This window comes from Streptomyces sp. NPDC002144, assembly GCF_053593695.1.
In genome coordinates this window covers 110,248-165,482 of record NZ_JBSFDB010000004.1, presented here as the reverse complement: position 1 = coordinate 165,482, position 55,235 = coordinate 110,248, and the positions used below count along the sequence as shown (strand labels likewise).

Here is a 55,235-nt window from a genome sequence, read left to right as displayed (position 1 = left end):
AGGGCACCACGGTCGACGTGGGCACGCCGATCATCGCGGTGGACGTCTCCGGCGGTGCGGCTCCGGCCGAGGTTCCCGCCCAGGCGCCGGCCGAGACCGCCGCCCCCGTCGAGGAGAAGAAGCCCGAGGGTTCGGGCCGCCAGCCGGTCCTCGTCGGCTACGGCGTGGCGACGTCCTCCACCAGGCGCCGGCCGCGCAAGGGCCCGGAGGTCCTGGTCTCCCAGGCGTCGGCGGCGGTCCAGACCGAGCTGAACGGCCATGGCGGGCCGGCGCCGGCCGCCGAGACCGCCGCTGTCGCGGACAAGCCCCGGCCGCTGGCCAAGCCGCCGGTGCGCAAGCTGGCCAAGGACCTGGGCGTCGACCTCGCGACGGTGGTCCCGTCCGGCCCCGACGGCATCATCACGCGCGATGACGTCCACGCGGCGGTGGCCTCCACGCAGGCGCCGGAAGCGGCGGTGGAGGCACCGTCCGCGCTTGCGGTCGCTCCCGCGCCCGTGCCGACGTACGACGCGGCCCGTGAGACGCGTATCCCCGTCAAGGGTGTCCGCAAGATGACCGCGCAGGCGATGGTCGGGTCGGCGTTCACCGCGCCGCACGTCACGGAGTTCGTGACGGTGGACGTGACGCGGACGATGAAGCTGGTGGAGGAGCTCAAGCAGGACAAGGAGTTCGCGGGTCTGCGGGTGAGCCCCCTCCTCCTGATCGCCAAGGCCCTGCTGGTGGCGATCAAGCGGAACCCCGACATCAATGCGTCCTGGGACGAGGCCTCCCAGGAGATCGTCCTCAAGCACTACGTCAACCTGGGTATCGCGGCGGCCACTCCTCGGGGGCTGATCGTCCCGAACATCAAGGACGCCCACGCGAAGACGCTGCCGCAGCTCGCCGAGTCCCTGGGTGAGCTGGTCTCCACGGCCCGCGAGGGCAGGACGTCCCCGGCCGCTATGCAGGGCGGCACGGTGACCATCACCAACGTCGGCGTCTTCGGCGTCGACACGGGCACGCCGATCCTCAACCCCGGGGAGTCCGCGATCCTCGCGGTCGGCGCGATCAAGCTCCAGCCGTGGGTCCACAAGGGCAAGGTGAAGCCGCGTCAGGTCACCACCCTGGCCCTCAGCTTCGACCACCGCCTGGTCGACGGCGAACTGGGCTCCAAGGTCCTCGCGGACGTGGCGGCGATCCTGGAACAGCCGAAGAGGTTGATCAGCTGGGCGTGACGTACCCGGACAAGATAGGTTGAAAGGCGAAGGGACGGCCGCAAGTTCCAGTTGCGGCCGCCCCTTCATTTCGTTTTCTCGCTCGGGATCAGTTCAGCACGTAGACCGGCGCCCCGTCCTCGGCCGCACTCTGCTGCCGGATGCAAGCGTGCTTGCGAAGCATCCGCAGGCACTCGTTGACACGCTGCACGGACAGACCCGTACGGGCGGCGATCACTTCGAGCGGTTGACGAAGCTCACCCTCCTCCACCAGCACCGGTGCGATGACCACGGCCACGGTCCAGACGTCCTCCGTCACGGCCAGCCGCCGACGCCAGTCGGCGAGGACGGAGGTGCCGGACGCTGGAAGGCCAGCATGTCGAGACGGTCCGCGATGCGTTCCATGGCCTGGGCGATGGTCTGTTGTGCGGCGAGGGTGGCGCGCTGCAGATCGAGCATTTCCTGCTGGGTGTCGGCGATCTTCTGCTGCGTGCCTGCGATCTTCTGCTGCGTGTCCACGATCTCCTGTTGCAGGGCGAGCGATTTGTGCTGCGCGACTGCGAATTGTTCGTCCGCCTGAAGGTTGCGCTCCTCAAGTCGCACGATGGCTTCGGCGACCTGCTCCGGCATGGCGTAGGCGATGGGGGCGCCAGGTTCGGCGGGCTGCACCTCGGCTTCTTCGAGGGTGTAGGAGCCTTCCCGTTGGACGGTCTCGATGACTTCGGCGGCCCATTGCAGATCGATGAGGTTCAGGTCTCGACGCCATGACCTACCTGCGGGAATGCTGAGACCGTGACTTCCAGTCACTGTCTCGAGATTCTTTCGGTGCTCCTCCGGGACATGGTCGAGAAGAGCTTTCCGGGGCGTGGTGTAACCGAGTTCAGTACACACATCCACGGCCGGAAACCAGTGAGTCCCACCTCCGCTGCGGAACCTAGGGCGGAGAAAATCGAATATGCCAGCTGACTTATTGATGTTCACTTGTGCGAGCGAAGTTCGCGGATTCCGCTTGCCGACGGGTGTGAACGGTGAAGGGCCCCTCGCCGGGTGGTGAGGGGCCCTTCGGGCAGAGTGTTGAGCTGGGGTCAGCCGAGCTTTGCGAAGCCGTAGTTCATCAGCTTCTTCGCGTCCGCCTCGCGGTTCGGGATGGACGTGGAGGACAGCACCGTGCCGATGACCGTCTTGCCGCCCCGCGTCGCGGCGAAGACCAGGCAGTAGCCGGCCTCCGGACCCGAGCCGGTCTTGACGCCGATCGTGCCGCTGTAGCTGCTGAGCAGGCCGTTGGTGTTGGTCCACGCGGCCATCGTGCGGGTGGAGCCCGTCCTCGTGATCGTCTTCGCCGTGTACGACTTCGTCTTGACGATCGCGCGGAAGTTGGCGTTCTTCATCGCGCTGCTGGCGATCTTCGTCAGGTCGCGCGGCGTCGAGTAGTTGTTGCCGTTGCCGATGCCGTCGAACGAGTCGAAGTGCGTGTTCGTCAGGTGCAGGTCCGACGCGGCCTTGTTCATCTTGCCGATGAAGGACTTCACGCGCGCGGCCCGGGTCGTGCCGGAGCCGTAGGTGTCGGCGAGCGCGTACGCGGCGTCGCAGCCGGACGGCAGCATCAGCCCGTACAGCAGCTGACGGACGGTGACCTTGTCGCCGACGATCAGGTGGGCCTGGGAGGCGTTGTTCGCGACGACGTAGTCGCTGTACGCCTTCTGGATCGTGACCTTCTTGTCCAGGTTCAGGTTCGACTGCGCGAGCACGACCTTGGCAGTCATGATCTTCGTGGTCGAGCCCGTCGAACGCTTGGTGTCCGCCGCCTTGGTGTACAGCGTCGACCCGTTCGCGTTGTTCATGACGTAGCCGCCCTTGGCCACGATCGAGGGCGTGGTGACTGCCTGCGCGGGTGCCGCGGCGAAGGCCCCGGCCGCGAGAACGGCGCCGGCGGTGACACTGACCGCGGCGGCTCGGCGGAGGCGGCTGCCCTTGGTGCCGGTGATGGCGGTAATCAACTGAAATACCCCGATTAGGTTGAAAGCCCCTGATATGCGGCCGAGTTGGATGGGGAGCGAATGGGGCCGCACGTGTGAGACACGTAAATAGCACAGTTGGTTGCACCGTTGCTGTGTGGGGTTCCTGTGACGGGTGATTCGTCCGCATGTCGCGCGACCGCATCCCTTCACGACCGTCCGGATGGTGGAACGGATCTCTCATGCGTACGTGATGTATCTATGCTGTTCGCATGAGTAGCCCGGGGAGCCTGACCGCCAAGCGACCGCCCGCCGCCGACCGCGTCTACGCGCACGTCAAACAGGGCGTCCTGGAGCGCCGGTACGAGGGCGGGACCCTGCTCACCGAGGGCGAGCTCGCCGAGGCCGTCGGGGTCTCGCGCACCCCGGTGCGCGAGGCGCTGCTGCGCCTGGAGGTGGAAGGGCTGATCAGGCTCTACCCGAAGAAGGGCGCTCTGGTCCTGCCGGTCTCCGCGCAGGAGATCGCGGACGTGGTCGAGACCCGGCTGCTGGTCGAGGAGCACGCGGCGAGGAAGGCCGTACCCGCTCCGGCCGGCCTCGTCGAGCGGCTCGAGGAGCTGCTGGCGCGGCAGAAGCAGCAGGCCGCCGACGGTGACCTCGCCGGAGCCGCGGTCACCGACCGCTGCTTCCACGCCGAGATCGTCCGCAGCGGCGGCAACGAGATCCTCTCCCGGCTCTACGACCAGCTCCGCGACCGACAGCTGCGCATGGGCGTCGCGATCCTGCACTCGCACCCCGACCGGATCGCCAAGACCCTCATCGAGCACGCGGAGATCCTCGAGGCGCTGCGCTCCGGGGACGCGGAGGCTGCCGTCGGGATCGTCCACCGGCATGTGGGCTGGTTCTCGCACCTGGCCCGGGGTGAGGTCCGATGAGCTCCTCCTCGGCCACCCTCCCGGGCGATCCTCCGGGCGGCCGGCGCGCGATCGCCGTCTGGGGCATCGGCGTCTCCGTCTACTTCGTCGCCGTCATCTTCCGTACGTCCCTGGGCGTGGCCGGCCTCGACGCGGCCGACCGCTTCCATGTGAACGCCTCGGCGCTGTCGACCTTCTCGATCCTGCAGCTGCTGGTCTACGCCGGCATGCAGATACCGGTCGGCCTGCTGGTGGACCGGCTCGGCACCAAGAAGGTGCTGGCCCTGGGCACCGTGCTGTTCACGGCGGGGCAGCTCGGTTTCGCGTTCTCGCCCACCTACGGCACGGCCCTCGCCTCCCGCGCGCTGCTCGGCTGCGGTGACGCGATGACGTTCATCAGCGTGCTGCGGCTGGGCAGCCGCTGGTTCCCGGTCCGCCGCGGCCCGCTGGTCGCGCAGCTCGCGGGGCTGGTCGGCATGGCGGGCAACCTGGTCTCCACCCTGGTCCTGGCCCGCCTGCTGCACGGCGTCGGCTGGACGCCGGCCTTCGCGGGCAGCGCCGTCGCCGGTGTCGTCGTCCTGGTCCTGATGCTGCTGTTCCTCAAGGACCACCCCGAGGGCCACGAACCGGAGCCCTTCCCGCACCAGGGCACCGCGTACGTACGACGCCAGATCGCCGCTTCCTGGCGGGAGCCGGGGACACGGCTGGGTCTGTGGGTGCACTTCACGACCCAGTTCCCGGCGATGGTGTTCCTGCTGCTGTGGGGCCTGCCGTTCCTGGTCCAGGCGCAGGGCCTGTCCCGCGCCACGGCCGGTGAACTCCTCACCCTGGTCGTCCTGTCCAACATGGTCGTCGGGCTGGTCTACGGCCAGATCGTCGCCCGGCACCACACGGCCCGGCTGCCGCTGGCACTCGGCACGGTCGGTGCGACGGCCCTGATGTGGGCGGTAACGCTGGCCTACCCCGGTGAGCACGCGCCGATGTGGCTGCTGATCGTGCTCTGCACGGTGCTCGGGGCGTGCGGCCCGGCGTCGATGATCGGCTTCGACTTCGCGCGGCCCGCCAACCCTCCGGAGCGTCAGGGAACGGCCTCCGGGATCACCAACATGGGTGGTTTCGTCGCCTCGATGACGACGCTGTTCCTGATCGGCGTGCTCCTGGACGCCACCGGTGACGACTACACCATCGCCTTCTCCGCGGTGTTCGTGCTGCAGGCGCTGGGCGTCAGCCAGATCCTGCGGCTGCGGCGCCGGGTTGCCCGGCGGGAGCGGGAGCGGCTGGTGGCGAGCCGGGTGGAGACGGTGCACGTACCCGCGTGAACCGGATGAAGACGGTGCGTAACCGCGTGACCCTCCGGTTCATGCCAACGGACCTTCATGGCGGACGTGTTGCTCTGTCATGGGCGTGTGACAGGGGTGTCGTGAAGCGGGGACGGGCGTGACCTGCGGGGCCTTCGGGAGCTCATAGTCGTCGAACGAGCGAACGCCGTACTCGTTTCCGACGCTCCCGAAGGGAACCCCGATGAACCGCCACCTGCACAAGGCCGCCCTCGTCACCGCCGCGATCACGGCCGGCCTGCTGATGACGGCGTGTCAGAACGGCTCCTCGCACAGCGGTGGCACGACCGGTGGCGCCAACTCCCAGCACACGTCGACGTCGAAGACCTCGTCGAAGGGGACGTCGAAGGTGTCCAAGACCTCGAAGCGCTCCCACGCCTCCGGCACGAGCGCCCGGACCACCACCTCGGGCACCGCCCGGGGCGCCGGCACGACCGTCACCGGCGGCACGGTCGGCTACCTCGCCCCCGGCAAGTACACCGTCCATGTCCCCGGCCGCACCGACCAGGCCTTCTTCACCGCCACCGACACCGAGGTCTACGGCGCCGGAAAGATCTGCGGCAGCCCCCGCTCCGAGGCCCGTCCGCGCTGCACCCTCGACCAGTTGGAGACGGCCACCAGGAAGGCCCCCGTCACCGCCGACGTCACGATCAGGAACGGCGTCGCCACCGTCGTCCGCGAACGCCACGACGTCGACAGCGGCGGCACCGGTGGCTCGGGCGTGAACGCCACCTACGACGGCACCGTCTCCTACCTCGCCCCGGGCAAGTACACGGTCGCCCCGAAGCAGGGCGGCACCCCGCAGGCCTTCTACGTCGCGAACGACACCGTCGTGCACGGCGCCGGCGGTATCTGCGGCAGCCCCATGTCGCAGGCGATGTCCACGTGCACCCTCGACCAGCTGGAGACCGCCGCCAAGAAGGGCGTGGCGGCGAAGGTCGTCATCGCCGACGGCGTGGCCACCTCCGTCACCGAGGACCGCTGAACGAAGCGACGCCGGGCTACGGCGTCACCGTGAAGTTGCGCAGGACGGCCGCCGTCAGCTCCGGATCGCCCTCCGCCTTCACCCGGTCCGCCACCGCCTCCGGCGTCACCCGGCCGCAGGCCAGGCGTACGAACGTCTCCCAGTCCAGGGTGAAGGTCGCGGCGGGCCCGAGCGCGGGGGCCGTCTCCAGCGTGCCGCGGCCCTGGATGTCGACCCTGATGGTGCGCAGGAACTCCACCGGCCCGTGCACGTCGAAGACGATCGCCGAACTGCGCGGCGCGTTCGCCCGCTCGGCCACCACCGCGGGCAGTTCGCCGAGGAGCACGTCCCGCGCGATGTGCGCGCCGGGGGAGTCGAGATTGCCGGGACGGCCCAGCGCGGCGCGCAGGTCCTGCTCGTGCACCCACACGTTGAACGCGTGGCCCCGCATGGCCTCCTCCAGCGTCAGCTCGGTGCCGAGCGGACCGCGCACCTTGGTGCCCGGGTCGCGCGACTCGTTGCGCAGCTGACGGTTGCGCCGGATGATCACGTACTCCAGCTCGGAGGTCATCTCCGGCGCCGTGTGGTGGCGGCGGACGTCGACCTGCATCTCCATGTAGCGCTGGAGGTCGTTGGTGACGTGGAACAGGTCCCGCGGCAGCGTGTGGATGGGACGCGGGTCGCCGAGCATCTCGCAGTCCAGGCCCATGACATGGGAGACCACGTCCCGGACCGACCAGCCGGGGCAGGGCGTGCGCCGGTTCCACTCTCCCTCCACGAGCGGGCCCACCAGTTCGGATATGGCTTCGATGGAGTGGGTCCAGGCGTCGGCGTAGGGCTGGAGGGTGGGATGCAGACTCACGGAACGGGACCCCTCGGCGGTCGGTACACGGGCGGTGGTGGCGGCTTTGCCAGTGGGAGGTGGCGGCTGCTGTCGGCGGGTGTCGTGGAACGCTAAGTTACGCTGCTGTGAGGCACCCCGGCAGTGCTTTCGTGTGACGATCGTAGGCCTGTGTGGACGGCTCGAATGCCAGGACGGTGGTAGTGTGCGCGCCTCTCTGCTCCAGATCGACGTGAACGAGGGCGAATCGGTCGAATCCCGTCGGCGTCGGGTGGCCTCGCTGGTACGGGAGCAGGCCGGGGCCGATCTCGTCGTCCTGCCCGAGCTGTGGACCACGGGTGCCTTCGCGTACGAGCGGTTCGCCGCCGACGCCGAGCCGCTTCAGGGGCCGACGTACGAGGCCATGGCGAAGGCCGCGAGCGACGCGGGCGTGTGGCTGCACGCGGGCTCGATCCCCGAACAGGACCCTGCGGGCACTCTCTACAACACCTCCCTCCTCTTCTCACCCTCAGGCGACCTGGCCGCCGCCTACCGCAAGATCCACCGCTTCGGCTTCGACAAGGGCGAGGCCGTGCTGATGGGTGCCGGACGCGAACTGGTGACGGTCCGTCTGCCCGACACCACCCTCGGCGTCGCCACCTGCTACGACCTCCGTTTCCCCGAACTGTTCCGCTCGCTCGTCGACTCCGGCGCCGAGACCCTCGTCGTCCCGGCGGGCTGGCCGGAGCGCCGCCGGGCGCACTGGACGCTGCTGGCCCAGGCGCGGGCGGTCGAGAACCAGGCGTTCGTGCTCGCCTGTGGAACGGCCGGGACGCATGCCGGAGTTCCGCAGGCGGGTCACTCGATCGTGGTGGATCCGTGGGGCGAGGTGCTGGCCGAGGCGGGGCCCGGCGAGGAGGTCCTCACCGTCGACTTCGACCCGGCGAAGGTGGCGACGACCCGGGAGCAGTTCCCGGCCCTGAAGGACCGGGTCCTGGGCCTGGAGCCCCCGCACACGTTCTGAGGCCGGCCGAAAAGGCCTCGGTCACGCGCTCCGAGCGTCCGGAAGGCCTCAGCCGCGCTCCGGAAGGCCTCAGTCCTCCTCGCGTTCCTTCTCCGCCAGATGGATCACGCACACCGTCACCGCGATCAGCAGCGCCGGGTCCGCGTCGTCGCGCACCACGTCGACGCCGTACGTGTCCCGGATGTGCAGCCAGCGGCGCGAGATGACGGCGAGCAGCTCACCGTCGTACTCGATGGCGAACTCCCGGTCGAGGATCTTGCCGCTGACGTCGAGTTCGGTGCCGTCGACGAGCGTCACCCGGTAGTGGTGGCGCAGCAGCGACAGGCGCTTGCGCTTGATCTTGGCGAGGGTCTCGCCGTCCCGTTCGATCACCATGGTGTCGCGCAGGGCGAACATCTTCTGGTGGATGTCGATCAGGACCCGCCCCTGGGTGTCCTTCAGCTCGAAGGTGTCCCTGAGGCGCATCGCCTTGCCGTCGACGAGGAAGACCTTGCCGCCGTGCTCGTCCTCGATCCAGTAGTCCTCGCCGATGCCGAGGAGCCGGTCGCGTACCTGGAATCTCATGTCCCCACCTCTTCCCCGGGCGTCGGCCCGAAACGCCGCCGGTAGGCCGACGGGCTGAGCCCCGTCTCGCGCCGCACGCGCGCGCGTAGGTTGGCCGCGCTGCCGAGGCCGCTCCTCGCGGCGACGACGTCCAGCCGTTCCTCCCCGCGCTCGATGAGACGGCAGGCGAGGGCGACGCGTTCCCCGGTCAGCCAGCCCAGCGGGGTCGTGCCCAGCTGGACGCGGAAACGGCGGTGCAGGGTCGCCGGGGACACCGCGGCCCGGGCCGCCAGGTCCGCCACCGTCAGCGGCTCGCCCAGCCGCTCCTGCGCCCAGGCCAGCAGCGGTCCCAGCGACTCGTCGGGCACGTCCGGCACCGGCCGCTCCACGAACTGCCGCTGCCCGCCGTCCCGGTGCGAGGCGAAGACCAGCCGCCGGGAGACGGCGTTCGCGAGCTCCGCCCCGTGGTCCCGGCGCCAGATGTGCAGCCCGAGGTCGAGCGCGGCCGCGCTGCCCGACGCCGTGAGCAGATCGCCCTCGTCGACGAACAGCACGTCCGGCTCCAGCAGCACCTTCGGATGCAGCTCCCGGAACAGGTCCGCCCAGCGCCAGTGGGTGGTGGCCCGCCGCCCGTCCAGCAGTCCGGCCTCGGCGAGCGCGAAGGTCCCGGTGCAGAAGCTGACGACGCGGGCGCCACGCGCGTGCGTGCGGCGGATCGCCTCCAGTACCGCCTCCGCGCGCGGGACGACGTTGTCGGGCCGCCCCGGGACGACGAGCGTGTCCGCCCCGTCCACCGCGTCCAGCCCGGGCACCCCGGTCAGCGTGAAGAACCCGTGGTTCATCCGCACCTCACGCGCGGGCGCGCACACCGTCACCTCGTACAGCGGCCCCGCGAGCCCCAGTTCGGGCCGGGGCAGCCCGAACAACTCGGTCGCCACGCCCACCTCGAAGGGGTTGGTGCCCTCGTCGACGATCACCGCGACCCGGTGTGGAGGGGGCTGAGAGGATCCTTGCGCCATATGCGATTTCTAGCACTCACGCACCGTCCCGGCCCACCCCCACGATGGACCCATGACCAAGGAACCCATCGCCCTGTCCGCCGCCCTCGCGTCCTTCACGGACCGCTGGAGCCCGCGCATCGTCACCGCCGTCAACGACTACGACGTCCGCGTCGCCAAGGTCGAGGGCGAGCACGTCTGGCACGTCCACGACCACACCGACGAGTTCTTCCTGGTCCTGGACGGCGAACTCCACATCGCCCTGCGCGAACCCTCCGGCGAACGCACCGTCGTCCTCCCGAAGGGCTCCGTCTTCACGGTCCCCCGCGGCACCCACCACAAGCCCTACGCCCCGGCCCCCACGGAGATCCTCATGCTCGAACCCACCGGCACCCTCACGGTCGGCGACCACCACGAGGAGATCCCCAGCCACGTGGACGCGACGACGGGCCACGCGCTTTCGTGACTGTCAGTGGCGGGTGGCACTCTTGAGCCATGACCGACTCCACTCCCCGGCGCGTCCGCGTCCGAGCCCCCGAGCTGGTGGGCAAGGGCGGCTGGCTGAACACGGGCGACCAGCAGTACACCCTGTCCGACCTGCGTGGACGCATCGTCGTGCTCGACTTCTGGACGTTCTGCTGCATCAACTGTCTGCACGTCCTCGACGAGCTGCGGGAGCTGGAGGAGAAGCATGCCGACACCGTCGTGGTCATCGGGGTGCACTCTCCGAAGTTCGTGCATGAGGCCGAGCACGCGGCGGTGGTCGACGCCGTGGAGCGGTACGGGGTGGAGCATCCGGTGCTGGACGATCCGGAGCTCGCGACCTGGAAGCAGTATGCGGTGCGGGCCTGGCCCACGCTGGTGGTGATCGACCCCGAGGGGTACGTCGTCGCGCAGCACGCCGGTGAGGGGCATGTGCACGCGATCGAGCGGCTGGTGACGGAGCTGGAGGCGGAGCACGAGGCGAAGGGGACGCTGCGGCGCGGCGACGGGCCGTACGTGGCGCCGGAGCCGGAGCCGACCACCCTGCGCTTCCCGGGCAAGGCGCTGGTCCTGCCGGACGGCACCTTCCTGGTCAGCGACACCACCCGGCATCAGTTGGTGGAGCTGGAGGCGGACGGGGAGACGGTGGTGCGGCGCATCGGGTCCGGTGCGAGAGGGTTCGCCGACGGTTCGGCGGAGGTGGCGGCGTTCAACGAGCCGCAGGGCCTCGCCCTCCTCGACGAGGCCGCGGTCGTCGTCGCCGACACCGTCAACCACGCGCTGCGCCGCCTCGACCTCGCCACCGGCGAGGTCACCACGCTCGCCGGCACCGGACGCCAGTGGTGGCAGGGCTCGCCCACGTCGGGTCCCGCGCGCGAGATCGACCTCTCCTCCCCGTGGGACGTGGCCCTCTTCGGCGGCAAGGTCTGGATCGCCATGGCCGGCGTCCACCAGCTGTGGGCGTACGACCCGGCCGGGGGCACCGCCCAGGCTTTCGGCTCTGGGGGAGGGACGGTCGCCGTCACGGCCGGCACCACCAACGAGGGGCTGGTCGACGGGCCGGGTCCGGAGGCCTGGTTCGCCCAGCCCTCCGGCCTCGCGGCGACCGCCGACCGGCTCTGGCTGGTCGACTCCGAGACCTCGGCCCTGCGCTGGGTGGACCTCGACGGCACGGTCCGCACCGCCGTCGGCACGGGCCTGTTCGACTTCGGTCACCGCGACGGCCCGGCCGGACAGGCCCTGTTCCAGCACCCGTTGGGCGTGACGGCCCTCCCCGACGGCTCGGTGGCCGTGAGCGACACCTACAACCACGCCCTGCGCCGCTACGACCCCTCGACCGCTGAGGTCACCACCCTCGCGACCGACCTGCGCGAACCGAGCGACGCGGTGCTGGTGGGCGAGGACATCGTGGTGGTCGAGTCGGCGCGGCACAGGCTGACCCGGCTGCGTCTGCCGGAGGAGGCGGTCCGGGTGGAGTCGGTCGCCCACCGCACGCGGCGAGCAGCCACCGAAGTCGCCCCCGGCAGGCTCCGGTTGGACGTGATCTTCCAGGCTCCCGCGGGCCAGAAACTGGACACCCGGTACGGCCCCTCGACCCGCCTGCTGGTGTCGTCGACGCCCCCCGGGCTCCTGCTGAAGGGCGAGGGGGCCGACACCGACCTCTCCCGCACCCTGGAGCTCGACCCCGGGATCACGGAAGGGGTCCTGCACGTCTCCGCGATGGCCGCGTCCTGCGACGACGACACGGACAACCCTTACCCGGCCTGCCATGTCCACCAGCAGGACTGGGGAGTTCCGGTCCGCCTCACCGAGGGCGGGGCGGACCGGCTGCCGTTGGTGCTGGCAGGGATGGACGACTCGGCCGGCTGACCGGGGTCAGCGACGGCGCGGGCGCGGCGCCAGCTTGAACAGGGCCACCCCTGCGGCCATCAGGGTCGTGGCCGTGACGAGCAGCGCCATGCTGTTCATCCACATGCCCGTGGCGGCCAGGGTGGCGCCGCCGGCGCCCGTGGTCCCGGCGCCGATCACTCTTCCGTACATGTCGTGCTTCTCCTAGCGGGTGTGCGGGGGTTGGTTCGCGGGGGGTGGGTCAAGGGGGTGTCAGGTCGCCACCCACTTCTCCTCGCTGCGGCGCACCAGCCCCCACAGCGAGGTGAAGTAGACGGCGTGCTGGAAGAGGTCGTAGAGCATCTCGGGGACCATCAGCGCGGCGACCAGCACCGCCCGAGGTCCGGCGCGCCGTACGGAGACCGTCTTCTCGACCACGAAGAGCAGCCCGATCGCCGTCCAGAACGGGGAGAATCCGGGCCAGCCGTACAGCGTCGTGTAGGTGGTCATGTAGGTCAGGTAGACCAGGAAGCACAGGGCGCCGAAGCCCATCATGAACTGCTGCAGGAAGTAGCGCGCGGTGACCCGGGTCCAGCCGTAGTCGCGCAGGTTCTCCAGCGCGCCCCGCTGCCAGCGCAGCCGTTGGTGCCACAGCTTGCCCAGGGTCGGCATGACCTCGGTGGTGACCGCGCAGCCGGCCGGTGACATGGCGCGGTAGCCGAGGGTCTTGACGGCCTTCGTCATCTCGTCGTCCTCGGTGAGCGAGGCGAGGCTGTAGTAGCCGTTGCCGCCGCCGATGACCCCGGCGCGGCGGGCGGCGCGGACCTCGCGCAGCACCCGCGCGCGGAACATCGTGCCGGTGCCGGTGAGCACCTGTGCCTTGCCGCCGGAGCGTTCCAGCTCCCAGGCGTAGCGGTGGAACTCCATGCGCTGGAGCAGTCCGAGGAAGCCGCCGCCCTCCTCGCCGTAGAACACCCCGCCGACGGCGCCGACCTTGCGGTTGAAGGTGCCCATCGCGGTCTCGTTGAACCACGGGTCGAGCACGGTGTCCGCGTCCTGCACCAGCAGCAGGTCGCGTTCCTCGAGATGGGGCAGCACCCAGGCGATGGCCTGGTTGAGGGCGCCGGCCTTCTTGTGGGTGTTGCCCTGGGTGTGGAAGACCTGCGCGCCGTGGGCGGCGGCGATCTCGGCGGTGGCGTCGGTGCAGTTGTCGCACACGACGACGATCAGGTCGGGACGCCGGGTCTGTCGCCAGAGCCCTTGAACGGCATCGGCGATGCGGTCCTCTTCGTTGTGGGCCGGGATCAGCACCACGAGCCGCAGCGGTCCGTCGAGTTCGTCGGGTGCGGCATGGGCGCGACGGGCCGCGTGCCGTCGCGAGGGCCGTGGCCCCGCGACGGGCGCCACGGCGGTCGTCTCCGCCGGGTGGTGCACGGGGAGCCCTCCGGGTGTGCTGATGGTTCACGCCCGGCACGTGCGACCCCCCGGGCACTACAACACTCCGGAGTCTTCACTATTTTCACACAAGTCAACAAGACATCCCTGATCACGGAATGCTCACGGTTGTCGTCGCTTGCCCTGTGCGTCCGTCAGTATCCGTCAGTAGGGGAGGTGTCCCTTACGTGCGGTATCCGGTCTACATGCCGTATCCGTCGGAGTATCCGTCCGTGCGACGGTGGCGAACCTCCTCCTCCACGACCGGTGTCGTCGGCGGTACCACGACGCGCCGGCGCCGGGCGATGCCGCTGAAGGTGCTGATCCCGATCAGGCCGACGATCATCAGGATGATCCCGACCAGGTCGAGGTTGACCCCTTGCATGTGCCAGTCGGTCGCGAACGTGAGGATGGCTCCCACGGCGATGAGGATGATGCACCCGCCGAGGCCCATGAGTGTCGCCTCCCTGTCCGGTCGTTGCGTAGAACCCGAGTACCCGGACGGACATCACCCATGCGCCACGGCCCGGTTGACTACCCCTCCAGGAACGCCACCAGCGAATTCGCCAGCAGATAAGGGTCGTTCGCGCCGCACAGCTCCCGGACGCTGTGCATGGACAGGATCGCGACGCCGATGTCGACGGTCTTGATGCCGTGCCGGGCCGCGGTGATGGGGCCGATGGTCGTGCCGCAGGGCATGGAGTTGTTGGAGACGAAGGACTGGAAGGGGACGTTCGCCTTCTCGCAGGCGGCGGCGAAGACCGCGCGGCCCGAACCGTCGGTGGCGTAGCGGTTGTTGACGTTGACCTTGAGGATCGGCCCGCCGTTGACCCGCGGGTGGTGCGTCGGGTCGTGCCGCTCGGCGTAGTTGGGGTGCACCGCGTGACCCGTGTCGGACGACAGGCACACCGTGCCCGCGAAGGCTCTCGCCCGGTCCTCGAAGGACCCGCCCCGCGCGAACACCGACCGCTCCAGCACACTTCCGAGCAGCGGCCCGTCCGCCCCGGTGTCCGACTGCGAGCCGTTCTCCTCGTGGTCGAAGGCGGCGAGGACGGGGACGCAGGGCAGGTCGGTGCCGCTGACGGCGGCTAGCGCGGCCACGCCCGCGTGCACCGACAGGAGGTTGTCCATGCGCGGCCCGGCGAGAAGCTCCTTGTCCCGGCCCAGGTACGCCGGCGGCTCCACCGGGTGCGTCATCAGGTCCCAGCCGGTCACCTCGCCCGCCGCGAGCCCCGCGCTCTCCTCCAGGAAGGCGATCAGATCGCCGTCGCGCACGTCGTTGCCCAGACCCCAGACCGGCAGCATGTGGCGCTGCTTGTCGAGCTTGAGGCCCTCCGCCGAGACAGAACGGTCCAGATGGATGGCGAGCTGCGGCACCCTCAGCAGCGGCCGGTCGACGTTCACCAGCCGGGTCGAGCCGTCCCGCAGGGTCAGCCGGCCGGCCAGCCCCAGGTCACGGTCGAGCCAGGAGTTCAGCAGCGGGCCGCCGTAGATCTCCACGGCCACCTGGCGCCAGCCGTGCGCCCCGGTGTCGGGCAGCGGCTTGACCCGCAGGTTCGGGGAGTCGGTGTGCGCGCCGACGATACGGAACGGCGTGTGGGGCGCCGCGCCCTCGGGGACGTGCCAGGCCACGATCGCGCCGCCGCGCAGCACGTACTTGCCGCCGCTCGTCCCGTCCCAGGCGTCCGTCTCCGCGACCTGCCTGAACCCTGCCTTCTCCAGCCGCTCGGCGGCACTCGCCACCGCGTGGTACGGCGACGGGCTCGCCGTCAGGAAGGACATGAGGTCGTCGGTGTGGCCGCGGTCGAAGCGGGGGGGTTCGCTCATGGGGTTCACCTTAACGACGTACGAGGGCCCACTCCGCGTACAGGGAGCGGGCCCTCGTGAGGGCGATGTGGAATTTTGGCTACCCAGATCCGGCGGCCACGGAACCCACAACCGGCGGGACCGGAGCCGCGACTAGAACGCGGCCTCGTCCAGCTCCATCAGGTCCAGGTCGACGCCCTCGGCGAGCTTGCGCGCGCCGGTCACGCCCGGCAGGACGTTGGCCGCGAAGAACTTCGCCGCCGCGATCTTGCCGGTGTAGAACGCCACATCTTTGGAAGACACAGCCTTCGCGGAGGCCGTCTCCAGCTTCTCGGCGGCGATCGCGGCGCCCTTGAGCAGCAGGTAGCCGACGACCACGTCACCGGAGGCCATCAGCAGGCGGGTGGTGTTCAGGCCGACCTTGTAGATGTTCTTGACGTCCTGCTCGGTGGCCGCGAGATCGGTCAGCATCAGGCCGACGATCGCCTCCAGCTCGACGGCCGCCTTCGCCAGGTGCTCGCGGGCGCCGGCCAGCTCCTCGCCGCCGGTGCCCAGCGCCAGGAACTTCTTGATGTCCTCGGCGAGGGAGTTGAGGGCCGCGCCCTGGTTGCGGACGATCTTCCGGAAGAAGAAGTCCTGGCCCTGGATCGCGGTGGTGCCCTCGTACAGGGTGTCGATCTTGGCGTCGCGGATGTACTGCTCGATCGGGTACTCCTGCAGGAAGCCGGAGCCGCCGAAGGTCTGCAGCGACTGGGCGAGCTGCTCGTAGCCCTTCTCGGAGCCGTAGCCCTTCACGATCGGCAGGAGCAGGTCGTTGAGCGCGTGCTCGGTCTTGGCGTCCTCGCCGTTCGCCTCCTTGACGGCGATCGCGTCCTGGATCGAGGCGGTGTAGAGGACGAGCGCCCGCATGCCCTCGGCGTACGCCTTCTGCGTCATCAGCGAACGACGCACGTCGGGGTGGTGGGTGATGGTGACCTTCGGCGCGGTCTTGTCCATGAAGTTCGCCAGGTCCGGACCCTGGACGCGCTCCTTGGCGTACTCCAGCGCGTTCAGGTAGCCGGTCGACAGCGTCGAGATGGCCTTCGTGCCGACCATCATCCGGGCGAACTCGATGATCCGGAACATCTGGCGGATGCCGTCGTGCTTGTCGCCGATCAGCCAGCCCTTGGCGGGGTGCTTGTCGCCGAAGGTCATCTCGCAGGTGTTGGAGGCCTTCAGGCCCATCTTGTGCTCGACGTTGGTGGCGTACACGCCGTTGCGCTCGCCCAGCTCGCCGGTCTCCCAGTCGAACAGGTACTTCGGCACGAGGAAGAGCGACAGACCCTTGGTGCCGGGGCCGGCGCCCTCGGGGCGGGCCAGCACGTAGTGGAGGATGTTCTCCTCCATGTCGTGCTCACCGGAGGTGATGAACCGCTTCACGCCCTCGATGTGCCAGGAGCCGTCCTCCTGCTGGACCGCCTTGGTGCGGCCGGCGCCGACGTCGGAACCCGCGTCGGGCTCGGTGAGCACCATCGTGGAGCCCCAGGTGCGGTCCACCGCGATCTGCGCCCACTTCTTCTGCTCCTCGGTGCCCTCCTCGAAGAGGATGCGCGCGAACGCCGGGCCGGAGGAGTACATCCAGATCGCCGGGTTGGCGCCGAGGATCAGCTCCGCGTACGACCAGATCAGCGAGGGCGGGGCGGTCGTGCCGCCGATCTCCTCGGGCAGGCCCAGGCGCCAGTACTCGGAGTCCATGAAGGCCTTGTAGCTCTTCTTGAAGGACGCCGGGACCGGCGCGGTGTTGGTCTCCGGGTCGAAGACCGGCGGGTTGCGGTCGGCGTCGGCGAAGGACTCCGCCAGCTCGTTCTCCGAAAGGCGGGTCAGCTCCTCGAGGATGCTCTTGGCGGTCTCGGTGTCCATCTCCTCGAAGGGTCCGGTGCCGTACAGCTTGTCGCGTCCGAGTACTTCGAAGAGGTTGAACTCGATGTCGCGGAGATTCGACTTGTAGTGCCCCATGGCGACGGCTCCGTAAGAAGAGATCGGCGAGGCACTGGTGGATCCTCGCGCTAGTTCACGTACCAACAAGTGGCTACGATGATGCTACCCGTCGGTAATAAGAAGCAACCCCGATCCGGCCATCTGTGACCGAGCCCTCGTGCGAGGTCAGTACTCTGTGGTGCATGTACGGCTACGACCAGAACGTTGGGGCCCAGCAGCAGTACGGCGTCCCGCCGCAGCAGCAGATGCCGGGCGGGTACGGCCAGCAGCCGCCGCTGTACCCCGAGCCGTCGCCGCCGTCTCTCGCGGACGCGGTGCGCGCCTTCACCACCGGGCAGATGTCGGCCGAGGACTTCCAGCAGGTCTTCGCCACCTCCAAGGTCTACTGCCCGCGCGGCGACAACCCCGGTTTCCTCGCCCTGCACAACACCCAGCAGCCGGTGATCCCGATGTTCACCTCGCTGAAGGAGCTGCGCCGGTATGCGGGCAAGGAGTCCAAGTACTTCGTGATCACGGGGGCCGAGGTCATCGACCTCCTGCCCACCGGCTACGGCTTCGTCCTCGACATGGAGGGCGAGCACCGGATGGTCTTCGACGCGAAGGCGGTCGAACAGATGGTCGACTTCGCGATGCGCAGAATGTACGGCTGAACCGCTCGCGCAGCCGGGAGCCCGGAGGGAATGCCCTCCGGGCTCTCTCTGTTGTGGGGTAGCAGAAAGTTCAACGCTCAACTAAAATGGCCGCACAAGGAGGTACCGACATGCCCGCTGTGACCGTCGAGAACCCGCTGACCCTGCCGCGCGTGGCCGCCCCGGCCGACGCCGTGGCCCGTCCCGTACTCGCCGTCACCACCGCGCCCAGCGGTTTCGAGGGCGAGGGCTTCCCGGTGCGCCGAGCGTTCGCCGGGATCAACTACCGCCACCTGGACCCGTTCATCATGATGGACCAGATGGGTGAGGTGGAGTACGCGCCCGGAGAGCCGAAGGGGACCCCCTGGCATCCGCACCGCGGCTTCGAGACCGTCACCTACATCATCGACGGGATCTTCGACCACCAGGACAGCCAGGGCGGCGGCGGCACCATCACCAACGGCGACACCCAGTGGATGACCGCGGGTTCCGGCCTGCTGCACATCGAGGCCCCGCCGGAGTCCCTCGTCATGTCCGGCGGTCTCTTCCACGGTCTGCAGCTGTGGGTGAACCTCCCGGCCAAGGACAAGATGATGACGCCCCGCTACCAGGACATCCGCGGCGGCCACGTCCAGCTGCTGACCTCCCCCGACGGCGGCGCCCTGCTGCGGGTGATCGCCGGTGAGCTGGACGGTCACGCGGGCCCCGGCATCACCCACACCCCGATCACGATGATCCACGCGACCCTCTCCCCCGGTGCGGAGATCACCCTGCCGTGGCGGGAGGACTTCAACGGCCTCGCGTACGTCCTCGCGGGCCGCGGTTCGGTCGGCGCGGAGCGCCGTCCGATCCACCTGGGCCAGACGGCGGTCTTCGGCACCGGCGGTTCCCTGACGGTCCGCGCGGACGAGAAGCAGGACACGCACACGCCGGAACTGGAGGTCGTCCTGCTGGGCGGACAGCCGATCCGTGAGCCGATGGCCCATTACGGCCCGTTCGTCATGAACACCCGCGAGGAACTCCAGCAGGCGTTCGAGGACTTCCAGAAGGGGCGGCTGGGCACCATCCCGGCCGTGCACGGGATGTCCGAGGGCGGACTGTAGGGCTTGCGGGGGTCACATCCGGACGGGCCCGGTTCGGACAGGGACGGGACTCGTCCGGATGCAGGCAGGGGCATGCATCGGGCGGGGCGTGCGACGTGGGCCCACCACCCGGTGGTCCGGAGCCTGCCGCGCCGGTGACCGGCGCATCGGGTTGATCGGGGCCCGACGCACTAGCCTCGGGCCATGGTGACGCGCACCCGGCTGTATCACGGCGGCAGTCTCGTGCTGGAGGGTTTTCCCGTCAGCGACGTCTCCGGGCATCTCACCGATCCGGCGTCGGTGGTGTGGCTGGACCTGTACCGGCCCGGGGCCGCCGAATTCACCCTGCTCGGCGACGAGTTCGGCATCCATGAACTGGCTCTGGAGGACGCCGTACAGCGTGGGCAGCGGCCAAAGCTCGACCGCTACCGTACCCACGAGTTCCTCAGCGCCTATGCCGTCGCCGTCAGCCCGGACGACGCGGAACTCTCTTTCAGCGAGATCGCTGTACTACTCACCGGTCAGGCCATGATCACCGTCCGTCAGGACGACGGCTTCGACATCGACAACGTCGTCAGGCGTTGGGACGAGAGCCCGGACCTGGCCGGCCACGGTGTCGGATTCCTGCTGCACGGCCTCCTCGACCATCTCGTGGACGGTCACTTCGCCGCGGTCCAGCGGCTGGACGACGGCATCGAGGAGCTGGAGGGTCTGCTCTTCGCGACCGGGCGCCGCGAGGTCGAGGCCGTGCAACGCCGGACGTTCGCACTGCGGAAATCGCTCGTCCGGCTGCGCCGCGTCGTGCTCCCGATGCGTGAGGTGGTCAACGCGCTCATGCGTCCCGGCCTGCACGTGATCACCGAACCTCTCGTCCCGTATTACCAGGACGTCTACGATCACGTGCTGCGCGCCGTCGAATGGACCGATTCGCTGCGGGACCTGGTGGCTTCGGTCATGGAGACGAACCTCTCGGTCCAGGCCAATCGCATGAACCTGATCATGAAGAAGGTGACGAGCTGGGCCGCCATCATCGCCGTGCCCACCGCGATCACCGGTTACTACGGCCAGAATCTGCCCTATCCCGGTTTTGGCCGCCAGTCCGGCTACATCACCTCCGCCGTCGTCATCGTGCTCCTGTCCGCCGTGCTCTATCTGACGTTCAAGCGCAAGGACTGGCTCTGAGGGGCGCTTCGTCCGGGACGGCAGGTCTCCTCCTCACTCCGCGCGGTGCGGTTTGTGGCGGGCGATCCGCAGGCGGACCTCGGTGAGCGGGAAAGGGGAGCCGGTGGACCGCCGGGCGGTTCGGAGCGGACCCTCGTAGAGGGTACGGAGGGCCGCGCCGGGTGCCCCCCGAGGGGTGAGAGCGAGGTCGACGTGGGTGTGGGGGCGGGTGGGGCGGCCGGTGATGTGGACGGCCGCGCGTGCGACCTCAGGCAGGGCACCTGCTTCGGCGGCGATCGCGTCGCTGAGCGCGCGGCCCCGCAGTTCGACGCCTTCCTGCGGAGGTGTGCCGCCGACGGGCAGTGAGCCGGGGCGGCGTCGGCGCAGCTGGGTGATCAGCCACCACAGGGCGAGCAGGGCGGCGAGGGCGAGGGCGGCGATGACCGCGGGCCACCACCACCAGCCCTGGCCGCTCCAGCGGACTCGGTCGGCGGAGCCGAGCAGGACGTCCTTGGGGGTGGTCAGGGGCCAGTCGGCGGGCGGGACCAGATCGCGTCGCCGGTAGACGTCGAACCCGGCGAAGAGGATCAGCAGACCACCGCCGAGCAGGACCAGTCCGGCGAGGGCCAGCAGGCTGCGGTTGAGTGCGGTTCGCGGCGTCATGGTGCGGGCTCCGGGGGCTGGGGTTTTCCGGTCAGTCGGTGCGTCGCCGCACCCGTACGACGATGCGGAGAGGGCGGGCGAGGTCCAGTCGGTCGCGCTCCTCGTCGAGGGCGGCGGCGAGGTCGTCCTTCACCTGCCGGGGGTCACGGAAGCGGACGTCCGCGCGGGCCTTGACGCGGTGGCGGCGCACCCGGACGCGGGCCGCGCCGACTCCGGGGACCCGCATGGCGGCGTCGCGCAGCAGGTCGGCGGCGCCGTCGCGGTCCAGGGCGGCACGCAACCCGGGTGCGGGGGAACGCAGGGGCAGCCAGTGACGCAGTCCGGGGGTCAGGGCCAGGACGAGCAGCCAGACGCCTGCGGCGGCGGCGACGGCGGCTCCGGTGAGCATCCACACGTCGTCGACAGGGCGGGTGGCCAGTTCGTCGGCCAGGTGCCGCCGCCAGGCTGCCGCCGGGCGTCCCGCCCGCACGGCGACGACATCCACCAGCGCCGCGCCCGCCGCCACGAGAACCACCGAGGCGACCAGCATGGCCGGCAGCCGGCGAGCCGACCACGGGCGGCGGGTCCGGTGCCCTCCGTCCCGCTCACCGGGTGTGTGCCGCGTGTGCACTTCGTGGGCGGACGCGCCGGGCTCCTTCGTCAGCGGCACTGTGGCGCGGTGCGCGGACGGCGCGGGACCGCGTTCGGGAGAATCGGAGTCGGAAGTCATCGGTGCCCTCCTCGCGGAGCGGCATGCCCGAGGACCCGGGCCGTACGGCCGCTCACCGGACCCGCCCCCGGTCCGCGTCGACGGCGGTGACCAGCCGGCGGATGGTGAGGGTGACCTCTCGTACCTCCAGGCCGGTCAGCTGAGCCACTCGGTCGGCGACGTCGCGCTGGATCCGCTCGCAGACCTGGGGGATGTCGGCCGGGTAGGGCAGGTCCATGGCCAGGTGCAGGCGCACCGATCCGGTGCGGACGGCCGCCGAGGCGGCGGGCGCGGCCGGTCCGTCCCTGTCGGGCGGTACGGCGGCCCGCCGGGACTGGGCCGTGCGCGCGGCCCGCGCCGCGATACGGGCGACCACCCTGTCCGGGATGACGGTGGCGCCCCGCTCGGCCGGCGGCGGGAGGCCGGCGGCCCGCGTCGAGGGGCCGGAGCCTTCGCCGAGGGGCGGAAAACCCGGCCGGGTGTTCACCGCTGTCTCCGTGACCGGACGTCGAGGTCGCCCTGGACGACGAGGCCTGTGATCAGCCCCGCCGTTCCCAGGACCAGGACCAGGAGGAACGCCCAGAAGCCGCCGAAGTAACCGGCGAAGCCCAGGGCCATTCCGGCCGCGAGGCCCGTCGTTGCTGCGTTCATCTTGCACTCACCCGTCTCGCGGACGGACGTCGCCGTCCGCGTGATCGGCCGCGCACGCCTGGACGCGGCACTGGATCACCTCACGCGGCCCTCGTCGGGTGCGGCCTCTTCCTCCTCGTCGGGGAGGTGGACGTCGTCGACGGCGATGTTCACCTCGACGACCTCGAGTCCCGTCATCCGCTCCAGGGCGCTGATCACGTTGGCGCGCACGGCGCCGGTCACCTCGACGATGGAGACGCCGTACTCGACCACGACGTCCAGATCCACGGCCGTCTGCCGCTCGCCGACCTCGACCTTCACTCCACGGCTGACGGCGCCACCGCCACCGCCGGGTACGCGTTCGCGCATGGCGCCGAAGGCGCGGGCCATCCCCGCCCCCAGGCTGTGGATGCCCGGTACCTCGCGGGCGGCCATGCCCGCGATCTTGGCCACCACGCCGTCCGCGATCGTGGTCTTCCCGCGCGTCTCGGCCGGAGTCCCGGCCCCGGTGCGGCCCTTCAGGGCGCTCACGCCCGAGTCGGGTCGGTTGCCCCCGCCGACACTGGTCATGTTGTCCGTCATGGCGCTCGCCTCGATCGGTCTGCCGGGCATCGGGGTGGTGCCCGTCAAGAGCTTGGACGGGTGGTGCGGCGGACTACTCACACGCTCGATATGTGATGTGCATCACATAGAAGTCCGGGTACTCGTCCGTTCCGAGCTGAGCGGGAGAGCCATGACCCACAGCACTGCTTCGCCACAGCCGGGCTGCGACCTGCCGGACCGGATCCTGGCCGTACGGGCGGCCGAGGGGAACGAGGACTCCTTCGAGCTTCTCGTCCAGCGGCACACCCGGTCCCTCCTGGGCCTGGCCCGCTGCATGGTCGGCAATCCACAGGACGCCGAAGAGGCCGTTCAGGACGCCTTCCTCAGCGCTTGGCGGCGTCTGCCGGAATACCGGCACGGTGCGGAGTTCCGCACCTGGATGTACCGGATCACCGTCAACCGCTGCCTGACCATGCGCCGGCGTCGGCCGCCGCCCCTCTCTTTGGAGACCGTCGCCGAACCCGCGACGGGCGACGCGTGGAGTCAGCCCGCCCGGTGCGCCGAACAGGACGCGGCCACGGTCGCCCTGTCCTGCGCGCTCGCCGGACTGGACGCCGGACAGCGGCTCTGCTGGGTCCTCAGGGAAATACAGGGCCTGCCCTACAAGGAGATAGCCCACGTGACACACACCACCGAGCAGACGGTGCGCGGCAGACTGTTCAGGGCACGCCGATCCCTGCAGGAGGCGATGGCCCCATGGCGCTAGACGACCCGCACGCGCGGCCTCCCGTACCGCACCCGGCAGGCGAGCCCGGTGGCGGGCCGTCCGCCGCCGATGACGTGCCCCCGCTCGCGGGCGACGAGGTTCTGCCCTGCGGCCGCCTGCTCAGCCGGGTCTGGGAGCAGGCGCAGGACACGGAGCCCGGCGCCGACTCGCACACGGCGGCCTGTCCGTACTGCCGTGAGGCCGTCGAGGGACTCACCGTGGTGAACCGGGCGGCCCTGAGGCTGCGCGACGAGGCCCCGCTCGACCTGCAGGCACTCGTCGACCGCGTCATGAACGTCGTCGGGGCCGAGGCACGGCTCGGGCGACTGCTGCCCCTGGCCGACCCTGACCGCGACCTGCGGATCGCCGAGAGCGCTGCGGCGAAGGTCCTTCGGCAGGCCGCGGACAGGGTTCCCGGTGCCAGGGCGGCGAGCTGCCGGCTCGAACCCGAGGGGGAGGGCACCGATGTACGGGTGACCATGACCCTGGCCGCCACCCTCGACACCCCGCTGCCCGACCGGGTCCACCAGGTACGCCTGTCGGTCCTCGACTCGGCCGCACGGGACCTGGGGCTCGCGGTGACGGATGTCGACATCACCGTGGTCGACGTACTGGAGCCGTCGGCCCTCGGCCCCGCTCTTCCGGCGGGCGGTGGTGCGCGATGACCGCCATCGGCACGGGTGGGCTCCTCGGCGCCGCGGCCGAGGCCGCCCTCGCGGTTCCCGGCGTGGTCGGCCTGCAACCACGCCTCGCCCACCGCCTCGCGGCGGTCACCGCGCCCACGTGGACGGACACCGCGCCCCGCGGCACGCCGCCCGAGGCCGGCGTCCGTGCCGACCGGGCGCCGGACGGCCGGGGATGGGACATCGAGGTGCGCTGCGTCCTGGCCGAAGGACCGCGGGCGGTGGACATCGCCCGGAACGTCCACGACCGGGTGGTCGCCGCCGTCGTCGCCCGCCTCTGCGCTCTCGGTGTCCCGGAGTCCGTCACCGTCACGGTCACGGTGACCCGGCTGGCCGCCCGGCCTGACACCGCTTGAGCGCCGCGGGCGAAGGTCCCGCGGCACCGGACGGTCCCGGAGGAAGCCGGTACGCCGGGCGGGCGCGGTTTCTACTCCGCCACCGTCGGGCCGGACGGCTTCCGGTCCGTGAACGTCTGGCCGGACGGCTTCCCGTCCGGGACCGTCCGACCGGACGGTGACGGACCACCGTGCCGTGCCGGGCGGCCCACCGGCTCCCCGGCTCCCCGGCTCCCCGGGTGACCACCTTGCGCCGGCACGGAGCCGAGCCCGGTCTCCTCCGGCTGCGCAGGCGTCCGCAGGCCGCGTCGAAGAACGGCACGCCGGAGGAGACCGGGCAGGAACGTGTAGAACCGGTCGGGAAGGAACACGGCGTCCGCGATGATCATCGTGCCCGAGAAGAGCGGGAGTCCCAGGACCACCGCGATGGCGACGTGCATGCCCAACAGCGCGATGAGGACGGGATACTTGAGCCTGCCGAAGAGCACGAACGGGAAAGCGACCTGGGTGAGGACGGTCAGGTAACCGACGACCGCCATCACCAGCGGGTACTGGTCCACGGCGTGGGAGACCGCGGGCCACGGCTGGAAGAGGTCGAGGTTCAGCACGTAGTGCAGAGCGGTGCCGTCGTCCCAGAAAGAGCCCTGGACCTTGTACAGGCCGGCCGATCCGTACAGGATGCAGACCTGCGCCGCGATGACGAAGACGCCGCAGTTGTGCACCACCATGGTCAAGGTGACGTGGGCCGCCCGGAGTTGCCGACCGGCAAGGCTCCGCTCCCGCGTCGGCGCGACGTCCGCACGCGCCGCCTTGATCCGCTCTCTGCGCGCGTCCAGGGACCAGCGACGACCGCACGCCGTGAGCACGAGGTAGAGGGTCATCAGGAGGAGGAGGTTGTCGCCCCCGTCCGTCATGAAGATCGCCCTGGCGTGGAAGGAGGCCACCACGGCGGCGAAGAGCACGGACATGGCGCGGGTCCGCCAGCCCAGCATGAACAGCGCGGACGTCACGAGGGCCAGCACATAGCAGAACTCGAAGTAGCCACGGCTGTCCGAAACGATCAGGAAGCTGTACCAGCCCGTCTGGTCGAAGAGCTGTGCCGCCAACGCGGGTGTCCATGGAGAGCCCGGACCCCAGATCTCGTCCCGATGCGGGAACTCACGCAGGAGAAAGACCAGGTAGAGCAGCCCGTAACCGATACGCAGGACGGCCGTGGCGTACAGGGACACCGGCCGACCGGTGACAAGGGTCCACAAGGCATCGGTTCGGTCGAGGAGCCACCGGTGGACCGGGCCGGGGACCCATGTCCTCGGGCCTACGGGCCGGTCCGGCGTGACGGCCGCTGCCGGGAGTGCGTGGACCTGCTCATTTCCCACGGGGGGTCACCTTCCACCAGGGCAGGAGCCGGTTCTCCACCGGTGTCGGGGACAGGTGCCCGGCCGCGGTGCCGGGCGCGTCGACGGGCAGAGTGACGACGCGAAGCTGGACGAACTCGAACGTGCCGCCGTGATGGCGCGCCACGCGCTCCGCGGCGATGTTGCTCAGGTACTTCTGCATCATCACGGCCCGTGGCGAACGTGCGGTGTCGTCCTCTCCGTGGGTGTCGACATACGAGGCCCAGGCGCGGCGCAGCAGGTTCTGAGCCGTGTGGCTCGGAAACGGATCGTGCTCGACGGCGGTACGGTCCAGGGCGGTCAGGTCGATCCAGGGGCTGACCCGCACCGACCCGTTGGACGCGGTGTGCGCGGTTCTCGCCATGATCCGCCGGTTGACGGAGTCGGGGTTGGGGGCGAAGAGCCGCCAGTTCTGTTCGAAGAGGGGATACACCCACGCGTCGACCTGCCGGCTGTACCGCCTCGAGACGGGGTTGGGAGGTGCCACGTGAAGGAAGACGGCACCGACGTGGACCAAGGTCGTCATCAGGCACAGGAGGACGGTGGTGTGCAGGCCGGCTCTCAGGATCCTCGCGCTTGCGGTCCGTCGGGAGGGTGGGTCCGCGTCGTCCCGTCGCTCCCACCGGAGCGGGCCGGCGTCGGATCGCTCGGTTTCCCCCACACGCGCTGAATGAATTCCGCTCGACACCGCCCACCTTGCTTTCTCGTGCCGCTGCCATGCTTCCGAGGTCCGTGCGGATCGACACCGGCGGCGCGGGGCGGAGCCCAGGGGGCTCCCGCCGCGCGCCGTCATCGGGTGTACGGACCTCTCACCGCTCGCCGACTACCCTTCGTAGCCGTCCTGGCCGTCCTGGCCGTCCTGGCCCTCTGGCTTCGGGGCATCGCCGTAGCCGTAGCCGCCGTAGCCGTGGCCGTTGTGCTCGTCGGGCTTACCGCCTTGGCCGTGGTCCGGCTTGCCGGGGCCACCCTGATGCTCGTAGCCCGGTTTGCCGTGGTTGTCGTGGCCGCCGCCGTGGTCCGGCCCACCGGGTTTGCCGCCCTGCTGGCCCGCGACGTTTCCGGCGGTGTTGCCCGAGGTGTTCCCGGCCGTGTTCCCGGAGGTGACGTTGTTCCCCGCCGTGTTGCCCGAGGTGTTCCCGACAGCGCCGCCGGTCGTGACGTTGGCGATGGGGCCGCCCAGTAGGCCGCCGCTGACCAGACCCCCACCGGTCACACCGACGGTGGTGCCGGTCGTCGATCCGCCCGTGGTGCCGGTCGTGGTGCCCGTCGTGGTGCCGGTCGTCGTGGTGCCGGTCGAACACGAGTTGAGGAAGATCCGGTTGGTGTCGAGCGTCACGGCGCCGTTGCGGGCCAGCGCCCGGCCCTCGATGTTCGTCCCCGTGGTCACGTGGATGTCCGTCAGAGCCATGATGGTGCCGACGAAGGTGGAGTTGGTGCCGAGGGTGGCAGAACTACCGACCTGCCAGTACACATTGCACGGCGAAGCGCCGTTCGTCAGGAGTACTCGGCTGGAGGACGCTGTCGTGAGGGCCGCCGGGATCTGGAAGACCCAGACGGAATTCGGGTTTCCACCGGCGTCCAGGATCAGGTCGCCGGTGAGTCCGACGCCGGAGGAAGCGGTGTAGACGCCCGGGAGCAGCGTGGTGCCGTTGCCGATCCCCGCCGCGAGGGCGAAGTCGGTCGCCTGACCCGCCGCATTGTTGTACGCCGTGACCAGATCGGACTTGGCCTGAAGCGCGACGGCGTCGGCGGCGTGCACTGCGCCGAGCACCTGGCCGGGCGGGAAGCCGGTGATGGCCGGATTCGGGTGCGTTCCGAGATCGTGGCTGATCACGGTGGGGCCGGTGTTGGTGACTCCGGCACCCGCCAGAACGGAGAAGCTCGCGGCCGTGGCCAGCGGTACTGGCGTGGCGATGGCCTCTGCTTGGACGGGTGTCAGGACGACCATCGCGGCGGCGACCGTCGCGGCGAGGGTTGAGGCGAGCAAGCCGGGCAAGCTGCGGCGGCCGGCTGTTCGCGGGATCTTCAGCTTCATCGGAATGCCATTTCCTGTGGGGGTCGTGGCGTGCCGGACCCTAACCGAATGCCCGGGAGCCCTGATCTGGTCGTGCATATTACGGAGGAATCTCCCACCGCCAACAGGAAATGAAAGAGAGTCGGGATTTCCGAGAATTAAGCCCTCGAATGCGCGAGGCGTTGGGAAATTAATATTTCCGATTGTTCGGTGTTCAGCAGGGGGTGCAGACCCGCTTTTGAGCGGTATTTCGAGCTCCCCGGCGCGCCGGCTACGCGTCCTCGTGGAACTCGAACCAGATGCTCTTGCCCTCACCCCGGGGGTCCACGCCCCAGGAGTGGGCGAGGAGTTCGATGAGGACCAGGCCGCGGCCGGAGGAGGCCATCTCGCCGGGGCGCCGTTTGTGCGGGAGGTCGTCGCTGGTGTCGGTGACCTCGACGCGCATCCGGCGGCCCCCGGGCTCGCCCCGGACCTCGGCCTGCATCAGCGCGTCCGCGTCCGTGTGCACCAGGACGTTGGTCAGCATCTCGGACAGCAGCAGTACCGCCGAGTCGACCTGGTCCTGGGAGGGCCAGTCGTGGAGGAGTTCGCGCAGGTGCTGGCGGGCCACCGCGACGCGTTCGGGTTCGGCCTGCGCGACGGAGAGCAGCGTGCGGCGGACCGTGGGCGCCGGGGCGAGCGTGTGGTCGAGGCCGCCGTCGTCCCCCGGGCGGCACAGCAGCATCACCGCTATGTCGTCCTCGCGCCGGTCCGCGAGCGGGCCCGTGGTGTAGTGGGAGGACGGGCCGTGCACGCCCTGGACCAGGGCGTCGGCCAGTTCCTCCAGGTCGCCCTTGTGGTCCTCGAGGATCGTACGGATGCGCTGCCAGCCGCTGTCCAGGTCGTGACCGCCGGTCTCGATCAGGCCGTCGGTGCAGATCAGCATCGTCTCGCCGGGTTCCAGCGTGATGCGGGTGGTGGGGTAGTCGGCGTCCGGGTCGATGCCGAGCGGGAGGCCGCCGGCCGTCGGGCGGGTCAGTACCGTGCCGTCCGCCATCCGGATCGCCGGGTCGGGGTGGCCGGCCCGGGCGATGTCCAGGATGCCGGTCACCGGGTCCGCCTCGACGTACAGACAGGTCGCGAAGCGCAGGTCGGGGGACTCGGGGTCGCCGTCCGCCATGCCGTGCAGGAAGCGGGAGGCCCGGGAGAGGACCGCGTCCGGGCGGTGGCCCTCGGAGGCGTAGGCGCGCAGGGCGATACGGAGCTGGCCCATCAGTCCCGCCGCGCGCACGTCATGGCCCTGGACGTCGCCGATGGCCAGGGCGAACCGGCCGTTGGGCAGCGGGATCATGTCGTACCAGTCGCCGCCGACCTGGAGGCCGCCGCCGGTGGGGACGTAGCGTGCGGCGACGGTCATGCCCGGTATCTGGGGGCCGAGCGTCGGCAGCATGGAGCGCTGGAGGCCGTCGGTCAGGGCGCGTTCGGTCTCCTGGGCGCCGGCCCGGGACAGGGCCTGGGCGAGCATCCGGGCGACGGTCGTCAGCACCGAGCGTTCGTCGGGGGTGAAGGCGACGGGATAGGCGAAGGAGGCCATCCAGGCGCCCATCGTGCGTCCGGCCACCGTCAGGGGCAGGAAGGCCCAGGACTGGCGGCCGAAGCCCTCCACCAGCTGCCACATCACCGGGTAGCGGGTCTTGTAGTCCGCGGGGGAGGAGAGATAGACGGCACGGCCGGTACGTATGACCTCGGCGGCGGGATGGTCCGTGTCCAGGGGCATGGGGGAGAACGGGTCGCCGTCGCCGGGCTGGTAGCCGTACAGGCCGACGATGGTCAGCCGGTCGCCCTCGACGCCGAACACCGCGAGCCCGTCCGGCGAGAACCCCGGCATCGACAGCCCCGCCGCGACGCGCAGCACCTCCGCGGTCGAGCGAGCCTCGGCCAGCGCCCGGCCCGCGTCCAGCAGGAACGCCTCCCGGGAGCGCCGCCAGTCGCCCGTGACGGCACTGCGCCCGGCCGGTGTGCCGGGCGTCGGTTCGGTCACCTCCTGGAGGGTGCCGATCAGCTGGAAGGCCTGCCGTTCCTTGTCGTACGACGGCTTGGAGCGGGAGCGGACGACGCGGATCACCCGGCCGTGCTCGTCCATGATCCGGATGCGGACCTCGGCGAGGGTGCGCTCGGCGACGGCGAGACCGACCACGCTGATGATCTCGTTCCAGTCGACCGGGTGCAGCCGGGACCGGGCCTGGGCCTCCGTGAGGGTGGTCTGTACGGCGGGCAGGCCGAGCAGCCGTGCCGCCTCGGAGTCGACCGTGACCAGCTCGGTGGCGGTGTCCCAGTGCCACAGACCGGTCGCGAGGGTGGCGAGAACCTCCCCCACGGGCGGCAGAGGCTCGCCAGTGCGCATTGCCCCACTTTATGAAGAGGTGATCGAGGCGTGCCACCGATCATCGACAGTTCGTGCGGTTTGATGCCCGGAACCGAGCGGTTGGAGGCCGCAGGACGACCGCCCTTAATGGTGGGGAGCCGATCTTACGGTGCCCGGTACGCTTGGGTGGTGTTTCACGTGAAACACGGCCCCCTATCCGCGAAGACTGGATGAACGACGATGCATCGGTACAGGTCCCACACCTGCGGCGAGCTCCGCGCCTCTGACGTCGGCACCGACGTCCGGCTGAGTGGCTGGCTGCACAATCGGCGCGACCTGGGCGGCATCCTCTTCATCGATCTGCGCGACCACTACGGCATCACGCAGCTCGTCGCCCGCCCGGGCACCCCGGCCTACGAGGCCCTGGACAAGGTGACCAAGGAGTCGACGGTCCGCGTCGACGGCAAGGTCGTCTCCCGTGGGGCCGAGAACGTCAACCCGGAGCTGCCGACCGGTGAGGTCGAGGTCGAGGTCGGCGAGGTCGAGCTGCTCGGCGCGGCCGCCCCGCTGCCCTTCACCATCAACGCCGAGGACGGGGTCAACGAGGAGCGGCGTCTGGAGTACCGCTTCCTGGACCTGCGGCGCGAGCGCATGCACCGCAACATCATGCTGCGTACGGCGGTCATCTCGGCGATCCGGCACAAGATGACGGCGCTCGGCTTCAACGAGATGGCGACCCCGATCCTGTCGGCGACCTCGCCCGAGGGCGCCCGTGACTTCGTGGTCCCCTCCCGGCTGAACCCCGGCAAGTTCTACGCCCTGCCGCAGGCGCCGCAGCAGTTCAAGCAGCTGCTGATGATCTCGGGCTTCGACCGCTACTTCCAGATCGCGCCCTGCTTCCGTGACGAGGACGCCCGCGCCGACCGCTCGCCGGGCGAGTTCTACCAGCTCGACGTCGAGATGAGCTTCGTCGAGCAGGAGGACGTCTTCCGGCCGATCGAGCAGCTGATGACCGAGCTGTTCGAGGAGTTCGGCGGCGGCCGCCATGTCACCTCCCCGTTCCCGCGGATCCCGTTCCGCGAGGCGATGCTGAAGTACGGCTCCGACAAGCCGGACCTGCGGGCCCAGCTGGAGCTCGTCGACATCACCGACGTCTTCGAGGGCTCGGAGTTCAAGGCGTTCGCCGGCAAGCACGTGCGCGCGCTGCCGGTGCCGGCCGTGCAGGACCAGCCGCGCAAGTTCTTCGACCAGCTCGGTGACTTCGCCGTCTCGCTGGGCGCCAAGGGCCTGGCCTGGGTGCGGGTCGCCGAGGACGGTTCGCTCACCGGCCCGATCGCGAAGTTCCTCACCGAGGAGAACGTCGCCGAGCTGACCAAGCGGCTGTCGCTGGCCGCCGGGCACGCGGTGTTCTTCGGCGCGGGCGAGTTCGACGAGGTCTCCAAGATCATGGGCGCGGTGCGGGTCGAGGCCGCCAAGCGCGCCGGGCACTTCGAGGAGAACGTCTTCCGCTTCTGCTGGATCGTCGACTTCCCGATGTACGAGAAGGACGAGGAGACCGGCGCGATCGACTTCTCGCACAACCCCTTCTCCATGCCGCAGGGCGGGCTCGAGGCCCTGGAGAACCAGGACCCGCTGGACATCCTGGGCTGGCAGTACGACATCGTCTGCAACGGTGTCGAGCTGTCCTCCGGCGCGATCCGGAACCATGAGCCGGACATCATGCTCAAGGCCTTCGAGATCGCCGGTTACGACCGGGAGACCGTCGAGGACAAGTTCGCCGGCATGCTGCGCGCCTTCCGCTTCGGCGCCCCGCCGCACGGCGGTATCGCCCCCGGCGTCGACCGCATCGTGATGCTGCTGGCCGACGAGCCCAACATCCGCGAGACCATCGCCTTCCCGCTCAACGGCAACGCCCAGGACCTGATGATGGGCGCGCCGACGGAGCTGGAGGAGGCCCGGCTGAGGGAACTGCACCTCCAGGTGCGCAAGCCGCAGCCGAAGTAACCCGGCGGACCCGAAGGGCTCGAAACCGACGTCGGTTTCGAGCCCTTTCGCTTGAGCCCCTTGATTCACAGCTCTTTCCGATGTTTTTGCCAGGCGTCCCACGCCTACGGTCGCTGGCCATGACAGACACGCAGACACCGGAAGAGAGAAGGAAGGTGGCCCGCCGTACGGTCCTCGCGGCCGGCGGGGTGGCCGTGACCGCGATCGGGGTGGGCGGGGCCTTCACGGCGGGCGCGGAGGCCTCCGACCGGGAGGGCGACGCCTGCTACACCCTCACCTCCGAGCTGGTCGAGGGGCCGTACTACATCGACGCCGACAAGATCCGGCAGGACGTCACGGAGGACCAGCCGGGCATCCCGCTCGCGCTGCGGCTGAAGGTGATCGACGCCGAGACGTGCCGACCGGTGCGGAACGCGGCCGTGGACATCTGGCACTGCAACGCCACGGGCGTCTACTCCGGGTACGAGGAGACGGGCAGCGGGGGCGGGGGCGGCGGTCCGTCGGGTCCTCCGCCCTCCGGTACGCCGACCGACTCCCCCACCGGCGTCCCGACCGGTTCTCCCCCGCCCGGCGGTGGCGGCGGCCACCAGGAGCCGACCGACGACAAGCGCTACCTGCGCGGCACCTGGCGCACCGACCGGCACGGGGACGTCGCCTTCCGTACCGTCTTCCCCGGCTGGTACCAGGGCCGTTGCGTGCACATCCATGTGAAGGTCCACGTGGACGGGGTCTGGACCGACGCCGGCTACGAGGGCGGGCACACCTGCCACACCGGACAGCTGTTCTTCGACGAGCGGTCGGTGCTGCTGACGGCGGCCGTGGAGCCGTACGCGAGCAACACCACGACCCGGACGACCCTCGACGAGGACGGCATCTACCCCGGCAACGGGCACGAGGGCGGGCTGCTGTACCTCGACTACGACCGCCGCCGTATCGCCCGGGGCGTCCACGCCCGCCTCACCCTGGGAGTCACCCCGGACCAGACCCACGACGGCTGACCCACGCCGGCGTCGGCCTGGAAGCCTCACCGGAGGCGCACAGGAAGTGCGAGGGAGGGGCACAGAAGCCTGTCGTGTCATGGGTGGTGACATCGCAGGTGGTGCGGCCCCCGGGCCCGCCCGGGCAAGGAGGACGTCATGGGGTACGCGATCGCGCTCGCGGCGCTGTTGGTCGCCGGTTCCGCCGGCGCGGTCGTCGCGCTGCGGCGGTCGCGGGCCGGCCGTGGCACGTCCGGGCTGGACGCGGAGGCCGAGGCCAACCGCTGGCTGATCCGGCTGGGCGCCGGCCTGATCCCGCCCGGCGCCGCCACCTGGGCGAGCGCCGGCGAGACGGCGGGCCGGGCGCTCACCGAGGCCGCCGAGTGCCACCGCACCGCCCGCGCCCTGCTCGCCGAGGCCCGCACGGCGGCGGAGTACGGCCGCGTGACGCGGACCGCCCAGGAGGGACTGCGTCACGTCGACGCGGCCCGCGAGGCCCTCGGCCTGTCCCCCCACCCCGTCCCCACCATGCCGGAGCCCCGGGTAAGGCAAGCCTTTCCCGGGGCCCTGACCAACAACGGCTCGAAACCGACGGCGATTTCCGCCCACCCCTGAGACGGCTCAGGAAAGGCTCTTGTACGACCCCCAGCCGCTCGCGATCTTCGCCCGCGCCCCGAACGACCCCTTGCCGTCACCGCTGTTGCGGTACAGGTTGCCGCCGGAGTCACGGGAGACGAGGTCGGACCGGCCGTCGTCGGTGATGTCGCCGACGCCGACGATCGCGTTGTAGGAACCACCCCAGTCGGTGAAGAGCTTGGTCCGCGCCGCGAAGGTGCCGTCGCCCTTGCCGTTGAAGCGGTACAGGGTGTTCGCCCCGTCCTGGGCGAGCAGGTCGCCGATGCCGTCGCCGGTGATGTCACCGACGCCCGCGATCTTCTTGTAGCCCTTCCAGCCGTCGTACAGCTTCACCCGGGCGGACAGCTTGCCGGTGCTGGTCGCCTTGTACAGGTACAAGGCGCCGGTGGAGGAGTTGCGGGCGACCAGGTCCGCGCGGCCGTCGCCGGTGATGTCGCCGGGCGAGGTCAGGACGTCGTACTGGTTCCAGCCGCTGCTGCCGAGGGTCGTGTACGACGTCGACGGCTTGAGGGCCGCGTTGCAGCCCGGCTTGTACAGCCGCAGGGCGCCGCTGCTCAGCCGGACCAGGACGTCGTTGCAGCGGTCGCCGCTGAGGTCGCCGAACGGCACGAACCGCGCGCTGGTGGGCCAGCCGGTGCCGGTGGTCTTCTGCCCGAACTTTCCCGTGCCGGTGCCGTGCTGGTACGTCAGCCCGCCCGAGGAGCTGAGGGTGAGCAGGTCACCGCGGCCGTCGGGGCCGTCGACGCTGGCGAAGTCGTGGCGCACGGGGTTGCCCCGCTGCAGGAAGCCCTCGCCGGAGGCCACCGTGACCGGGGTGGCGGTGGCGAGGCCGGTGGCCTTGAGGGTCCAGGTGAAGTCGCCGTTGGGGAAGCGGTCACCGCTCGCGGTCTTGCCGTCCCAGCCCGCCGACAGCTGTGCCGTGACCGTCCCGCCGGTGATCGTGCGGGTGGCCCGGCCCTTCGGACCGCTCTGCACGGACGTGAAGGTCAGGGACCAGGAGGCGACCGGACGGGACAGCAGCCACGCGCCGGTCCAGGCGGTGGAGCCGCCCGGCTGCACATAGCTGTCGGCCTCCGTGCGGAAGGCGGTCGGCGCGGACGGGGCGACGCCGGTGGTGGCGACATGCGTCTGCTCGAACCGGTCGAACCAGGCGACCAGGCCCGTGTACTCGTCGACCGTCCAGCGGAAGCGGCGGTCCACGGCGAGGCCCGTGTCGGGCAGGTCGGAGGCGATCACCCGGATGGCACCGGTCGTCGCGTCGGTGAGCACCAGCCGGTCCGCCTCGTGGTCGTGGCGGACCGTGAAGCCGTCGCCGAGCAGGACGTCACCGGGCGTCACCGCGACGGACGTGGCCGCCTTGGTGTCGTACACGCCCGCCGACGCCGTACCGCAGGCCCAGTACACCCAGCGGCCCGCCGCCTGCAGCTCGCTCGGCACGCAGGCGAGGGAGGGGACGGTGACCGTGGCGAGGGTCTTCTTCTCGGTGAGGCTGTAGGAGGTGAGCCGGCCGGCGGTGTCGGCGCTCCAGAGGGTGGAGCCGTTCAGGGCGGCGGCGCGGACGGAGCGCTTCAGCTGCTCGCCGTAGCCGAACTCGCCGACGTACTGGGTCGGCGTGGCACCGCCCGAGTTGTAGATCGCGTACCCGTCGGACACGTCGACGATCCCGCCGCCCGCGGTGCCGAAGCTCAGCTTGTCGTCGGAGGTGCCGTCGCCGATGGCGACCAACTGGTCGGTGTTCTCCGGGCCGTTGTCGTTGTAGTACGTGTTCTGGAAGACGTCCTGGGGTCCGTCGCCGGTGTTGCCCCACAGCACCGAGCACGAGACGCCCGGGTAGGGGCAGACCGGCGCGATCGAGTCGCCGTCCCTGGCGTCCGACGCCGTCAGCCCGGCCGAGCCGTTCGTCGTGAGCGTGCGCACGGACGTCGTGTCGGAGGTGCTGCGCGGGTTGTCCTCGGCGACGCGCAGGCTGCCGCGGCTGAGCGCCAGACCCGTCTTGGGGTTCTCGTACGGCGGGATCTTGACCAGTTTCGTCAGCCGCGGGGTGCCGTCGGCGCCGAGGGAGACCCGCTGCACCCACCAGTCGGCCGCGGTGGTTCCGCCGGTGACGAGGGCGCCGCCGTCGGGGGTGGCCAGCGGGGTGCCGTACCACGCGCCGAGCAGGGTCTTCCTGGTGCCGTCGGTCAGGGACACGGCCTGGACGCCGGAGGCGCCCGTCAGCAGCGCCCAGTCCCCGACGAGCACCGGGACCGGCTTGGGGGCGACGTTGCTCTCCTCGCCGGCCAGCGGGACCGTCTCCGCCGCCGAGAGGTCGGCGCGCGGCTTGAGGTGGAGGCCCGCGGACTGCGTGTACCAGCCCACCCGGTCGCCGGTGAGCACGACCTCCGGCACGGTGTCCCGGGACAGGCCGGTGAAGACCGGGGTGAAGCGGGCGGCGGCGAAGTCGAGGTAGCCGACGCTGTACGTCGTGAACCGGCCGTCCGCGTCGCGGTCGGGGTAGGCGAACAGGGCTCCCTTTTCGTCGCCGGTGCGCGCGTTGTTCCACTCCCAGGTGCCGTCGGCCGGGTAGCCGGTGACCACGCGGTCGCGCTGCTCGCCGTCGACCAGGTCGACCAGGTGCAGGACGTGGCCCTCCAGCTCCTGCCCGTCGACGACGCCGTTGTACTCGACGGTGACGCTCGTCTCGCCGTACGTCCCCACCCGGTCCGCCGAGTGGCTCAGGTCGAGGGTGCGCAGGGGGCCGCCGCCCGGGCTCCACAGCGACACCGGGTCGCCGTAGGTGCGGTCGGGCAGCGCCACCGTGTCGGCGGCCTGCCCGAAGACGCCCGAGGCGCAGCGCGTCTCGATGTCGTAGCAGCTGGTCGTGGTCGGCTTGTAGATGCCGGACGGCCCCTCGACGGTGACCGTGCCCCCGTCGTCGTAGTCCGTCCACAGCAGCCCGGCGACCCCCGACTGCCGGTGCAGAAAGCCCGTCCTGCCCGCCGCGAGCAGCTGCTCGGTGCGGGGCGAATCGGTGCGCGGGTCGTCCAGGACGAGCTCGGCGGTGCCGGCCGCCGCGGTGGTGGCGGCCTGTGCGGCGCCCCCGTCACGCGTGCCGGAGAACAGGGTGATCGAGCCGGCCGCCAGGACGACCGCGAGCGTCGAGACCAGGGCGTGCCGACCGCCCCGTCCCAGGGCGTGTCTGCCCACGTGAGGTTCCCTCCCCGCGAGGGCCCCCGCCCTCGCACAAGTGAGCGGACTTTAACAGTGCATGGGCCACGCATGGGAAGCGGGTGGGGGTCCGGTGGGGAAAAGAAGGTGATCGGGGACGGCAACTTCCTTGATCCCGGCGGCCACTTGAGGGGGGAGTGCTCTTTCACGAGTGCTCCACGAACCGCACATGTCCCGCAACTGTCCGTAAGGAAGTCCCCGTGGCCTCTGTCTCCCACCGCCGGTCCCTCCGCAGGCGGCGCACCCTCGTCGTCTCCGCCGCCGTCGTGGCCGCCGGTGTCGGTGCCGGTGTGCTCGTGATGAACGCGAACGCCGGGACGACCACCGTCGACCTGTACCACCGGACGCTCGCCGCCAAGGACGGCTGGGCGTCCTCCGGTTCCGGAACGACCGGCGGCGCGAAGGCCGACTCCGCGCACACCTTCACCGTCTCCACCCGCGCCCAGCTGGTGAAGGCGCTCGGCTCGGTGTCGGACACCACCCCGCGGATCATCAAGGTCAAGGGCACGATCGACGCGAACACCGACGCGTCCGGAAAGAAGCTGACCTGCGCGAACTACGCGTCCGGCACCGGATATTCACTGGCGTCGTACCTGAAGGCGTACGACCCCGCCACCTACGGCCGCTCCAGGCTGCCCTCCGGCACGCTGGAGAAGGCGCGGGCCGCCGCGCAGAAGAAGCAGGCCGCGACCATCGTCTTCAAGGTGCCCGCCAACACCACGATCGTCGGCGTGCCCGGCACCAAGGCCGGCATCACCGGCGGGATGCTGCAGATCCAGAAGGTCGACAACGTCATCGTCCGCAACCTGACCTTCTCCCACACCGAGGACTGCTTCCCGCAGTGGGACCCGAAGGACGGCTCCAGCGGCAACTGGAACTCGCAGTACGACTCGGTCACCCTGCGCGGCGCCACCCATGTCTGGGCGGACCACAACACCTTCACGGACGCCGGGCACTTCGACAGCGCCAACCCCAGGTACTACGGCCGTGAGTACCAGGTCCACGACGGGGCCCTGGACATCACCAAGGGCTCCGACCTGGTGACCGTCGAGCGCAACCAGTTCACCAACCACGACAAGACCATGCTGATCGGCGCGAACGACAGCGACAGCACCGGCAAGCTGCGGGTGAGCATCCACCACAACGTCTGGAAGGGCATCGTCCAGCGCGCGCCGCTGTCCCGCCTCGGCCAGATCCACATCTACAACAACGTCTACGAGACGGCCACGCTGAACGGCTACGCCCTGCAGTACAGCATCAACTCCCGGGCGAAGGCCCAGGTCGTGGCCCAGAACAACTACTGGCGGATCCCCGCGGGCCAGAAGATCTCGAAGCTCCTCAGCGGCGACGGCACCGGCTCGATCAAGGGCAGCGGCAACGTCGTCAACGGCACGACGACCGACCTGGTCGCCGCGTACAACGCCGCGCACTCGAAGAAGATCAGGACGACGGTCAACTGGACGCCGACTCTGACGGCGGGCCTGGAGTCCTCGGCGAAGAACCTGCTGACGGAACTGACGTCGACGACGGGGGCGGGCGTGCTGTCCTGACGGTGCTGTGCCGAGGGTGCCGCCGCTCCGAAGACGGCGGCACCCTCGGGTGACGCTACGCGGCCTCGCCGCCGAAGCGCTCCTTGTAGTTCTCCAGGTCCTCGTCGGTGAGCTTGGCGAAGAGGACCGGGGGGACCGTGAAGGGGGTGCCGGCGGGGACCGAGGTGAGGGAGTTCGCCTCGTCCGCGGTGACCCAGGTGGCGGTGTCTTCGGTGAGGGTGAAGGCCTCGCGCATGGCGGCCGACGTCGTCGGGATGAACGGCTCCGAGACCACCGCGTAGAGGTGGATGAGGTTCATCGCCGTGCGCAGGGTGAGGGCGGCGCCCTCCTTGTCGGTCTTGATCTCCAGCCAGGGGGCCTTCTCCTCCAGGTAGGAGTTTCCGGCCGACCACAGGGCACGCAGCGCGGCCGCGGCCTTGCGGAACTGGAGGGCCTCCATCTGGGCCTCGTACTCGGCGAGCAGCCGGGCGATCTCCTCGCCCAGCTTCCGCTCCGCCTCGCCGGGCTCGCCGCCCGCGGGCACCTCGTCGCCGAAGCGCTTGCGGGAGAAGGACAGGACGCGGTTGACGAAGTTGCCGAGGGTGTCGGCCAGGTCCTTGTTGACCGTGGCCGTGAAGTGCTCCCAGGTGAAGGAGGAGTCGTCGGACTCGGGGGCGTTCGCGATGAGGAAGTAGCGCCAGTAGTCGGCGGGCAGGATCTCCAGGGCCTGGTCGGTGAAGACACCGCGCTTCTGGGAGGTGGAGAACTTGCCGCCGTAGTACGTCAGCCAGTTGAAGGCCTTGACGTAGTCGACCTTCTTCCACGGCTCGCGGACGCCGAGCTCGGTGGCCGGGAACATCACCGTGTGGAAGGGGACGTTGTCCTTGGCCATGAACTCCGTGTAGCGCACGGTGTCGTCCGCCTCGTACCACCAGGACTTCCAGTCCCGGTTCTCCGGGTCGAGGTCCGCCCACTCCTTCGTGGCGCCGATGTACTCGATCGGGGCGTCGAACCACACGTAGAAGACCTTGCCCTCCGCCGCCAGCTCCGGCCAGGTGTCGGCCGGGACGGGGACGCCCCAGTCCAGGTCGCGGGTGATCGCGCGGTCGTGCAGGCCCTCGTTCAGCCACTTGCGGGCGATGGAGGAGGCCAGCTGCGGCCAGTCGTCCTCGTGCCGGGAGACCCACTCCTCGACCTCGTGCTGCAGCTTGGACTGGAGCAGGAAGAGGTGCTTGGTCTCGCGGACCTCGAGGTCGGTGGAGCCGGAGATCGCCGAGCGCGGGTTGATCAGGTCGGTCGGGTCCAGGACGCGGGTGCAGTTCTCGCACTGGTCGCCACGGGCCTTGTCGTAGCCGCAGTGGGGGCAGGTGCCCTCGACGTAGCGGTCCGGGAGGAAGCGGCCGTCGGCGGGGCTGTAGACCTGGCGGATCGCCCGCTCCTCGATGAAGCCGTTCTCGTTGAGGCGGCGGGCGAAGTGCTGGGTGATCTCGACGTTCTGCTGGGAGGAACTCCGGCCGAAGTAGTCGAAGGCCAGCGCGAAGCCGTCGTAGACCGCCTTCTGGGCGTCGTGCGCCTGGGCGCAGAACTCGGCCACGGGGAGGCCCTGCTCCTTCGCCGCCAGCTCGGCCGGGGTGCCGTGCTCGTCGGTCGCGCAGATGTAGAGGACGTCGTGGCCGCGCTGGCGGAGGTACCGGGAGTACACGTCCGCCGGGAGCATGGACCCCACCATGTTGCCCAGGTGCTTGATTCCGTTGATGTACGGAAGGGCGCTGGTGATGAGGTGTCGAGCCATCGGGGGCTGCTCCCAGGTCGGTTTCGTTGCTGGTTTGGCGAACCTTGAAATCGTAGCCGACATGTGTATGCCGCCCGCTTCCCGTTTTGCGGGCTGAGAAGCGGGCGGCATGGGTGCTGCTGTGTGTGGGGTGGCTTACCGGTGTGCTTACCCGGTGTGCTTACGGGCGCCAGTCGATCAGGATGCCGTCGTAGAGCTCCGCGTCGGTGAGCTCCAGGGGGGTCGGGCCCGCGTGGAAGAAGGCCGTGTTGTCGGTCTTCAGTTTGCGGAGGTAGTCGAAGGCCTTGTTGTCGTGCTCGCCGAACGCGACGAAGGAGAAGAACACCGAGGGGTGGCTCTTCGCGGCGTCCGTGAGGGCCTGGGTGGCCGGGGTCTTCGCGTCGGGGGCGCCGTCGGTCTGGAAGACCACCAGGGCGGGGGTGCCGGGGGTGGCGTTCTTGTCGTAGTGGGCGAGTACGGCCTCTACGGCGGCGTGGTAGCTGGTGCGGCCCATGCGGCCGAGGTTCGCGTGGGCCTCGTCGATGGCGTTCTCGGGGGAGGCGGGGGTGAGGTCGGTCGTGCCGTCCACTTCCGTGGAGAAGAAGACGACGTGGACGGTGGGGGTGTCGGGGGTGAGGTGCGTCGCGAGGGCGAGGGTCTGGTCGGCCAGGGCCTGGGCCGATCCGTCCTTGTAGTACGGGCGCATGCTCGCGGAGCGGTCCAGGACGAGGTAGACGGCGGCTCGGGTGCCGGTGAGGTTGGCCTTGGTGAGGGCGGTTGACGCGGCGTCGCTGCCGCTGTTGCCGGCCACGGCCTCGGCTTCGCCTTCGGCGGTTTCGTTCCCACCCGCACCACCCGTGACAGTCTCGTCGTCGGGTGCGGGTGGCCCCTGTGGGGCTTCCTCGCCGTCGGCGACCGCGGGTTCGTCCGCTGCCGCGGCCGGGGTCGGCTCGGGCTCGGGTTCGGCGGTCACCTCGTCAGCGGTCTCATCGGGAACCTCCGCAGCCTCGGCCTCCGGCTCGGCAGTTTCGGCCTCCGCTGCCGTGGGCTCTTCCGCGACCGGTTCCTCAGCCGTCGGCTCGGTCGGCGTCGGTTCCGGTGTCTCTTCGGCTACCGGCTCGACTGCCTCGGGCTCTGCCGTCACCCGCGCCTCAGAAACCTCAGCAACCTCAGCAGACTCAGTGGCCGGCTCCTCAACCGCGGTCTCCTCGACCGCAGCCTTCGCCTCCGTCGGCTCCTCCGCAGGCGCCGCTTCCGCAGCCTCCGTCGGCTCCTCCGCCACCGGCTCCTCGACCGCCGGAGCAGCAGTCACCGTCGGCTCCTCCGGCGCCCGCTCTGCGGGCTCCGTCGGCTCCGTGCCCCCCGGCTCCGTGGCCGGCTTCGGGACGGCGACGTTGTCGAAGGCCGCCGCGACCAGTTCGTGTTCGTCGTCCTTCGGCGGTTCCGGGGTCTCCGTGCGGGGCTCCGGGACGTGGGCGGAAGGGGTCGGTTCCGGGGCCGGGGAGGGGGACGGGACCGTGGGTTCCGGTGTCTGCGAAGGCGTTCCGTCGGCACCCTCTGTTTCGGAGGCACGCCCCTTGCGTGACCTGCCGAACGCATTCCGCAGGAGAGTGAGAATGCCCATGTGCGCAACCCTTCGCGTGAGTTGAAGCCCGTCAATCGCTGGCCAGGACGGACACGTAAGGTTAGCGGCCCCAGATGGCGATCTTGGGCAGGGGCGGAATAGGGAAATCGGTCTGTGTCAATAGCGCCTGGACTCAAGGGCGTTCACTCATGGTTCATCCCTCGGCGATGCCCCCGCACCTCCTCCCCCCCGACGGAGCCTTACGAGGGGGCGCGGTCGTCCTGGTCGTCTCGGGCGGCTGAAAAGTGGCTACGGGAGTGCCGGGACCGGGGTGCGCGGGTGCCGTGCGGCCCCCGCACCCTCCAGTTCCAGCCAGCGGTCGTGGGCCCTCCCCACCCGCACGCTCCCGGCAGGTCATCCCCGCTGGTGGAGTGTGATGTGCACCAGCAGTGCGCGGTGGTCGGTGTCGGACAGGTGCAGGAACCGGGCGTCGCTGGCCGAGAACTCCTTGGAGACGAGCACATGGTCGATCTGGGCGCCGATCACCGGGGCGGTGCGGGCCGGCCAGCTGGGGGTGCGGTCGTGGCCGGCCAGCCGGGCGGCGTCGCGCAGACCGGTGTCGAGGATGCGCCGGAAGGCCTCGTGGTCCTGGGAGGCGTTGAAGTCGCCGGCCAGGATCAGCGGTGCGCGGGTCGCGGCGGCCGTGTCCCGCAGCCGCCCGAGTTCGCGGCTCCACAGGCCGACCTGGCCGGGCAGCGGGGGCATGGGGTGCGCGAGCTGGAGCCGTACGGCGTGTCCGCGCACGTCGGCGACGGCGCCGGGCATGCCCATGGTGCCGGTGACGGGGGCCGTGCCCCGCAGCGGGAACCGGCTGAGGATGACCGAGCCCCCGGAGCCGCCCGCCTCGACGGCCTGCCGGTTGGGGTATGCGGTGCCGAGTTCCCGGCGCAGGGTGGCCTGGCAGGTGTACTCGCACTCCTCCACGAATACGATGTCCGGTCTCCTGACGCGGATGACCGGGACGAGGGATCCGGTGCCGCGCCCGAACTCGACGTTGGAGGTGAGCACCTCGAAGTCGGCGAGCGGGGTGCCGTGCGGTTCGCCGGACGGCCCGTACGGCCGGATGAACCACGCCAGCAGGGCGAGGACGGCCAGACACCACACCAGGCCGATCCGCCACCGTGCGAGGAGGGCGAGGAACACGGCCACCGCGGTGGGCGCGAGGAGCCACGGAAGGAACGCCAGGACCTGGGGGATCGGCGTGACGCCGTCGGTGCCGGCGGCTCTGCAGCCCACGACCACGCTGACGGCGGCCAGCAGCAGCCCGGCGCACCAGGCGCCGAGCCGCCGGGCTGAGTAGGTCACGAACCCCGAGGTTACGGGCGGTCGTCGATCCGCGCCAGGAACCGCCGCAGCGCCTCGTCGAACTCCTTGGGCCGCTCCAGGTTCGGCATGTGGGCAGTGCCCTCGATCACGCACAGGGTCGAGTCCGGCAGGGCCGCGTGCATCGCCTCCGCCTCCCGGACCGGCGTGTACTCGTCGTCCTCGCCCACGACGACCAGGGCGGGGACGCTCACCCTCGTCAGCAGGTCGCGGTAGTCGGGGCGGGCGGCGCGGGCGCGCAGGGCCGCCGCGGCGGAGGCCGGGGACGTGCCCGTCATCATGCGGTGGACGTGCGCCTTGACCCGGGCGTCGGCGTACGGGGCGACCATCTTCTCCAGGACCTCGTCGGCGTACCCGCGCATGCCCTCCCGCAGCAGACGGTCCGCCATGGCGTGGCGGGTGCGGACGCCCTCGGGGGTCTCGGCCGCCGGGAAGGTGTCGGCGAGGACCAGGCCCCGGACGCGGTCCGGGAACCGCCGGTAGCACTCCATCGCGATCTGGCCGCCCATGGAGAGCCCGGCGATCACGCAGGTCTCCTCCCGCTCCCGGTCCAGCAGCGCCTCGATGTCCCCGGCGAACTCCTCGAAGCGGGTCACCTCGGGACCGGCCGGGGCGCCGCCGTAGCCGCGCAGGTCGGGGGCGATGACGCGGCGGCCGGGAGAGAACGCCTCGAGCTGCGGGTTCCACATCGTGTGGTCGAAGGGGTGGCCGTGGATCAGCACCAGGGGGATCGCCATGACCGCGACCCTAGGTCGGCCCAACTCCTCGGTGCAATAAGATCTTTGCCCTCGGTGCAATCGATCCGTACAGGTCAGGGGGGCCTCGCATGGGACACGACTACCGGCGCATCGCCGACCGCATAGCCGCCGACATCGCCGCCGGACGCCTTCAGCCGGGTCAACGGCTGCCTCCGCAGCGGACGTTCGCCCGCCGGCACGGACTGGCCGCGTCGACGGCGGAGCGGGCGTACGGCGAACTCGTCCGGCGGGGTCTGGTCGTCGGCGAGGTCGGACGCGGCACCTTCGTACGGGCCGCTCCCCCGCGGCCGGGCGGACGCGCGCTCACCGAACCGGCGACCACGGCACCGGTCAACCTGGAGCTCAACTACCCTTCCGCGTCGGGCCAGGCGGAGCTGTTGGCCCCGGCCCTCGCGCCACTGACCCGTCCCGACGTCCTGACCGATGCCCTCCGCCCGGCCCCCGCCGACGGCACCGCGCCGGCCCGCGAGGCGGCGTCCGCCCTGCTCGGCCTCCCCGGCCGCGTCCTGTTCACCGGCAACGCCCGGCAGGCCATCGCCGCCGCCCTCGCCTCCCTGGTCCGGCCGGGCGGCCGGGTCGGCGTCGAGGAGCTGACGTATCCGCTGGTCAAGGAGATCGCGGCGCGGATCGGCGTCACCCTGGTGCCGCTCGCCACGGACGGGGACGGACTGCTCCCGGACGCCGTGGCCGCGGCCCACCGCAGTGCTCCCCTGTCCGCCCTCTACGTCCAGCCGACCCTGCACAACCCGACCTCGGTGACCATGAGCGGCGCGCGCCGACGTCACGTGGCGGCGGTCGCGCGGGACTTGGACATCCCGGTCGTCGAGGACCGCATCTGGTCCTTCCTGGCGGACGGCGCGGAGGAACCGCTCGCCGTCCACGCCCCCGGGCTCACCCATGTCGTCGACGGGCTCTCCAAGCGTGTCGCGCCCGGGCTCACCGTCGGCTTTCTCGTCGTACCGCCGCACCGGGCGGAGGCGGTCGCGGACGTGGTGCGGTCCGGGGGGTGGAGCGCGGGGCGGTTCGCGCTGGAGGCGGCGGTGCGGTGGATCGAGGACGGGACGGTGGCCCGGCTGGTGGCCGCCAAGCGGGAGGACGCGCGGCACCGGCAGCGGCTGGTTCGGCGGTGGCTGGGCGGCTTCCGGGTGCGGTGCGATTCGCGGGCCTACTACGCCTGGTGGGAACTGCCCGCACCCTGGCGGGCGGACACCTTCACGGCCGCGGCGGCCGAGCACGGGATCGCCGTGACCCCGGGACCCGCCTTCGCCGTGGACCCCGGCCGGACGCCCGACGCCGTCAGGCTCGGACTCGCGTCGGCGGCTGTGCCGGATCTGGAACGGGCGCTGGCGACACTCGCCGCCCTCGCACGAGGTGGACCCAGCGGCCGCTGAGCCAGGCGGTCAGGGCGACCCCCAGTCCGATCGCGACCAGCAGCCAGGCGGCCTCGCGCAGGGTCTCGGTGAGGGCGTCGTAGACGGCGCCTGCGGCCGGACGGCGGGCCTCCTCGGGCAGGTCGGCCAGGGTCAGATTGCGGCCGACGACCACCGCGAGGCCCAGCAGGGCGCCGCCGAGCGCGGTGCCGAGGGCGGTCGCGGTGAGCGCGCGGCGGCGGCGGACGGCGATCGCCATGCCCGAGAGGGCGAACGCGACGGCCGCCACGGGGAGCCAGAAACCGGCGACTTCCAGCACGTGGAACCCTTTCCGGAGCCGGTCCAGGTCCTGGGCCGGGAGAACGTTGACCGCCGTGTGCTCGACCGGGATACGGGTCGCCAGCGGCATGTGGTCGTCGGCCAGCCGCTGCTTGACCTGCGCGGTGACGGGCGCGAGGTCGACCGTCACGTCGCCCTCGCGGTCGTCGCGCAGGGCCTGCAGCACCGCGTCGTGCAGCACCCGGTTGGCGGCGTCCCAGGCGGCGCGGAAGGCCTCGGTGCGGGTGAAGGAGCGCACCGCGTCCTGCACGAACGGGCGCACCGCGGAGCGCATCGGGCGTACGTCGGCCCGGTCGCCGACCTCGTCCATGATCCCGGCGCCCACGGTGTCCGCGATGGCGTCGCGGACGTTGGGGTCGGCGGACAGCGGCGCCATCGTGGTGACGTACACGCCGGTGTCGGCGAGCCCGTACGCCGCCCAGGCCGCCAGCGCGCCGCAGGGCGCGAGGAGACAGGCGAGGGCGATCAGAGCGGCCGACAGGGCGCTCCTGAGGCGTGAGGGCACGCTCCCAGGCAACCGCCCGGGCGGTTGACCCGCGAGCCAGACGACTCCGTACGGGTGTACCGGCGCCGTCGCGCCCGGTCAGCGGACGCGGTTGCCGACGGCGTCCTCGCGTGTGTAGTAGCGGTAGAAGAAGACGAGGAAGACGCCGGCCGTCACCACCACGCCCAGCGCGACCGAGCGCAGGACCGACTCGCCGGTCTGGCTGTAGAGGAAGCCGATCGAGGCGCCCGCGAAGGCGGACTTCACCAGGGAGTGCAGCTCCCGCCTGAGCAGCGGTGCGAAGGTCGCGACGGCGATGCACAGCACGATGAACACCGCGGCCGTCACGAAGCCGAACAGGATGTTCCAGCCGGTGATCTCACCGCCGCCACGGCGGTTGGCGGCCGCCCAGAAGCCGTAGAGGAGTCCGAGCACCACGGGGATGCCGTACCGCCCCGCGGTGTGGACGCGTTCGTCGAAGAGGTCGGGTGTACGGGTGGGGCGGGCGGCCCGGTTCGCCCGGACCCGCCCCATCATCCCGCCGGACGTGGATGCCGCATGAGCCATGAGAGCGCTCCTCTCTCGCCTCGTCCCCTACCAATGCACACCTGGGGAAGGCGCCTGGCAAGTGGGAGGGGCCTGACACATGGGAAAGGGAAGGGGCAAGGCGGCGGACGGGGGCGGAAGGGCACGTTTGCAGTCCTGAGGCCCACCTTTGCAGCCGCAGCGGTTACGGTGCTGCCGTACGTGATCGACGGGGGATGGGGAGGGACCGATGCCAGGAACCGTGCTGCTGCTCGCCGCCGCCCCGGCGGGCAAGGGGTGCTTGGTGGACGCGGCCTCCGTGCTCCCCGTTCTCGCCGCCGTCCCGCCGTCGGTGCTGTCGGGCACGGACACGGCCAACGTCGTCGAACTCGCCGACCCCCTGGAACCGCAGGCGGTGCTGACCCGGCTGCGGGCCGCCGCGGCGGCTCCCGGCCCGCTCACCGTCTTCGTCACCGGCCAGCTCCAACTCGACCGCCGCCAGCGGCTTCCGCACCTGGCGCTGGCCCGGACGACCCCCTCCACGGTCCGCTACACCGGCCTGCCCTGGCACTGGATCCGGGAGGAGGTCCGGCTGCGCCCCGCCGGTTCGACGAGCCTGCTGCTCGATCTGCACGCAGACGCCGAGACCTGGGAGTGGCTGCGGGCGAACGCTCTGGACTGCGGCCGCACGGCCGTGGTCCACGGCCGGATCGCGCCGCCGCCCGCCCGCAGGGAGGTGGCCGTGCCGACGTACATGAAGGCGGTGGCGACCCTGCTCAGAAGCGGCCGGCGTCCGCCCCTGGAACAGCTCCACCAGCAGGCCCTGAGCCGGATCGCCGACGAGGCACCGGGACTGGTGCTGACCGCGCCGGCGGTGCCGCCCCGACAACCACCGGCCGTCGACGACCCGCACGCCGTCATCTCCGCCGCCGTCCGCTCCGGACGGCACGCCGACGCCGACGCGCTCGCCGCCCGGCACGAGCAGGCGGCCCTGAGGGCGCACGGTCCCGGGTCCGAGTCCGCGCTGCACTGGGCCGAGGTCCGGGCGGACCTGGCCATGTTCGCCGGGGATCCGGTGCGCAGCTGCCGTACCTGGCTGGGGGTGGCCGCCGCGCGGCTGACGGCGGGGCAGGCGGCCGACGCGCCGGAGGTCGAGACGGCGGTGGACCGGGCGCACCACCAGTGGGGGCGGATCCGGGACCCGGAGGCGGCCCGCGAACTCGGGTCCCGGCTGGCGGACCTGCGCTCCCGGGTGCCCGGCCGCCGGCAGGGCGCCCTCGACCATGTCCAGCGCCAGCTGCGCCAGCTGCAGACCCAGGGCTGAGGACCGGTCGTCAGGCGAGATACGCCAGCGCCCCCGACACCAGCGTCCGTACGCCCGGCGTGATCGTCGCGAGGTCGGGGGCGAAACGGGGGCTGTGGTTGCTGGGGACGGCGAGGAACTTCTCCATCAGGTCCGCGCCCTCGGCCGCGTCCCACACCTCGGCCGGCGTCGTCGTCACGAACCAGTAGTCGTACGGGATCCCGCCCTCGGCCAGCCGCGGGAAGTCCTCGCTGCCCATCACCGGGCCGAAGTCCAGCACCGTCCCCGCCCCCAGCACCTCCTCGTGCACGGCGGCCACCCGGCGGTCGGTGTCCGCGTCGTTGACGGTCACCGGGAAGGTCGCGCCCACCCGGATCTCCGGCTCGCGGGGGCAGTCGGCGGCGAGCGCCTCGCCGGCGGCGATGCGCCGGATCGCCGCGATCATCCGCTCGCGCACCTCGTCGGACTGGGTGCGCAGATTGAGGGCGATGCGCGCCTCGGACGGGATGATGTTGTGCCGGGTGCCCGCCTCGATCCGCCCGACGGTCAGCACGGCCGACTCACGGGCGGCGATCTCGCGGGAGACGACCGTCTGCAGACGGGTGACGAGGTAGGCGGCCGTGACGACCGGGTCGACGGTCGTTTCGGGCCGTGAGCCGTGCCCGCCCCGGCCGTGCACGACGATGTCGATGTCGGTCGAGGCGGACATGATCAGCCCCGGGGTGTGGGCGTAGAAGCCCACCGGGCCGGGCGCCGCGTGCTGTCCGAGCAGCACGTCCGGGCGGGCGAGCCGCTCGTACAGGCCGTCCGCCACCATCCGTGCCGCGCCCTCGCCGGTCTCCTCGGCGGGCTGGCCGACCACGAGCAGGGTGCCGCTCCAGGCGTCCCGCCCGGCGGCCAGTGCCTCAGCGGCGCCCGCGAGCCAGGTCATGTGCAGGTCGTGTCCGCAGGCGTGCATCACCCCCGGCACCTCGGAGGCGTACGGCAGCCCGGTCTCCTCGGTGACCGGCAGGGCGTCCATGTCCGCGCGCAGCAGGACCGTCGGCCCGTCGCCGTTCCGCAGCATCCCGGCGACGCCGGTGGCGCCGACGCCCTCCTCGACCTCGTACCCGGCCTTCCTCAGCCGCTCGGCGAACCGGGCCGCCGTGCGGTGCTCCTGGAGGGAGAGCTCGGGATGGCGATGCAGGTCCCGGTAGAAGTCGGCCAGGTCGGCGACCGGGAGGTGGCCGGTGAGGTCGAGGGCGGTGCGCGCGGCGGCTGAGGTCACGTCAGGCAGCGTACGCAAGGCGGCCGCCGACGGCAGGTGGGAGTGCCGTCGAAGCTCCCCGCTGCGCTTCGACATCACCTTCCGGACCGACCGCTCCACCTCGGTACCGATCACCGCTGTACCAACGCTGCCGCACCAGCGTCTGGGCCATGTCGTGCGGGGCCCGCTCCACGGCGGGGGCCGGGGCCGCGGTCACCGGCCCGCGTCGTGGAGCTGCTGCACCTGGCCGACATCCCGCGCGTCGTCCGCCTTCGCCGGGACCGCGTTGGCGGCCAGCAGAAGGGCGGCCACCGCGACGATGGCTGCGCCGAGACCTCGGGCGTAACGCTCGGAGATGTTTCGGAGCACGGCAACCTCTCAATGGCGTTTCAACAGTGTTGTATTAAACGCGCTTAAGGTGCCGCTTAACCTAGGGGCTCCAGCGGACAACAGCAAGAGGGCCAGGGGGAGTTGGGATGGCGGAACGTGACGATCCGGAGACCATCGGGCGCAGGGTGCAACAGCTGCGCGGAGAACGTGGGCTGACGCAGCGGCAGTTGGCGGAGCCCGCGTACACGCCCGCCTACATCTCCACCCTGGAGGCCGGCCGGGTGCGGCCCTCGGACGAGGCGCTGCGGCACATCGCCGAGCGGCTCGGGGTGGCGTACGAGGAGCTGGTCACCGGACGTCCGGCCCACCTCGCCACCGACCTGCGGCTCAGGCTGACCGGGGCGCAGCGCGCCCTCGCGGCCGGCGAGGTCGAGGAGGCCGCCGACCGGTACACCGACCTGCTCGCCGAGGCCGAGGAGCACGACCTGGCCGACGTCCGGGCCGCCGCCCTGCTCGGACTCGGCGAGTGCGCCCTGGAGAGCGGCGAACTGACCGCCGCCCGCGGGTACTTCGAGCGCACCGAGCAGGCCCTCGCCGACGCGCCGCTGCCCGCCCGGGTGCCGGCCCTGCGCGGGCGTGCCGTCTCCCACTACCTCGCCGGTGAACTCCGTTACGCCGTCTACCTGCTGGAGTCGACCCTCGACGAGCTGAACCGGGGCGGGCTGCACGACCCCGACGCGCTGCTGCTGCTCTACGCCAGCATCATCGGCCCCTACATGGACATGGGCGTCCACGCCCGTGCCGCCAAGGCCGCCGAGTTCGCGCTCGCCCTCGCCCCGCAGGCCGGTGACCCCGCGCTGGTCGCCCGGATGCACCGCTCGGTCGCCCGCACCCTGCTCGCCGAGGGGCGCATCGCCGAGGCCGACGCCTCGCTCGCCAGGGCCGCCGAGCTGTACCGGACCCTGCAGCTGCGCACCGAGCTCGCCAACTGCCACTGGATGCGCGGGTACGTCTGCGCCCAGAACGGCGAACTGGAGCGGGCGGAGGGCGAGTTGCGGCAGGCCCTGAAGATGCTCTCCGCGGGCCGGGCCGCCCTCTACAGCAGCCAGGCCGCCGTCGAGCTCGCCGACGTGCTGCACCGGCGCGGCAAGTCGGAGGAGGCCGCCGACCTGCTGAACGAGGTGCTCAGCACCCTCAACTCCGAGCGCGGCGCCCTGCACTCCGCCGCCGCCCACCGTCTGCTCGGCATCATCGCCGAGGACGCCCGCGACACGGAGGCCGCCGAGGAGCACTACGTACGCGCCCTGAGCCTCCTGGAGCGGGCGGGCGCCGCCGGCGACCTGGCCGACCTGTGCCGGCTGCTGGGCGACCTGCTCCGCCGCACGGGCCGGGTCGAGGCCGCCCTCGACGCCTACCGCACGGGCCTCGGCCATCGCACGGCCCCCGGCACCACCACCCTGGGCCCGGCCCCGGCCCAGCCTCCGCTGTGACGAAGGCCCGCACGGCACCCGTGACGAGCGCCCGCGTGGCACCCGTGACGAGCGCCCGCACGGCACGCGGGCAGGGGTGGTGGCGGCCACCGCCTGGTGGTGGGCGGTGGCCCGCCGGGCGAGGGCGCGCCGCTCCCCGTACGCGCGCTCGCCCGGAAGGTCCCCGTGCCCGCTCGGGACGGCGGGAGACGCCCCGGTCGGCGTGGCGGTCACGGGGACGAGGGCTCGGGGGCGGTCCGGCGGGTCGGGCCGGCGGTGCGGAAGCGCACCGTGCGGCCGTGCCGGGAGAAGCGCTCGCAACGGGATCCGGCCACCGGCCGGCGCACCGCCCGTGAACGCCCGCCCGGGAGCGGCGCCACCGGGCTCGCCCTCGTGCGGCCGCTGCCTGACACGCACCACAGCCGACGGTAGCGAGCGGTGCCCGCGCTGTGAAGACCGGCCCGGGAAGCTGCTTCCCGGCTGGTTCCGCGAGTCCTGGGTACTGGGGGGAGACTTCCGTTTCCCTGCCACGAGAGGGGCTCCCCCCCCATGACGCAGCCGCGATCCGCCGGACCGGGCGACGGCGAGCGGCTCCTGGCCTGCCTGCAGACCCTGCTCCTGGAGGCCGACCGGCTGGACGAGTTCCTGCGGGAACTCGTCGGCCTTGCCGCGACCTCGCTGCCCGTACCGGCGCACTGCTCGGTCACCCTGACCGCCGAGGACCACTCCCACCCCTACACCGCCGCCGCGAGCGACGAACTGGTGGAACGCTTCGACCAGCGCCAGTACGAGGCCGGCGAGGGCCCCTGTCTGCGCACCCTGCGCACGGGGGTGCCGCACCGCATCGACGACGTCGACCACGAGGACCGCTTCGGCACCTTTCCCGACCTCGCCCGGGAGATCGGGATGCGCAGCATGCTCGCGCTGCCCCTGTCCCCGCCGCGTCGGCGGGTGGCCGGCGTGATGAACCTGTACTCCACGGGCACCCGCTCCTTCACCGAGCCGGTGCGTGAGCAGGCCGTCGTGCTCGCCGGTCACGCCTCGGGCGCGCTCGGTGTCGCCCTGAAGTTCGCGGGCCAGCTGCAGTTCAGCATGGATCTGCAGCGCGCGATCGTCTCGCGCGCCGTCATCGACCAGGCCCTCGGCGTGATCATGGCCGGCCGCCGCTGCACCGCCGACGAGGCCTTCGAGCTCCTCAGCCGCGCCTCCCAGCGCCGGAACATGAAGCTGCGCGACGTCGCCGCCGAGTTCGTCACCGGTGTCACGGGCGAGCCTCCTTCCCCGCGCCCTCCGGCACCGCGCAGGTCACCGCTGGGCGGCGAGGACACGACCACGTTTCGCTCCTCGGGCGACGGGTAGTCGGGAGGCGCCCCTGAGGGCTCGGCACGAGCCACGACCCTCCTCCGGGTGAACGCGGCCCCCGGGGCCCGTGGACGACAATGGCCGCGCTGCGATCGAAGGAGGCGGTGGCCGTGCGGCCCAGGGACGACCGCAACGGCTTCCCCGGTGACGGGCCGGGCGACGACCCGCGTCGCGGCGGCGCCGACGCACCGGCGGAGCGCAGGATCGACCGGGTCCGGGCCGCCGACGTGATCGCCGAGGGGGTGCGGGGCGCCGAACCCCGCGAGATCCCCGGCCGGCTCTGCACGGTCGCGGTCAAGCTGCTGCCGGTGGTCGGTGCCAGCGTCTCCCTGCGCAGCGACGGCATGCCGATACAGCTCAGCGCCAGCGACGACCAGGCGGCCCACCTCGCCGAGGTGCAGGCCACCCTGGGCGACGGACCGTGCATGTACGCCGCCGAGATCGGCGCCCCGGTGCTCGCCTCCGATCTGACGGACGGCCCGGACGCGCGCCGCTGGCCCGTGTTCGCGCACGAGGCGATCTCCCTCGGCGTCTCCGCCGTGTACTCGGTGCCGCTGGGCAACGACGCCGTCTGTGTGGGCACGCTCGACCTGTACCGCGACACCCCCGGCGAGCTGACCGAGCGCGAGATGCGCACCGCGCTGCTGGTCGCCAGCGTCATGACCATCGCGCTGATGGCGCTGCCCCGGCAGGCGGAGAATGGGCCGTCGGGCGGAGACGAATCGTGGCTGAGCGGCCTCGCCACCGATCACGACGAGGTCTACCAGGCCCTCGGCATGATCATGGCGCAGCTCGGGGTCGACTCCGACGAGGCGCTGGCCCGGCTGCGCGCCCGCGCGTTCGCGCAGAACCGCACCGCGCTCGAGGTGGCGCGCGACATCGTCTCGCACAGGAATAGGTTCGACCGTGCCTGAGGACGCTCCGGCACGACGACCGGCGAAGAGGCGTAGTGCGATGTGAGGAGGACCGGATGAACCGCGAGCTGCGGCTGACGCGTGCCTTCGTCGATCTGGCGGACACCCTCGCTGCGCACTTCGACCCGCTCGACCTGTTCGCCCGGCTCGGCGAGCACTGCCTCGGTCTGCTGGCCGTGGACGCCGTCGGGATCGTGATGGCGGACTCGCGCGGCGAGCTGCGCCCCATGTCCGCCTCCGAGGACGCGCTCGGCCGCCTCGACCTGTTCCAGGTGCAGCGGGACCAGGGGCCGTCCGTCGACTGCTACCGCACCGGGGAACCGGTCGCCGCGGACGATCTGCGCTCCGGTGGCCGCTGGCCGGAGTACACCGAGTTCGCGCTGGCCGCCGGTTACGCCTCCATGCACGTGCTGCCGCTGCGCCTGGACGGGCGTCCGATCGGCGCGGTGGCGCTGGCGAACCGGCACAGCGACGTGCTGCCGGCCGCCGATCTCGTCGTCGCCCAGGGCATGAGCGACGTCGCCGCGCTCACCCTGACCCACTGGCCGGCCGCCCCCAGGCGCCCGCACGACCTGCTGACGTCCCTGCAGGCAGCGGTCTCCGCCAAGGCGACCGTGGAACTGGCCAAGGGCCTGCTCGCGGAGACCGCGGGCGTCTCCCTCACCCAGGCCCACGAACTGCTGCGCCGACACGCGGAGATACGGCAGCTCTCCCTGTCGACGGTCACCCGCGCCCTCGCCGAACGCCGACTCGACCCACGGGAACTGGTGGAGGAGACCCCGGATCCCCTCTGAGCGCTCCGCGGGCCCGTGCGCCCCTCAGACCTGTGCGCGGCCCTGCTTGCGTACGTCGGCCAGGCGTTGGAGGCCCTTCTGCACGGCCGTCGCGGTCACGTCGGGGGAGACGTCCCCGAGGCCGCCGTCGGTGACGGCGACGGTGTCCTCACCGGCCCGGACCGCGGCGACGTCCAGCGTCAGCACGGTCGGCTCGCCGTCCGCCGTCGCGCCGGTCAGCGTCACCCGCAGCCCCTGCCGCGCGTCCCCGACCTCGGGCAGCCGCGCCTCCGCGACCTGCACGCCCTGCACGGCCCCGTACTGGGTGACGGCCGTGAACCGTCCGCACGTCCGCGGCAGCGCCCGCATCCAGTCCAGGGTCCGCGACACGTCCGCCGCGTCCAGCGTCAGCACCTGGTAGCGCAACTGGGCCTGGTCGGGGGCGTCGTCGAGCCCCACCACGGCCCGGATCCGGGCGTCGGTGCCGAACAGGTCGTCGGCGTACAGGGCGTCCAGCAGCCGACGGCAGTCGGGCGCGTCGGTGGTCGCCTTCAGCACCCCGTCCCGCCAGGTCGCCGCCCCTTGCGTGGGCACCCAGGGATCCCCCAGGTCCGCGGCCGTGACCAGCGCGGCCTGCGCCTGCGCCTCGGTGAGGGCGGGCGGCGCGGCAGGGGCGGTCGGCGAGGGTTTCGCGGTCGAGGAGGCACCCCGCACCGGCTGCTCCGCCCCGTCCGTCGGAGCCGTACAGGCGCTCGCGCCGGCGAGGACGGCGGCGGTGAGGGCGGAGGCGGCGAGGACGCGGGCGGGGGTGCGGGGCATCGGGGGCTCCTGACCGACGTACAGGACGGTGTACGTCTCCCACGGGACCACCGCCTCCGGCGGCCCACCACCGAGCCGGGCCGTACGGGTTACGGGCACCGATAATCCCTCGCGGCCCCGGCCGCCCCCGCGCTACGGTCGCCGCATGCAGCGTGCCCAAGCCTTTTCCACGACGACGCCGGAGAACGTCCCGGCGCGCTGAACACCGGACTGGATGTCCGAAGCCCCGGGGCGAGTGCCCCGGGGCTTCGTCATGCGTCGCCCG

Annotated in this window: 51 protein-coding genes and 1 pseudogene (1 of these 52 running past the window's edge); 23 read left to right on the top strand and 29 right to left on the bottom strand. The window is 71.2% G+C overall.

The genetic code is table 11. The features are described 5' to 3' along the window. Positions 1–1,214, top strand: partial view of a dihydrolipoamide acetyltransferase family protein gene (locus ACWCQ1_RS07990; protein ID WP_451026068.1) — the 3' portion only. The gene continues 208 nt to the left of window position 1, outside the view; 1,214 of the gene's 1,422 nt are visible here — the last part of the coding sequence; its start codon lies beyond the left edge, outside the window; it ends in the stop codon at positions 1,212–1,214. A gap of 88 nt (positions 1,215–1,302) precedes the next feature. Here ACWCQ1_RS07990 and ACWCQ1_RS07985 read toward each other — a convergent pair. Next, a pseudogene (locus ACWCQ1_RS07985) lies at positions 1,303–2,168 on the bottom strand (BRO family protein). 110 nt (positions 2,169–2,278) lie between these two features. Beyond that, positions 2,279–3,190 carry a D-alanyl-D-alanine carboxypeptidase family protein gene (locus ACWCQ1_RS07980; RefSeq protein ID WP_133044010.1) on the bottom strand — a complete coding sequence of 304 codons (912 nt, stop codon included), beginning with the start codon at positions 3,188–3,190 and terminating at the stop codon, positions 2,279–2,281. A 230-nt stretch (positions 3,191–3,420) separates the two neighbouring features. Here ACWCQ1_RS07980 and ACWCQ1_RS07975 point away from each other — a divergent pair, with 230 nt between their 5' ends. From ACWCQ1_RS07975 to ACWCQ1_RS07965, 3 genes are all read left to right on the top strand, one after another. After that, entirely contained in the window at positions 3,421–4,083 is a 663-nt protein-coding gene (locus ACWCQ1_RS07975) for a GntR family transcriptional regulator (RefSeq protein WP_451026067.1), read from the top strand. Next, positions 4,080–5,381: an MFS transporter gene (locus ACWCQ1_RS07970; RefSeq protein WP_358597523.1), complete on the top strand. Its 1,302-nt coding sequence runs from the start codon at positions 4,080–4,082 to the stop codon at positions 5,379–5,381. The genes ACWCQ1_RS07975 and ACWCQ1_RS07970 overlap by 4 nt, the downstream gene beginning before the upstream one ends. Before the next feature lie 202 nt (positions 5,382–5,583). Continuing rightward, positions 5,584–6,384: a hypothetical protein gene (locus tag ACWCQ1_RS07965; RefSeq protein WP_358597526.1), complete on the top strand. Its 801-nt coding sequence runs from the start codon at positions 5,584–5,586 to the stop codon at positions 6,382–6,384. A 16-nt stretch (positions 6,385–6,400) separates the two neighbouring features. Here ACWCQ1_RS07965 and ACWCQ1_RS07960 read toward each other — a convergent pair whose 3' ends face one another. Continuing rightward, complete coding sequence (locus ACWCQ1_RS07960) at positions 6,401–7,225, bottom strand: maleylpyruvate isomerase family mycothiol-dependent enzyme (protein WP_133044014.1); 825 nt, start codon at positions 7,223–7,225, stop codon at positions 6,401–6,403. Between the two features lie 184 nt (positions 7,226–7,409). Here ACWCQ1_RS07960 and ACWCQ1_RS07955 point away from each other — a divergent pair, with 184 nt between their 5' ends. Then, on the top strand, positions 7,410–8,207 hold the full coding sequence (locus tag ACWCQ1_RS07955; protein WP_133044015.1) for a carbon-nitrogen family hydrolase: 798 nt from the start codon (positions 7,410–7,412) through the stop codon (positions 8,205–8,207). Positions 8,208–8,276: 69 nt separating this feature from the next. Here the strand turns inward: ACWCQ1_RS07955 and ACWCQ1_RS07950 are convergent, their stop codons facing one another. Both ACWCQ1_RS07950 and ACWCQ1_RS07945 read right to left on the bottom strand, forming a co-directional pair. Next, positions 8,277–8,771, bottom strand: a complete 495-nt coding sequence (locus ACWCQ1_RS07950) for an LURP-one-related/scramblase family protein (RefSeq protein ID WP_133044016.1) — start codon at positions 8,769–8,771, stop codon at positions 8,277–8,279. Then, entirely contained in the window at positions 8,768–9,769 is a 1,002-nt protein-coding gene (locus tag ACWCQ1_RS07945) for a helix-turn-helix domain-containing protein (protein ID WP_133044017.1), read from the bottom strand. The genes ACWCQ1_RS07950 and ACWCQ1_RS07945 overlap by 4 nt, the downstream gene beginning before the upstream one ends. 52 nt (positions 9,770–9,821) lie before the next feature. Between ACWCQ1_RS07945 and ACWCQ1_RS07940 the strand changes: the two genes are divergently transcribed. Both ACWCQ1_RS07940 and ACWCQ1_RS07935 read left to right on the top strand, forming a co-directional pair. Next, positions 9,822–10,214 (top strand): cupin domain-containing protein, encoded by a 393-nt coding sequence (locus ACWCQ1_RS07940; RefSeq protein ID WP_451026066.1) that lies wholly within the window; start codon positions 9,822–9,824, stop codon positions 10,212–10,214. Positions 10,215–10,243: 29 nt separating this feature from the next. Continuing rightward, complete coding sequence (locus ACWCQ1_RS07935) at positions 10,244–12,100, top strand: NHL domain-containing thioredoxin family protein (RefSeq protein WP_358597538.1); 1,857 nt, start codon at positions 10,244–10,246, stop codon at positions 12,098–12,100. A 6-nt stretch (positions 12,101–12,106) separates the two neighbouring features. On the opposite strand, the gene ACWCQ1_RS07930 is transcribed toward ACWCQ1_RS07935, so the two are convergent. From ACWCQ1_RS07930 to ACWCQ1_RS07910, 5 genes are all read right to left on the bottom strand, one after another. Continuing rightward, positions 12,107–12,271: a hypothetical protein gene (locus ACWCQ1_RS07930; protein WP_165954846.1), complete on the bottom strand. Its 165-nt coding sequence runs from the start codon at positions 12,269–12,271 to the stop codon at positions 12,107–12,109. 60 nt (positions 12,272–12,331) lie between these two features. Continuing rightward, positions 12,332–13,372, bottom strand: coding sequence for a glycosyltransferase family 2 protein (locus tag ACWCQ1_RS07925; RefSeq protein ID WP_133044338.1), 1,041 nt, complete (start codon positions 13,370–13,372; stop codon positions 12,332–12,334). A 322-nt stretch (positions 13,373–13,694) separates the two neighbouring features. Then, positions 13,695–13,946 carry a DUF6458 family protein gene (locus tag ACWCQ1_RS07920; RefSeq protein WP_133044020.1) on the bottom strand — a complete coding sequence of 84 codons (252 nt, stop codon included), beginning with the start codon at positions 13,944–13,946 and terminating at the stop codon, positions 13,695–13,697. Positions 13,947–14,026: 80 nt separating this feature from the next. Continuing rightward, a complete protein-coding gene (locus tag ACWCQ1_RS07915) occupies positions 14,027–15,319 on the bottom strand; it encodes a M18 family aminopeptidase (RefSeq protein WP_451026065.1) in 1,293 nt (430 codons plus the stop codon). Positions 15,320–15,451: 132 nt separating this feature from the next. After that, positions 15,452–17,293: an acyl-CoA dehydrogenase gene (locus ACWCQ1_RS07910; RefSeq protein WP_358597545.1), complete on the bottom strand. Its 1,842-nt coding sequence runs from the start codon at positions 17,291–17,293 to the stop codon at positions 15,452–15,454. 164 nt (positions 17,294–17,457) lie between these two features. On the opposite strand from ACWCQ1_RS07910, the gene ACWCQ1_RS07905 reads away from it, so the two are divergent. From ACWCQ1_RS07905 to ACWCQ1_RS07895, 3 genes are all read left to right on the top strand, one after another. Beyond that, positions 17,458–17,925 (top strand): SseB family protein, encoded by a 468-nt coding sequence (locus tag ACWCQ1_RS07905; RefSeq protein ID WP_133044023.1) that lies wholly within the window; start codon positions 17,458–17,460, stop codon positions 17,923–17,925. A 110-nt stretch (positions 17,926–18,035) separates the two neighbouring features. Next, complete coding sequence (locus ACWCQ1_RS07900) at positions 18,036–19,007, top strand: pirin family protein (RefSeq protein ID WP_358597548.1); 972 nt, start codon at positions 18,036–18,038, stop codon at positions 19,005–19,007. 183 nt (positions 19,008–19,190) lie between these two features. Continuing rightward, the gene (locus tag ACWCQ1_RS07895) at positions 19,191–20,168 is read left to right on the top strand and encodes a magnesium transporter CorA family protein (protein ID WP_358597551.1); all 978 of its coding nucleotides are present in this window, start codon (positions 19,191–19,193) and stop codon (positions 20,166–20,168) included. A 33-nt stretch (positions 20,169–20,201) separates the two neighbouring features. Here the strand turns inward: ACWCQ1_RS07895 and ACWCQ1_RS07890 are convergent, their stop codons facing one another. The 5 genes from ACWCQ1_RS07890 to ACWCQ1_RS07870 all read right to left on the bottom strand — a co-directional run bounded on the left by ACWCQ1_RS07890 (position 20,202) and on the right by ACWCQ1_RS07870 (position 22,710). After that, on the bottom strand, positions 20,202–20,810 hold the full coding sequence (locus ACWCQ1_RS07890; protein ID WP_358597554.1) for an alkaline shock response membrane anchor protein AmaP: 609 nt from the start codon (positions 20,808–20,810) through the stop codon (positions 20,202–20,204). A 31-nt stretch (positions 20,811–20,841) separates the two neighbouring features. Next, entirely contained in the window at positions 20,842–21,519 is a 678-nt protein-coding gene (locus ACWCQ1_RS07885) for a DUF6286 domain-containing protein (protein WP_451026064.1), read from the bottom strand. A gap of 52 nt (positions 21,520–21,571) precedes the next feature. Next, the gene (locus ACWCQ1_RS07880; RefSeq protein ID WP_358597560.1) at positions 21,572–21,985 is read right to left on the bottom strand and encodes an Asp23/Gls24 family envelope stress response protein; all 414 of its coding nucleotides are present in this window, start codon (positions 21,983–21,985) and stop codon (positions 21,572–21,574) included. After that, entirely contained in the window at positions 21,982–22,149 is a 168-nt protein-coding gene (locus tag ACWCQ1_RS07875) for a hypothetical protein (RefSeq protein ID WP_358597563.1), read from the bottom strand. The genes ACWCQ1_RS07880 and ACWCQ1_RS07875 overlap by 4 nt, the downstream gene beginning before the upstream one ends. Before the next feature lie 75 nt (positions 22,150–22,224). After that, positions 22,225–22,710 carry an Asp23/Gls24 family envelope stress response protein gene (locus ACWCQ1_RS07870; protein ID WP_358597566.1) on the bottom strand — a complete coding sequence of 162 codons (486 nt, stop codon included), beginning with the start codon at positions 22,708–22,710 and terminating at the stop codon, positions 22,225–22,227. Positions 22,711–22,861: 151 nt separating this feature from the next. Here ACWCQ1_RS07870 and ACWCQ1_RS07865 point away from each other — a divergent pair, with 151 nt between their 5' ends. From ACWCQ1_RS07865 to ACWCQ1_RS07855, 3 genes are read left to right on the top strand one after another with little or no spacing between them, the layout of a single operon-like run. Further along, positions 22,862–23,437: an RNA polymerase sigma factor gene (locus tag ACWCQ1_RS07865; protein ID WP_358597569.1), complete on the top strand. Its 576-nt coding sequence runs from the start codon at positions 22,862–22,864 to the stop codon at positions 23,435–23,437. Then, positions 23,428–24,102 carry an Asp23/Gls24 family envelope stress response protein gene (locus ACWCQ1_RS07860; protein WP_358597572.1) on the top strand — a complete coding sequence of 225 codons (675 nt, stop codon included), beginning with the start codon at positions 23,428–23,430 and terminating at the stop codon, positions 24,100–24,102. Before ACWCQ1_RS07865 ends, ACWCQ1_RS07860 begins: the two co-directional genes overlap by 10 nt. Continuing rightward, positions 24,099–24,476: a hypothetical protein gene (locus ACWCQ1_RS07855; RefSeq protein WP_358597575.1), complete on the top strand. Its 378-nt coding sequence runs from the start codon at positions 24,099–24,101 to the stop codon at positions 24,474–24,476. Before ACWCQ1_RS07860 ends, ACWCQ1_RS07855 begins: the two co-directional genes overlap by 4 nt. 71 nt (positions 24,477–24,547) lie before the next feature. Here the strand turns inward: ACWCQ1_RS07855 and ACWCQ1_RS07850 are convergent, their stop codons facing one another. From ACWCQ1_RS07850 to ACWCQ1_RS07835, 4 genes are all read right to left on the bottom strand, one after another. Continuing rightward, positions 24,548–25,711: an HTTM domain-containing protein gene (locus tag ACWCQ1_RS07850; protein WP_451026149.1), complete on the bottom strand. Its 1,164-nt coding sequence runs from the start codon at positions 25,709–25,711 to the stop codon at positions 24,548–24,550. Positions 25,712–25,820: 109 nt separating this feature from the next. After that, the gene (locus ACWCQ1_RS07845) at positions 25,821–26,375 is read right to left on the bottom strand and encodes a DUF5819 family protein (protein WP_358597578.1); all 555 of its coding nucleotides are present in this window, start codon (positions 26,373–26,375) and stop codon (positions 25,821–25,823) included. A 297-nt stretch (positions 26,376–26,672) separates the two neighbouring features. Next, positions 26,673–27,884 (bottom strand): ice-binding family protein, encoded by a 1,212-nt coding sequence (locus ACWCQ1_RS07840; RefSeq protein WP_451026063.1) that lies wholly within the window; start codon positions 27,882–27,884, stop codon positions 26,673–26,675. A gap of 250 nt (positions 27,885–28,134) precedes the next feature. Further along, positions 28,135–30,246 (bottom strand): SpoIIE family protein phosphatase, encoded by a 2,112-nt coding sequence (locus ACWCQ1_RS07835; RefSeq protein ID WP_358597584.1) that lies wholly within the window; start codon positions 30,244–30,246, stop codon positions 28,135–28,137. Between the two features lie 201 nt (positions 30,247–30,447). On the opposite strand from ACWCQ1_RS07835, the gene aspS reads away from it, so the two are divergent. The 3 genes from aspS to ACWCQ1_RS07820 all read left to right on the top strand — a co-directional run bounded on the left by aspS (position 30,448) and on the right by ACWCQ1_RS07820 (position 33,803). Next, positions 30,448–32,211 carry an aspartate--tRNA ligase gene (gene aspS / locus ACWCQ1_RS07830; protein WP_358597587.1) on the top strand — a complete coding sequence of 588 codons (1,764 nt, stop codon included), beginning with the start codon at positions 30,448–30,450 and terminating at the stop codon, positions 32,209–32,211. A 119-nt stretch (positions 32,212–32,330) separates the two neighbouring features. Beyond that, positions 32,331–33,209 (top strand): intradiol ring-cleavage dioxygenase, encoded by an 879-nt coding sequence (locus ACWCQ1_RS07825; RefSeq protein ID WP_358597589.1) that lies wholly within the window; start codon positions 32,331–32,333, stop codon positions 33,207–33,209. A 138-nt stretch (positions 33,210–33,347) separates the two neighbouring features. Then, the gene (locus ACWCQ1_RS07820) at positions 33,348–33,803 is read left to right on the top strand and encodes a hypothetical protein (protein ID WP_451026062.1); all 456 of its coding nucleotides are present in this window, start codon (positions 33,348–33,350) and stop codon (positions 33,801–33,803) included. Between the two features lie 6 nt (positions 33,804–33,809). Here ACWCQ1_RS07820 and ACWCQ1_RS07815 read toward each other — a convergent pair whose 3' ends face one another. After that, a complete protein-coding gene (locus ACWCQ1_RS07815) occupies positions 33,810–37,010 on the bottom strand; it encodes an FG-GAP repeat domain-containing protein (protein ID WP_358597592.1) in 3,201 nt (1,066 codons plus the stop codon). Between the two features lie 221 nt (positions 37,011–37,231). Between ACWCQ1_RS07815 and ACWCQ1_RS07810 the strand changes: the two genes are divergently transcribed. Then, the gene (locus tag ACWCQ1_RS07810; protein ID WP_451026061.1) at positions 37,232–38,581 is read left to right on the top strand and encodes a pectate lyase family protein; all 1,350 of its coding nucleotides are present in this window, start codon (positions 37,232–37,234) and stop codon (positions 38,579–38,581) included. A gap of 55 nt (positions 38,582–38,636) precedes the next feature. On the opposite strand, the gene metG is transcribed toward ACWCQ1_RS07810, so the two are convergent. The 4 genes from metG to ACWCQ1_RS07790 form a co-directional block, all read right to left on the bottom strand. After that, a complete protein-coding gene (metG, locus tag ACWCQ1_RS07805) occupies positions 38,637–40,352 on the bottom strand; it encodes a methionine--tRNA ligase (RefSeq protein ID WP_358597598.1) in 1,716 nt (571 codons plus the stop codon). A gap of 160 nt (positions 40,353–40,512) precedes the next feature. Next, positions 40,513–41,955, bottom strand: coding sequence for a VWA domain-containing protein (locus tag ACWCQ1_RS07800; RefSeq protein ID WP_451026060.1), 1,443 nt, complete (start codon positions 41,953–41,955; stop codon positions 40,513–40,515). A 354-nt stretch (positions 41,956–42,309) separates the two neighbouring features. Then, positions 42,310–43,260 (bottom strand): endonuclease/exonuclease/phosphatase family protein, encoded by a 951-nt coding sequence (locus ACWCQ1_RS07795; protein WP_358597602.1) that lies wholly within the window; start codon positions 43,258–43,260, stop codon positions 42,310–42,312. 11 nt (positions 43,261–43,271) lie between these two features. Then, the gene (locus tag ACWCQ1_RS07790; RefSeq protein WP_451026059.1) at positions 43,272–44,015 is read right to left on the bottom strand and encodes an alpha/beta fold hydrolase; all 744 of its coding nucleotides are present in this window, start codon (positions 44,013–44,015) and stop codon (positions 43,272–43,274) included. A gap of 89 nt (positions 44,016–44,104) precedes the next feature. Here ACWCQ1_RS07790 and ACWCQ1_RS07785 point away from each other — a divergent pair, with 89 nt between their 5' ends. Next, positions 44,105–45,427: an aminotransferase-like domain-containing protein gene (locus tag ACWCQ1_RS07785; RefSeq protein WP_451026058.1), complete on the top strand. Its 1,323-nt coding sequence runs from the start codon at positions 44,105–44,107 to the stop codon at positions 45,425–45,427. Here ACWCQ1_RS07785 and ACWCQ1_RS07780 read toward each other — a convergent pair. Next, positions 45,333–46,250: a hypothetical protein gene (locus ACWCQ1_RS07780; RefSeq protein WP_451026057.1), complete on the bottom strand. Its 918-nt coding sequence runs from the start codon at positions 46,248–46,250 to the stop codon at positions 45,333–45,335. The two genes, ACWCQ1_RS07785 and ACWCQ1_RS07780, sit on opposite strands and share 95 nt — an antisense overlap. 78 nt (positions 46,251–46,328) lie before the next feature. Beyond that, entirely contained in the window at positions 46,329–46,796 is a 468-nt protein-coding gene (locus ACWCQ1_RS07775) for a hypothetical protein (RefSeq protein ID WP_356771684.1), read from the bottom strand. A 208-nt stretch (positions 46,797–47,004) separates the two neighbouring features. Between ACWCQ1_RS07775 and ACWCQ1_RS07770 the strand changes: the two genes are divergently transcribed. After that, the gene (locus ACWCQ1_RS07770) at positions 47,005–48,078 is read left to right on the top strand and encodes a hypothetical protein (protein ID WP_358597614.1); all 1,074 of its coding nucleotides are present in this window, start codon (positions 47,005–47,007) and stop codon (positions 48,076–48,078) included. 10 nt (positions 48,079–48,088) lie between these two features. On the opposite strand, the gene ACWCQ1_RS07765 is transcribed toward ACWCQ1_RS07770, so the two are convergent. Beyond that, entirely contained in the window at positions 48,089–49,324 is a 1,236-nt protein-coding gene (locus tag ACWCQ1_RS07765; RefSeq protein ID WP_133044040.1) for an amidohydrolase, read from the bottom strand. Between the two features lie 192 nt (positions 49,325–49,516). Then, positions 49,517–49,672 (bottom strand): hypothetical protein, encoded by a 156-nt coding sequence (locus tag ACWCQ1_RS07760; RefSeq protein WP_165954847.1) that lies wholly within the window; start codon positions 49,670–49,672, stop codon positions 49,517–49,519. A gap of 107 nt (positions 49,673–49,779) precedes the next feature. Between ACWCQ1_RS07760 and ACWCQ1_RS07755 the strand changes: the two genes are divergently transcribed. The 4 genes from ACWCQ1_RS07755 to ACWCQ1_RS07740 all read left to right on the top strand — a co-directional run bounded on the left by ACWCQ1_RS07755 (position 49,780) and on the right by ACWCQ1_RS07740 (position 54,172). After that, a complete protein-coding gene (locus ACWCQ1_RS07755) occupies positions 49,780–51,123 on the top strand; it encodes a helix-turn-helix transcriptional regulator (RefSeq protein WP_358597618.1) in 1,344 nt (447 codons plus the stop codon). A 528-nt stretch (positions 51,124–51,651) separates the two neighbouring features. Then, on the top strand, positions 51,652–52,461 hold the full coding sequence (locus ACWCQ1_RS07750) for an ANTAR domain-containing protein (RefSeq protein ID WP_451026056.1): 810 nt from the start codon (positions 51,652–51,654) through the stop codon (positions 52,459–52,461). Between the two features lie 80 nt (positions 52,462–52,541). Then, the gene (locus ACWCQ1_RS07745; RefSeq protein WP_451026055.1) at positions 52,542–53,378 is read left to right on the top strand and encodes a GAF and ANTAR domain-containing protein; all 837 of its coding nucleotides are present in this window, start codon (positions 52,542–52,544) and stop codon (positions 53,376–53,378) included. A 56-nt stretch (positions 53,379–53,434) separates the two neighbouring features. After that, on the top strand, positions 53,435–54,172 hold the full coding sequence (locus tag ACWCQ1_RS07740) for a GAF and ANTAR domain-containing protein (RefSeq protein ID WP_358597623.1): 738 nt from the start codon (positions 53,435–53,437) through the stop codon (positions 54,170–54,172). Positions 54,173–54,196: 24 nt separating this feature from the next. Here the strand turns inward: ACWCQ1_RS07740 and ACWCQ1_RS07735 are convergent, their stop codons facing one another. After that, positions 54,197–55,069 (bottom strand): hypothetical protein, encoded by an 873-nt coding sequence (locus ACWCQ1_RS07735; protein WP_451026054.1) that lies wholly within the window; start codon positions 55,067–55,069, stop codon positions 54,197–54,199. Between the last annotated feature and the right edge of the window lie 166 nt (positions 55,070–55,235).

What these genes read in the sequence shown, in the direction of transcription:
- ACWCQ1_RS07975 (WP_451026067.1), top strand. Translation starts at nt 3,421, where the DNA reads ATGAGTAGCCCGGGGAGCCTGACCGCCAAGCGACCGCCCGCCGCCGAC.
- ACWCQ1_RS07970 (WP_358597523.1), top strand. Translation starts at nt 4,080, where the DNA reads ATGAGCTCCTCCTCGGCCACCCTCCCGGGCGATCCTCCGGGCGGCCGG.
- ACWCQ1_RS07965 (WP_358597526.1), top strand. Translation starts at nt 5,584, where the DNA reads ATGAACCGCCACCTGCACAAGGCCGCCCTCGTCACCGCCGCGATCACG.
- ACWCQ1_RS07950 (WP_133044016.1), bottom strand. Translation starts at nt 8,771, where the DNA reads ATGAGATTCCAGGTACGCGACCGGCTCCTCGGCATCGGCGAGGACTAC.
- ACWCQ1_RS07945 (WP_133044017.1), bottom strand. Translation starts at nt 9,769, where the DNA reads ATGGCGCAAGGATCCTCTCAGCCCCCTCCACACCGGGTCGCGGTGATC.
- ACWCQ1_RS07940 (WP_451026066.1), top strand. Translation starts at nt 9,822, where the DNA reads ATGACCAAGGAACCCATCGCCCTGTCCGCCGCCCTCGCGTCCTTCACG.
- ACWCQ1_RS07935 (WP_358597538.1), top strand. Translation starts at nt 10,244, where the DNA reads ATGACCGACTCCACTCCCCGGCGCGTCCGCGTCCGAGCCCCCGAGCTG.
- ACWCQ1_RS07930 (WP_165954846.1), bottom strand. Translation starts at nt 12,271, where the DNA reads ATGTACGGAAGAGTGATCGGCGCCGGGACCACGGGCGCCGGCGGCGCC.
- ACWCQ1_RS07920 (WP_133044020.1), bottom strand. Translation starts at nt 13,946, where the DNA reads ATGGGCCTCGGCGGGTGCATCATCCTCATCGCCGTGGGAGCCATCCTC.
- ACWCQ1_RS07915 (WP_451026065.1), bottom strand. Translation starts at nt 15,319, where the DNA reads ATGAGCGAACCCCCCCGCTTCGACCGCGGCCACACCGACGACCTCATG.
- ACWCQ1_RS07910 (WP_358597545.1), bottom strand. Translation starts at nt 17,293, where the DNA reads ATGGGGCACTACAAGTCGAATCTCCGCGACATCGAGTTCAACCTCTTC.
- ACWCQ1_RS07905 (WP_133044023.1), top strand. Translation starts at nt 17,458, where the DNA reads ATGTACGGCTACGACCAGAACGTTGGGGCCCAGCAGCAGTACGGCGTC.
- ACWCQ1_RS07900 (WP_358597548.1), top strand. Translation starts at nt 18,036, where the DNA reads ATGCCCGCTGTGACCGTCGAGAACCCGCTGACCCTGCCGCGCGTGGCC.
- ACWCQ1_RS07895 (WP_358597551.1), top strand. Translation starts at nt 19,191, where the DNA reads ATGGTGACGCGCACCCGGCTGTATCACGGCGGCAGTCTCGTGCTGGAG.
- ACWCQ1_RS07890 (WP_358597554.1), bottom strand. Translation starts at nt 20,810, where the DNA reads ATGACGCCGCGAACCGCACTCAACCGCAGCCTGCTGGCCCTCGCCGGA.
- ACWCQ1_RS07885 (WP_451026064.1), bottom strand. Translation starts at nt 21,519, where the DNA reads ATGACTTCCGACTCCGATTCTCCCGAACGCGGTCCCGCGCCGTCCGCG.
- ACWCQ1_RS07875 (WP_358597563.1), bottom strand. Translation starts at nt 22,149, where the DNA reads ATGAACGCAGCAACGACGGGCCTCGCGGCCGGAATGGCCCTGGGCTTC.
- ACWCQ1_RS07870 (WP_358597566.1), bottom strand. Translation starts at nt 22,710, where the DNA reads ATGACGGACAACATGACCAGTGTCGGCGGGGGCAACCGACCCGACTCG.
- ACWCQ1_RS07865 (WP_358597569.1), top strand. Translation starts at nt 22,862, where the DNA reads ATGACCCACAGCACTGCTTCGCCACAGCCGGGCTGCGACCTGCCGGAC.
- ACWCQ1_RS07860 (WP_358597572.1), top strand. Translation starts at nt 23,428, where the DNA reads ATGGCGCTAGACGACCCGCACGCGCGGCCTCCCGTACCGCACCCGGCA.
- ACWCQ1_RS07855 (WP_358597575.1), top strand. Translation starts at nt 24,099, where the DNA reads ATGACCGCCATCGGCACGGGTGGGCTCCTCGGCGCCGCGGCCGAGGCC.
- ACWCQ1_RS07845 (WP_358597578.1), bottom strand. Translation starts at nt 26,375, where the DNA reads ATGACGACCTTGGTCCACGTCGGTGCCGTCTTCCTTCACGTGGCACCT.
- ACWCQ1_RS07840 (WP_451026063.1), bottom strand. Translation starts at nt 27,884, where the DNA reads ATGAAGCTGAAGATCCCGCGAACAGCCGGCCGCCGCAGCTTGCCCGGC.
- ACWCQ1_RS07835 (WP_358597584.1), bottom strand. Translation starts at nt 30,246, where the DNA reads ATGCGCACTGGCGAGCCTCTGCCGCCCGTGGGGGAGGTTCTCGCCACC.
- aspS (WP_358597587.1), top strand. Translation starts at nt 30,448, where the DNA reads ATGCATCGGTACAGGTCCCACACCTGCGGCGAGCTCCGCGCCTCTGAC.
- ACWCQ1_RS07825 (WP_358597589.1), top strand. Translation starts at nt 32,331, where the DNA reads ATGACAGACACGCAGACACCGGAAGAGAGAAGGAAGGTGGCCCGCCGT.
- ACWCQ1_RS07820 (WP_451026062.1), top strand. Translation starts at nt 33,348, where the DNA reads ATGGGGTACGCGATCGCGCTCGCGGCGCTGTTGGTCGCCGGTTCCGCC.
- metG (WP_358597598.1), bottom strand. Translation starts at nt 40,352, where the DNA reads ATGGCTCGACACCTCATCACCAGCGCCCTTCCGTACATCAACGGAATC.
- ACWCQ1_RS07800 (WP_451026060.1), bottom strand. Translation starts at nt 41,955, where the DNA reads ATGGGCATTCTCACTCTCCTGCGGAATGCGTTCGGCAGGTCACGCAAG.
- ACWCQ1_RS07790 (WP_451026059.1), bottom strand. Translation starts at nt 44,015, where the DNA reads ATGGCGATCCCCCTGGTGCTGATCCACGGCCACCCCTTCGACCACACG.
- ACWCQ1_RS07785 (WP_451026058.1), top strand. Translation starts at nt 44,105, where the DNA reads ATGGGACACGACTACCGGCGCATCGCCGACCGCATAGCCGCCGACATC.
- ACWCQ1_RS07775 (WP_356771684.1), bottom strand. Translation starts at nt 46,796, where the DNA reads ATGGCTCATGCGGCATCCACGTCCGGCGGGATGATGGGGCGGGTCCGG.
- ACWCQ1_RS07770 (WP_358597614.1), top strand. Translation starts at nt 47,005, where the DNA reads ATGCCAGGAACCGTGCTGCTGCTCGCCGCCGCCCCGGCGGGCAAGGGG.
- ACWCQ1_RS07755 (WP_358597618.1), top strand. Translation starts at nt 49,780, where the DNA reads ATGGCGGAACGTGACGATCCGGAGACCATCGGGCGCAGGGTGCAACAG.
- ACWCQ1_RS07750 (WP_451026056.1), top strand. Translation starts at nt 51,652, where the DNA reads ATGACGCAGCCGCGATCCGCCGGACCGGGCGACGGCGAGCGGCTCCTG.
- ACWCQ1_RS07745 (WP_451026055.1), top strand. Translation starts at nt 52,542, where the DNA reads ATGGCCGCGCTGCGATCGAAGGAGGCGGTGGCCGTGCGGCCCAGGGAC.
- ACWCQ1_RS07740 (WP_358597623.1), top strand. Translation starts at nt 53,435, where the DNA reads ATGAACCGCGAGCTGCGGCTGACGCGTGCCTTCGTCGATCTGGCGGAC.